Annotated in this window: 60 protein-coding genes, 3 tRNA genes and 1 other RNA gene (2 of these 64 running past the window's edge); 34 read left to right on the forward strand and 30 right to left on the reverse strand. The window is 57.9% G+C overall.

What is annotated here, in order from left to right:
- The 5 genes from Q0932_RS12925 to Q0932_RS12945 form a co-directional block, all read right to left on the reverse strand.
- Positions 1–1,368: the 5' portion of a primase-helicase family protein gene (locus Q0932_RS12925; protein WP_299353597.1), read on the reverse strand. Its footprint begins 39 nt before the window's first position; the window shows 1,368 of its 1,407 coding nt (coding positions 1–1,368); its start codon is at positions 1,366–1,368; its stop codon lies beyond the left edge, outside the window.
- A complete protein-coding gene (locus Q0932_RS12930; RefSeq protein WP_299353599.1) occupies positions 1,365–2,354 on the reverse strand; it encodes a hypothetical protein in 990 nt (329 codons plus the stop codon). Before Q0932_RS12930 ends, Q0932_RS12925 begins: the two co-directional genes overlap by 4 nt.
- Positions 2,351–2,518 (reverse strand): hypothetical protein, encoded by a 168-nt coding sequence (locus Q0932_RS12935; protein WP_299353602.1) that lies wholly within the window; start codon positions 2,516–2,518, stop codon positions 2,351–2,353. The genes Q0932_RS12930 and Q0932_RS12935 overlap by 4 nt, the downstream gene beginning before the upstream one ends.
- 110 nt (positions 2,519–2,628) lie before the next feature.
- Complete coding sequence (locus Q0932_RS12940; RefSeq protein ID WP_299353605.1) at positions 2,629–2,799, reverse strand: helix-turn-helix domain-containing protein; 171 nt, start codon at positions 2,797–2,799, stop codon at positions 2,629–2,631.
- Positions 2,800–3,150: 351 nt separating this feature from the next.
- A tRNA-Leu gene (locus Q0932_RS12945) sits at positions 3,151–3,237 on the reverse strand.
- Positions 3,238–3,548: 311 nt separating this feature from the next.
- Between Q0932_RS12945 and Q0932_RS12950 the strand changes: the two genes are divergently transcribed.
- The 3 genes from Q0932_RS12950 (at position 3,549) to lipB (ending at position 5,390) form a co-directional block, all read left to right on the forward strand.
- A complete protein-coding gene (locus tag Q0932_RS12950; RefSeq protein WP_299353608.1) occupies positions 3,549–4,037 on the forward strand; it encodes a twin-arginine translocation pathway signal in 489 nt (162 codons plus the stop codon).
- Between the two features lie 2 nt (positions 4,038–4,039).
- Positions 4,040–4,654 carry a ferric reductase-like transmembrane domain-containing protein gene (locus Q0932_RS12955; protein WP_299353611.1) on the forward strand — a complete coding sequence of 205 codons (615 nt, stop codon included), beginning with the start codon at positions 4,040–4,042 and terminating at the stop codon, positions 4,652–4,654.
- A gap of 85 nt (positions 4,655–4,739) precedes the next feature.
- Complete coding sequence (lipB, locus tag Q0932_RS12960) at positions 4,740–5,390, forward strand: lipoyl(octanoyl) transferase LipB (RefSeq protein ID WP_299353614.1); 651 nt, start codon at positions 4,740–4,742, stop codon at positions 5,388–5,390.
- 69 nt (positions 5,391–5,459) lie between these two features.
- On the opposite strand, the gene Q0932_RS12965 is transcribed toward lipB, so the two are convergent.
- From Q0932_RS12965 to Q0932_RS12975, 3 genes are all read right to left on the reverse strand, one after another.
- Positions 5,460–5,861: a DUF5360 family protein gene (locus Q0932_RS12965; RefSeq protein WP_299353617.1), complete on the reverse strand. Its 402-nt coding sequence runs from the start codon at positions 5,859–5,861 to the stop codon at positions 5,460–5,462.
- 79 nt (positions 5,862–5,940) lie between these two features.
- Entirely contained in the window at positions 5,941–6,570 is a 630-nt protein-coding gene (locus tag Q0932_RS12970) for a LysE family transporter (protein ID WP_299353620.1), read from the reverse strand.
- 4 nt (positions 6,571–6,574) lie between these two features.
- A complete protein-coding gene (locus Q0932_RS12975) occupies positions 6,575–7,030 on the reverse strand; it encodes an Lrp/AsnC family transcriptional regulator (RefSeq protein ID WP_299353623.1) in 456 nt (151 codons plus the stop codon).
- Between the two features lie 196 nt (positions 7,031–7,226).
- Here Q0932_RS12975 and Q0932_RS12980 point away from each other — a divergent pair, with 196 nt between their 5' ends.
- The gene (locus Q0932_RS12980) at positions 7,227–7,709 is read left to right on the forward strand and encodes a cytochrome C (RefSeq protein ID WP_299353626.1); all 483 of its coding nucleotides are present in this window, start codon (positions 7,227–7,229) and stop codon (positions 7,707–7,709) included.
- A 62-nt stretch (positions 7,710–7,771) separates the two neighbouring features.
- Here the strand turns inward: Q0932_RS12980 and Q0932_RS12985 are convergent, their stop codons facing one another.
- A complete protein-coding gene (locus Q0932_RS12985; RefSeq protein WP_299353629.1) occupies positions 7,772–8,614 on the reverse strand; it encodes an isocitrate lyase/phosphoenolpyruvate mutase family protein in 843 nt (280 codons plus the stop codon).
- Between the two features lie 274 nt (positions 8,615–8,888).
- Between Q0932_RS12985 and Q0932_RS12990 the strand changes: the two genes are divergently transcribed.
- The 5 genes from Q0932_RS12990 to Q0932_RS13010 all read left to right on the forward strand — a co-directional run bounded on the left by Q0932_RS12990 (position 8,889) and on the right by Q0932_RS13010 (position 12,557).
- Positions 8,889–10,559: a cytochrome c oxidase subunit 1 gene (locus Q0932_RS12990; RefSeq protein ID WP_299353632.1), complete on the forward strand. Its 1,671-nt coding sequence runs from the start codon at positions 8,889–8,891 to the stop codon at positions 10,557–10,559.
- Positions 10,560–10,708: 149 nt separating this feature from the next.
- A complete protein-coding gene (locus tag Q0932_RS12995) occupies positions 10,709–11,194 on the forward strand; it encodes a DUF2244 domain-containing protein (protein ID WP_299353634.1) in 486 nt (161 codons plus the stop codon).
- A gap of 74 nt (positions 11,195–11,268) precedes the next feature.
- On the forward strand, positions 11,269–11,580 hold the full coding sequence (locus tag Q0932_RS13000; RefSeq protein ID WP_299353637.1) for an EthD family reductase: 312 nt from the start codon (positions 11,269–11,271) through the stop codon (positions 11,578–11,580).
- 91 nt (positions 11,581–11,671) lie between these two features.
- Entirely contained in the window at positions 11,672–12,043 is a 372-nt protein-coding gene (locus Q0932_RS13005) for a hypothetical protein (RefSeq protein WP_299353640.1), read from the forward strand.
- An 88-nt stretch (positions 12,044–12,131) separates the two neighbouring features.
- Positions 12,132–12,557, forward strand: coding sequence for a cytochrome c (locus Q0932_RS13010; protein WP_299353642.1), 426 nt, complete (start codon positions 12,132–12,134; stop codon positions 12,555–12,557).
- Positions 12,558–12,627: 70 nt separating this feature from the next.
- On the opposite strand, the gene Q0932_RS13015 is transcribed toward Q0932_RS13010, so the two are convergent.
- Complete coding sequence (locus Q0932_RS13015; RefSeq protein WP_299353644.1) at positions 12,628–13,701, reverse strand: Mrp/NBP35 family ATP-binding protein; 1,074 nt, start codon at positions 13,699–13,701, stop codon at positions 12,628–12,630.
- A gap of 249 nt (positions 13,702–13,950) precedes the next feature.
- On the opposite strand from Q0932_RS13015, the gene Q0932_RS13020 reads away from it, so the two are divergent.
- A complete protein-coding gene (locus Q0932_RS13020) occupies positions 13,951–14,166 on the forward strand; it encodes a DUF1127 domain-containing protein (RefSeq protein WP_299353647.1) in 216 nt (71 codons plus the stop codon).
- Between the two features lie 518 nt (positions 14,167–14,684).
- Here the strand turns inward: Q0932_RS13020 and Q0932_RS13025 are convergent.
- The gene (locus Q0932_RS13025; RefSeq protein ID WP_299354099.1) at positions 14,685–17,102 is read right to left on the reverse strand and encodes a UvrD-helicase domain-containing protein; all 2,418 of its coding nucleotides are present in this window, start codon (positions 17,100–17,102) and stop codon (positions 14,685–14,687) included.
- A gap of 103 nt (positions 17,103–17,205) precedes the next feature.
- On the opposite strand from Q0932_RS13025, the gene Q0932_RS13030 reads away from it, so the two are divergent.
- Positions 17,206–18,342 carry an alpha-hydroxy acid oxidase gene (locus Q0932_RS13030; protein ID WP_299353650.1) on the forward strand — a complete coding sequence of 379 codons (1,137 nt, stop codon included), beginning with the start codon at positions 17,206–17,208 and terminating at the stop codon, positions 18,340–18,342.
- Between the two features lie 19 nt (positions 18,343–18,361).
- Here the strand turns inward: Q0932_RS13030 and Q0932_RS13035 are convergent, their stop codons facing one another.
- Complete coding sequence (locus Q0932_RS13035) at positions 18,362–18,820, reverse strand: rhodanese-like domain-containing protein (RefSeq protein WP_299353653.1); 459 nt, start codon at positions 18,818–18,820, stop codon at positions 18,362–18,364.
- Between the two features lie 235 nt (positions 18,821–19,055).
- On the opposite strand from Q0932_RS13035, the gene Q0932_RS13040 reads away from it, so the two are divergent.
- Both Q0932_RS13040 and Q0932_RS13045 read left to right on the forward strand, forming a co-directional pair.
- A complete protein-coding gene (locus tag Q0932_RS13040; RefSeq protein WP_299353657.1) occupies positions 19,056–22,499 on the forward strand; it encodes a pyruvate carboxylase in 3,444 nt (1,147 codons plus the stop codon).
- 241 nt (positions 22,500–22,740) lie between these two features.
- The gene (locus tag Q0932_RS13045; RefSeq protein ID WP_299353660.1) at positions 22,741–23,880 is read left to right on the forward strand and encodes an FAD-dependent oxidoreductase; all 1,140 of its coding nucleotides are present in this window, start codon (positions 22,741–22,743) and stop codon (positions 23,878–23,880) included.
- Between the two features lie 128 nt (positions 23,881–24,008).
- On the opposite strand, the gene Q0932_RS13050 is transcribed toward Q0932_RS13045, so the two are convergent.
- The 4 genes from Q0932_RS13050 to Q0932_RS13065 form a co-directional block, all read right to left on the reverse strand.
- The gene (locus Q0932_RS13050; RefSeq protein ID WP_299353663.1) at positions 24,009–24,845 is read right to left on the reverse strand and encodes a glycosyltransferase family A protein; all 837 of its coding nucleotides are present in this window, start codon (positions 24,843–24,845) and stop codon (positions 24,009–24,011) included.
- A gap of 1 nt (position 24,846) precedes the next feature.
- Positions 24,847–25,707 (reverse strand): hypothetical protein, encoded by an 861-nt coding sequence (locus tag Q0932_RS13055; RefSeq protein WP_299353666.1) that lies wholly within the window; start codon positions 25,705–25,707, stop codon positions 24,847–24,849.
- A gap of 67 nt (positions 25,708–25,774) precedes the next feature.
- Positions 25,775–26,686 carry a YHYH protein gene (locus tag Q0932_RS13060; RefSeq protein WP_299353669.1) on the reverse strand — a complete coding sequence of 304 codons (912 nt, stop codon included), beginning with the start codon at positions 26,684–26,686 and terminating at the stop codon, positions 25,775–25,777.
- A gap of 23 nt (positions 26,687–26,709) precedes the next feature.
- A complete protein-coding gene (locus Q0932_RS13065; protein ID WP_299353672.1) occupies positions 26,710–27,081 on the reverse strand; it encodes a hypothetical protein in 372 nt (123 codons plus the stop codon).
- A gap of 129 nt (positions 27,082–27,210) precedes the next feature.
- Between Q0932_RS13065 and Q0932_RS13070 the strand changes: the two genes are divergently transcribed.
- From Q0932_RS13070 to Q0932_RS13080, 3 genes are all read left to right on the forward strand, one after another.
- A tRNA-Gly gene (locus tag Q0932_RS13070) sits at positions 27,211–27,285 on the forward strand.
- Positions 27,286–27,319: 34 nt separating this feature from the next.
- Positions 27,320–27,394 (forward strand) — tRNA-Gly (locus tag Q0932_RS13075).
- A gap of 99 nt (positions 27,395–27,493) precedes the next feature.
- The gene (locus tag Q0932_RS13080) at positions 27,494–27,712 is read left to right on the forward strand and encodes a hypothetical protein (protein WP_299353674.1); all 219 of its coding nucleotides are present in this window, start codon (positions 27,494–27,496) and stop codon (positions 27,710–27,712) included.
- A gap of 5 nt (positions 27,713–27,717) precedes the next feature.
- Here the strand turns inward: Q0932_RS13080 and Q0932_RS13085 are convergent, their stop codons facing one another.
- The 3 genes from Q0932_RS13085 to Q0932_RS13095 form a co-directional block, all read right to left on the reverse strand.
- Positions 27,718–29,052 carry an 8-oxoguanine deaminase gene (locus Q0932_RS13085; protein ID WP_299353677.1) on the reverse strand — a complete coding sequence of 445 codons (1,335 nt, stop codon included), beginning with the start codon at positions 29,050–29,052 and terminating at the stop codon, positions 27,718–27,720.
- A 117-nt stretch (positions 29,053–29,169) separates the two neighbouring features.
- Complete coding sequence (hisN, locus tag Q0932_RS13090; protein ID WP_299354101.1) at positions 29,170–29,955, reverse strand: histidinol-phosphatase; 786 nt, start codon at positions 29,953–29,955, stop codon at positions 29,170–29,172.
- Positions 29,956–30,022: 67 nt separating this feature from the next.
- Complete coding sequence (locus Q0932_RS13095; RefSeq protein ID WP_299353680.1) at positions 30,023–30,391, reverse strand: helix-turn-helix transcriptional regulator; 369 nt, start codon at positions 30,389–30,391, stop codon at positions 30,023–30,025.
- A gap of 300 nt (positions 30,392–30,691) precedes the next feature.
- Between Q0932_RS13095 and Q0932_RS13100 the strand changes: the two genes are divergently transcribed.
- Complete coding sequence (locus tag Q0932_RS13100) at positions 30,692–31,654, forward strand: NADPH:quinone oxidoreductase family protein (RefSeq protein ID WP_299353683.1); 963 nt, start codon at positions 30,692–30,694, stop codon at positions 31,652–31,654.
- Here Q0932_RS13100 and Q0932_RS13105 read toward each other — a convergent pair.
- On the reverse strand, positions 31,651–32,553 hold the full coding sequence (locus Q0932_RS13105; protein WP_299353686.1) for a LysR family transcriptional regulator: 903 nt from the start codon (positions 32,551–32,553) through the stop codon (positions 31,651–31,653). The genes Q0932_RS13100 and Q0932_RS13105 overlap by 4 nt on opposite strands.
- A 127-nt stretch (positions 32,554–32,680) precedes the next feature.
- Here Q0932_RS13105 and Q0932_RS13110 point away from each other — a divergent pair, with 127 nt between their 5' ends.
- Together Q0932_RS13110 and Q0932_RS13115 are read left to right on the forward strand one after the other, a co-directional pair.
- Entirely contained in the window at positions 32,681–32,890 is a 210-nt protein-coding gene (locus Q0932_RS13110) for a DUF1127 domain-containing protein (RefSeq protein WP_299353689.1), read from the forward strand.
- Between the two features lie 123 nt (positions 32,891–33,013).
- Positions 33,014–33,790, forward strand: a complete 777-nt coding sequence (locus tag Q0932_RS13115) for a Bax inhibitor-1/YccA family protein (RefSeq protein WP_299353692.1) — start codon at positions 33,014–33,016, stop codon at positions 33,788–33,790.
- Positions 33,791–33,878: 88 nt separating this feature from the next.
- Here the strand turns inward: Q0932_RS13115 and Q0932_RS13120 are convergent, their stop codons facing one another.
- The 3 genes from Q0932_RS13120 to rpmG form a co-directional block, all read right to left on the reverse strand.
- Positions 33,879–34,583: a class I SAM-dependent methyltransferase gene (locus Q0932_RS13120; RefSeq protein WP_299353695.1), complete on the reverse strand. Its 705-nt coding sequence runs from the start codon at positions 34,581–34,583 to the stop codon at positions 33,879–33,881.
- A gap of 138 nt (positions 34,584–34,721) precedes the next feature.
- Complete coding sequence (locus Q0932_RS13125; protein WP_299353698.1) at positions 34,722–35,228, reverse strand: GNAT family N-acetyltransferase; 507 nt, start codon at positions 35,226–35,228, stop codon at positions 34,722–34,724.
- A 110-nt stretch (positions 35,229–35,338) separates the two neighbouring features.
- On the reverse strand, positions 35,339–35,506 hold the full coding sequence (gene rpmG / locus Q0932_RS13130) for a 50S ribosomal protein L33 (protein ID WP_007814563.1): 168 nt from the start codon (positions 35,504–35,506) through the stop codon (positions 35,339–35,341).
- Positions 35,507–35,691: 185 nt separating this feature from the next.
- Between rpmG and Q0932_RS13135 the strand changes: the two genes are divergently transcribed.
- Positions 35,692–36,792 carry an ATP-grasp fold amidoligase family protein gene (locus tag Q0932_RS13135; protein WP_299353705.1) on the forward strand — a complete coding sequence of 367 codons (1,101 nt, stop codon included), beginning with the start codon at positions 35,692–35,694 and terminating at the stop codon, positions 36,790–36,792.
- On the opposite strand, the gene rnpB is transcribed toward Q0932_RS13135, so the two are convergent.
- The 5 genes from rnpB to gatC all read right to left on the reverse strand — a co-directional run bounded on the left by rnpB (position 36,792) and on the right by gatC (position 40,529).
- Positions 36,792–37,166: RNase P RNA component class A (rnpB, locus tag Q0932_RS13140), an RNA gene on the reverse strand. The two genes, Q0932_RS13135 and rnpB, sit on opposite strands and share 1 nt — an antisense overlap.
- Positions 37,167–37,178: 12 nt before the next feature.
- Positions 37,179–37,880 carry an N-acetylmuramoyl-L-alanine amidase gene (locus tag Q0932_RS13145; protein ID WP_299353708.1) on the reverse strand — a complete coding sequence of 234 codons (702 nt, stop codon included), beginning with the start codon at positions 37,878–37,880 and terminating at the stop codon, positions 37,179–37,181.
- Between the two features lie 6 nt (positions 37,881–37,886).
- The gene (locus Q0932_RS13150; protein ID WP_299353711.1) at positions 37,887–38,720 is read right to left on the reverse strand and encodes a hypothetical protein; all 834 of its coding nucleotides are present in this window, start codon (positions 38,718–38,720) and stop codon (positions 37,887–37,889) included.
- 34 nt (positions 38,721–38,754) lie between these two features.
- The gene (gene gatA / locus Q0932_RS13155) at positions 38,755–40,242 is read right to left on the reverse strand and encodes an Asp-tRNA(Asn)/Glu-tRNA(Gln) amidotransferase subunit GatA (RefSeq protein ID WP_299353714.1); all 1,488 of its coding nucleotides are present in this window, start codon (positions 40,240–40,242) and stop codon (positions 38,755–38,757) included.
- Complete coding sequence (gatC, locus tag Q0932_RS13160) at positions 40,242–40,529, reverse strand: Asp-tRNA(Asn)/Glu-tRNA(Gln) amidotransferase subunit GatC (protein WP_299353717.1); 288 nt, start codon at positions 40,527–40,529, stop codon at positions 40,242–40,244. The genes gatA and gatC overlap by 1 nt, the downstream gene beginning before the upstream one ends.
- 211 nt (positions 40,530–40,740) lie before the next feature.
- Between gatC and Q0932_RS13165 the strand changes: the two genes are divergently transcribed.
- Positions 40,741–41,145, forward strand: coding sequence for a hypothetical protein (locus Q0932_RS13165; protein ID WP_299353720.1), 405 nt, complete (start codon positions 40,741–40,743; stop codon positions 41,143–41,145).
- On the opposite strand, the gene Q0932_RS13170 is transcribed toward Q0932_RS13165, so the two are convergent.
- On the reverse strand, positions 41,142–41,819 hold the full coding sequence (locus Q0932_RS13170; RefSeq protein ID WP_299353723.1) for a ceramidase domain-containing protein: 678 nt from the start codon (positions 41,817–41,819) through the stop codon (positions 41,142–41,144). The genes Q0932_RS13165 and Q0932_RS13170 overlap by 4 nt on opposite strands.
- Before the next feature lie 59 nt (positions 41,820–41,878).
- Here Q0932_RS13170 and Q0932_RS13175 point away from each other — a divergent pair, with 59 nt between their 5' ends.
- The 5 genes from Q0932_RS13175 to Q0932_RS13195 are packed head-to-tail and all read left to right on the forward strand — an operon-like array spanning position 41,879 to position 46,445.
- A complete protein-coding gene (locus tag Q0932_RS13175; RefSeq protein ID WP_299353726.1) occupies positions 41,879–42,571 on the forward strand; it encodes a metal-dependent hydrolase in 693 nt (230 codons plus the stop codon).
- Between the two features lie 4 nt (positions 42,572–42,575).
- On the forward strand, positions 42,576–43,547 hold the full coding sequence (locus Q0932_RS13180; RefSeq protein WP_299353729.1) for an adenylate/guanylate cyclase domain-containing protein: 972 nt from the start codon (positions 42,576–42,578) through the stop codon (positions 43,545–43,547).
- Positions 43,544–44,518, forward strand: coding sequence for an adenylate/guanylate cyclase domain-containing protein (locus Q0932_RS13185; protein WP_299353732.1), 975 nt, complete (start codon positions 43,544–43,546; stop codon positions 44,516–44,518). The genes Q0932_RS13180 and Q0932_RS13185 overlap by 4 nt, the downstream gene beginning before the upstream one ends.
- Positions 44,515–45,474: an adenylate/guanylate cyclase domain-containing protein gene (locus tag Q0932_RS13190; protein WP_299353735.1), complete on the forward strand. Its 960-nt coding sequence runs from the start codon at positions 44,515–44,517 to the stop codon at positions 45,472–45,474. Before Q0932_RS13185 ends, Q0932_RS13190 begins: the two co-directional genes overlap by 4 nt.
- A gap of 5 nt (positions 45,475–45,479) precedes the next feature.
- Positions 45,480–46,445, forward strand: coding sequence for a nuclear transport factor 2 family protein (locus Q0932_RS13195; protein WP_299353738.1), 966 nt, complete (start codon positions 45,480–45,482; stop codon positions 46,443–46,445).
- A 40-nt stretch (positions 46,446–46,485) separates the two neighbouring features.
- Here the strand turns inward: Q0932_RS13195 and Q0932_RS13200 are convergent, their stop codons facing one another.
- Complete coding sequence (locus Q0932_RS13200) at positions 46,486–46,938, reverse strand: nucleoside deaminase (protein ID WP_299353741.1); 453 nt, start codon at positions 46,936–46,938, stop codon at positions 46,486–46,488.
- Positions 46,939–47,000: 62 nt separating this feature from the next.
- Between Q0932_RS13200 and Q0932_RS13205 the strand changes: the two genes are divergently transcribed.
- The 8 genes from Q0932_RS13205 to Q0932_RS13240 all read left to right on the forward strand — a co-directional run.
- Positions 47,001–47,783 carry a pseudouridine synthase gene (locus Q0932_RS13205; RefSeq protein ID WP_299353744.1) on the forward strand — a complete coding sequence of 261 codons (783 nt, stop codon included), beginning with the start codon at positions 47,001–47,003 and terminating at the stop codon, positions 47,781–47,783.
- 239 nt (positions 47,784–48,022) lie between these two features.
- Positions 48,023–48,907, forward strand: a complete 885-nt coding sequence (locus Q0932_RS13210) for a 5-bromo-4-chloroindolyl phosphate hydrolysis family protein (protein ID WP_299353747.1) — start codon at positions 48,023–48,025, stop codon at positions 48,905–48,907.
- A 19-nt stretch (positions 48,908–48,926) separates the two neighbouring features.
- Positions 48,927–50,126, forward strand: a complete 1,200-nt coding sequence (locus Q0932_RS13215; protein ID WP_299353749.1) for a toxic anion resistance protein — start codon at positions 48,927–48,929, stop codon at positions 50,124–50,126.
- 6 nt (positions 50,127–50,132) lie between these two features.
- On the forward strand, positions 50,133–51,059 hold the full coding sequence (locus Q0932_RS13220; protein WP_366141415.1) for a DUF2927 domain-containing protein: 927 nt from the start codon (positions 50,133–50,135) through the stop codon (positions 51,057–51,059).
- A gap of 22 nt (positions 51,060–51,081) precedes the next feature.
- Entirely contained in the window at positions 51,082–52,203 is a 1,122-nt protein-coding gene (locus Q0932_RS13225; RefSeq protein WP_299353752.1) for an SPFH domain-containing protein, read from the forward strand.
- Between the two features lie 3 nt (positions 52,204–52,206).
- Entirely contained in the window at positions 52,207–52,605 is a 399-nt protein-coding gene (locus Q0932_RS13230; protein WP_299353755.1) for a Rid family hydrolase, read from the forward strand.
- Between the two features lie 107 nt (positions 52,606–52,712).
- A complete protein-coding gene (locus tag Q0932_RS13235) occupies positions 52,713–53,822 on the forward strand; it encodes a TFIIB-type zinc finger domain-containing protein (RefSeq protein WP_299353757.1) in 1,110 nt (369 codons plus the stop codon).
- Between the two features lie 4 nt (positions 53,823–53,826).
- On the forward strand, positions 53,827–54,399 hold the 5' portion of the coding sequence (locus tag Q0932_RS13240) for a nitroreductase (RefSeq protein ID WP_299353760.1). Its footprint extends 102 nt past the window's final position; the window shows 573 of its 675 coding nt (coding positions 1–573); its start codon is at positions 53,827–53,829; the stop codon falls past the right edge of the window.

Raw genomic sequence — 54,399 nt, forward strand, 5'->3', positions numbered from 1 at the left:
CAGCTTCAGACGTTCGACGTTGTCTAGGAGATGTTTTACCGCCTCTTCGACTTCCGTGAGGCTGGGGCGATACCCTATCTGGGGGCGATCAAGAAGGATGCGTGGCTGATGTCTATCGCCCCTTACTCGCATCCGCCCACGCCCATCGCAGTGCGGCGCTTGGCGGGTGTGGTTGTTGACCCAAGACCGCACGATGTAGGTCAGTTTTGTGCCGTAGCTCATCGCCAATTTGTAGTTCGGCCCGCCGTGCTGTTTCAGAACCTCGCAGACAGCCGCGACGGTGACGATGCCGCCCGCGTTTAAGTCTTCGACGGTCTCTTCGATGGCGTCGTCCAGAGGGTCTTTGGCGTCTTGGGTCAGCGCGTCCTTTGCGGCGTTCTCTAGTGGCATGGACGCATTGAACTGCGACACCTCGCGGTCTTTCAGGAAATGGAAGATCGCGTCGAGGCGTTGGCCCTCTCGGGCGTCTGCCAACCAGCCCATGATCTCGGGGTGTGCGACACGCAAACCGACCGTGCTGCCCGACAGCACCGAGAAGCGCCGATCCCCCGGCTCTAATGGCAGCGCACCCCCAAGGTTGGTGGCGAGCATGAAGCTGGTGAAGATGTCCGCGCTGTACTTATCCACGCCCTTGGGTTCGATGGTCTCGACCCGCTTGTCTGGATCGACGAGTTCTTTCAGCTTGTTGTAGATCGTCTGCCGCGCCACGTAGTCGCTGTTCTCGTCTATCTCGCCGACAGAGATCAGCAGCGCATTGGCGAGGTGCGTGTTGAACTGTTTGGCGTTGGACCCGAAGAGGCTGGCCGCATCCATCGGCATGTGATGTCCGAGGACTTTGCCGAAGATATCGAACAGCGACCCCCGCCCCGTACCAAAGATCGGCGTATAGGACACTAGCGCGACCATACGTGCCTCTGGGTGTTGCAGCTTGTACGCCATCCAATCCAGTGCGTACTCCCAATCCTCGGGCGCGACATGGCGCACCAGAGTGACGAAATGCTCCGCGTCGGCGGGATCGCCCGCGCCTTCGGGCTGGTACGGTTTGTAGGTGTTGATGAACCCGTAGTCAGCGCCCGTTTCGGAACTGAAGCCAACGGGCAGGCGCGGGTCTAGGATCGGCGGTTTCATTGTTGCGCGGGGGTTGCCCCGCAGCCATGTGGTCACGGGTGACGTGCGGACCTGCTCCTGCCCCCGGTATCGTACGTGGTCGAAGCGGGTCAGTTGGCCCTTCATACCCGCAACAGTGCAGAGCGGAAGATGATCTCCACCCTCAAGGTCGTACACCCCGCCCTTGGGGGCATACCAGACGAGGCGCTCTTGCAGCCCCAGTTCTTCGACCATATTTTGTTGTTCCAGTTCGTCGCTCATTTTTTCTTCCCCCGGCGCTCGGCCAGCAGCCGCGCCTGTCTGATTTCGTGGCCTTCCCAACTCAGGTTGGGCGGGTTCTCATTTGGTGGGATGCCCGCCTTGACGAGCATGTCTAGGGTGCGGGTCCGCACGTCAGGGCCGCCCTGCGTCTCGACCCAATCCAGCAGGTCGTTGGTGTCGTGCCCGTGGGTGTGCCAGCAGTTGAAGTGCCGCTTGATGTCGGTCTCGTCTGCGGGCTTGTAGCGGGTGCCATCTCGCCGCGACTGATCGGTATGCTCGTGATGCCACGGACACTCGATCTGATGCCAACCGCCGGACATCTCTTTCAGCAACATGCCGCGATCCTGTAGCCAATCGAAGACGTAATCCTCGACCGCGACACCGGGTGCGGCAGGCGTGGGCTTGTACCCCCTCACAGCGCGGTCATAGATCGCCTCTGCGACCCCCATTTGGTCTAGGAAGGTCTCCGCCTCGTAGGTCAGCGCCGGATCGAAGAACAGCAGCTCGGCGGCGTGTTTCTTGCCCAATGGTTTGGACCCCGGCAGGCGGTAGAGCCGAACCAGATCGAGGCAGTTCGGATCGCAGTACTCGGCGGACCCGAGCGACGCCATGATGGTGGCGAACAGGTCCAAGTCTTGGCACGGCTTATCCAGCTTGTAGATGTAGGTGCTGTTGCCGGGGCTGGTCTCGATGATGGCGGACGCAGGTAGCAGTGGCCGCCGCGCCTTGGTGCCGACATCATCCAGCGCGATCACGCCCAGAGAGCGGACGTTGACGGGGCTTCGGAACGGGTTGCCGTTCTCGTTCAGTTTATCGCCCAGCATGGCCACACAGGCGTGTGTGTAGGGCGCTGTGGCGCGTGGGTGCCACTTGGTGACGGGGTAGCTCTGGCTCTTCGCTGTCCCGACCGTGCGGGCCACGATAACGTGACCCACAGGATCAGGATACAGACCAGCGAGGAACTCGCGGGTGCTGATGTCCTTCATGACGCCGCCTCGCGCATATTGCTGATCTCGCCAACGTGCTCAGAGAAGCGGATCGCGTCGACGTCGCGCGACCTCCAGCGTTTGGCCGGCCTCATCAGATCGGGGTTTTCGGCACCCTTGCAGTAGTCAGGGCCTTGAAGAGTAATAGATACAGAGTAGGACATAGGATTTTCCCTTATGTCTGCCTCCAAGTGGATTTGTGGATATTGCAGTCCCTCGGTCAGAAATGGCTGGGGGTTTCAACATCTCGATCCAGTGGAGAAATGTTGAAGAATTAGGCGGCTACAGGTTTGAGGAGCGTGTCCTCGGGGTAGCGAACGACATTTGGCCCGAAGCGTACAAACTCGGGGCCTTTGCCGGCTTTGCGCCAGCGGTAAAGAGTGTGGATGTGGACGCCGAGCCGTGCTGCGGCCTCTTCGGTCGTCAATAGTTTAGGTAAAGCCATCGGTCGAGGCTCCTCTGTTCAGAGGATGATGCGTCTGACTGGCTCCTTCACCAGCCTAGCTTCTTCACCCGCCGCAGGGCTTCTGCCGTTCAACTTAACCTTAACCGTTGATGTCGCAGCCGCGACCGTGCGTGGGTTCCTGGTGCGGTGCGACCCGCCGTGACCCGTCAATCTTTTGTCCATATGCCCGCCGACGGCGGGTTTGCACAACATCTTCTAACATCAATAAACATTATTGTTGTGAGATCAACCCTCCACCGGCAAAAGAGGCGTGCGGTAGATATTTGGTAGACATGACACCCCTTTGAGCAGTCTAAGTCTTTGTTTTATATGAGGGCTTCCCTTCAAGTCTGGTGCGGCCGAGAAGACTCGAACTTCCACGGGTGTTACCCCACAGCGACCTCAACGCTGCGCGTCTACCAATTCCGCCACGGCCGCACGCCTATAGCTTGGTGAGGCGGTCTATAGCGAGTCGCCTAAGCCTTGCCAAGCGGGAAATCGCATGGGCTTGGCCAATTTGTACAAAACAAATGAGGGCAAAATACCGTTTTTCACAAAATGGAGAAAGCGAATGTGTTTACCGGGGCTTAACGCTTTGGCCTTCGCCAAGCACCAGCCCACAAATCCGGCGCCTCACAAAGTTTTGAGGCTGCATCGCGCTGACATGGCCTCCCCGGTCTCGGAAATCCCGACAATCGTGCTATCGTAGCCTTCAGAAGTTTCGGCGATCCTCACAGGGAGAGACACCCATGCCCTCTGCGACATTCACCCGCCGCGCAGTTATTCTCGCGGGATCCTCCGCCGCAATGTTGGGCGGCACAGGAGCGATCGGTCCAGCGCAGGCCCAGAGTCTGAAGCCGACCAAATCCATGCGTGGTGGGGCAAACAATTACCTGCCGAACGCGCCAATCGTGAAACGCATTGGCGGTGGCGGTTTCTGGATGTCCGGCACGGTACGGCGCGCAGGCGACGGGGCACCGCTGGCCAACCAACGCATTCAGATCTGGGCTCACACCACCGAAGGCCACGAGCGCGACCAGCGCAGCCATGGCGCCACGCTGACCGACAAGAACGGCGTCTTTCGCCTCGAGATGCCGCAGATCGTCCCGGCCTTTGGGCAGGCGCATGGGCATCTGGCCTATGACAGTGGCGATTTCAAAACCGTGTTCCTGAGGCCCCTGATGTCGCGGTCCAGCGACACCCGGCTTGAGGCGCACTTTGTGTTGCAGCCAGTCTGACCGTGATCGCATCGGATCGCCTACGCGCACTTCTGATCTGGGGCGTGCTTGCCCTCGCCCTCGTCGTGCCACTCTATGCGGCAACGCAAAGCCCGCTGCTGGCATGGCGCCGACCCATTTACATTGCCGCCGGGTTTGCCGGGATCGTGGCCATGGGATTGCTATTGCTGCAGCCTTTGCTGATGGGCGGCCAGTTGCCCGGTTTTCGCGGGCCTCAAGGACGAAGGGTACATCGATGGGTTGGCGGCGGTCTGGTGGCGTTGGTGATGGCCCATGTTGTTGGCCTGTGGATCACCAGCCCGCCTGACGTCATCGACGTCTTGCTGTTCCGCTCACCCACGCCGTTTTCTTTTTGGGGAGCCATTGCCATGTGGGCGGTTTTTGCCGCGGCAAGTCTGGCGGCCCTGCGCCGTCGGATAATGCTTCGCCCGCAAAACTGGCGGCGAGCGCACAGCCTGTTGGTGGCGGCGGCCGTCATCGGCAGCGTCGTACATGCCCTGCAAATCGAAGGCACGATGGAGACGGTTTCCAAATGGGTCCTGTGCGGATTAGTGGTGGGTGCAACCCTCATGACACTCTCCAAACGGCGGGTCTGGGGCCGGCCGTCTTCCTCTTGAACCGCACAAACGCGGCACGCCCGGCCATTGACTTCCCCTGCCCTGACCGACACATCTGTGCCAACCGACACACCGGAGATGCAACATGGTGGAATGGATCGTTCACGAAGGCCTGTTGGACTATGACGAGGCCGTTGCCTTTATGGAGGCGCGCGCCGCCGCCATTGCCAATGGCGAGGCCGAGGAATGCATCTGGCTGGTCGAACATCCGCCGCTTTACACGGCCGGCACCAGCGCCAAGATCGAAGACCTCACCGATCCCGATCGCTTTCCGGTCTACCCCAGCAAACGCGGTGGGCAGTATACCTATCACGGGCCCGGTCAGCGTGTGGCCTACGTCATGCTGGATGTGGGCAAGCGCGGCCATGACGTGCGCAAGTTTGTGAATCAGCTTGAAGAATGGGTGATCGCGACACTCGACCAGTTTAACTTGCGCGGAGAAATTCGCTGCGGACGAGTTGGGGTGTGGATCCAGCGCGACGACAAGCCATTGACCGTCACCGGAGAAAAGCCCGAAGACAAGGTCGCCGCCATCGGCATTCGGTTGCGCAAGTGGGTCAGCTTTCACGGCATTTCAATCAATGTCGAACCCGATCTGGAGCATTTCAGCGGGATTATACCTTGCGGCATCACCGAACACGGGGTGACGTCACTGGTAAATCTGGGCTTGCCGGTCACGATGGACGACGTCGATGTGGCGCTGAAGAAGACCTTTGGTGAGGTGTTTGGGAGATAAGCTGGTGCGTTCCAAAGGTTGATCGAGCTTAGAGCTCTAGACATTTTTCGCGATCTGACGTCTCGAAACCTAGGTTGCCTCGATGATACCTGGACGCGCGCAGATCAGGTTGGCCGCACCCAAAATGATCAGCCAAACATTCATAGTCCACCAAGTTGCATCAAAATCGCCAGTTATCGTCCAGAATGACACAGCCATAAGTCCTGCACAAAGCATTAGGACTGCCGCGGTGACTTCAAGTTTGAACTTGCGAACTCCCTGTGCGACGCCCAATCGCGCAGCCAAGCCTATGATTGCGAATGCAACATCAATTGGAAAGAACGACCAATTCCACGCCACAACGAGGGGGTTCTGGTAGTCTGAGTACATCAAGGATGGGTCAATTGTAATCAGATCCAAAGTAAGGGCTCCGGCCAAAAGCCAGTAAACCAGCATGGCTATCTCGGTCGCAGTGGTGACAGTTTTTCTCATACAGATTCCCAACTCAAGCAGCAGGCGTATCGCTATTGTTCACTAAAAGACATCGGGGACTAAGCCCCAAGGCCAGACCCTACCCCAACGCTCCCAACGCGATCCATCCGCCCCAGACGAAGATCACCAGCCCTGAGGCCAGGTCAAACCACCGGGTCAGCGCGGGCGTCATGCGGCTGCGGATCATCAGGGCCAGTTGCACGAGGAACAGCCACCACAGCGCCGAGCCGAGGAAAACACCGAGCACAAGCCAGTAGGGCGCCATGGGGGATGAGGCGGCGGCGGCGCCAAGGCCAGCAATCATGCCGACAAAGGTCAGGATGGTCAGCGGGTTGGCCATCGTCAGCACAAAGGTCGTGGCCCAGCTCTTTAGAACTGTACGGTGGCTCGAGGTCGGTTGCACTGCTTCGGCACTGCCGCGAGCTTTAAGGAAACCGCGCACCGACATGGCACCAAGCCACATCAGCAACAGTCCGCCTCCGATCGCCATGGGCGTGGCGTAGCTGACCAGCAGACCGGTCGCGGCAAAACCCACTGCGACCAAGAGACCATAGAGACCATCCGCCGTGGCCGCGCCCATTCCTGTTGCCAACCCTGCCGCGCGCCCATCGTTCAGCGTACGGCGAATACACAAAACCCCGATGGGACCAACCGGGGCGGCGACGGCAAAGCCCATCAGGATGCCTTTGAAAAACACATCGAACAGCATGGGATCAGTCCAACCCATCCACCGGTATGACCGGGCTTTCCTTGACGGCCTCGAGCGAAATCAGGGTTTCGGTACGCTGCACGGCCGGCAAGGATTTGACGTGGGTCGCAAGAAACGCCTGCAACGCCGCAGTGTCTCGGGTGCGCAGTTTCATGATGTAGGAATGCGCACCACTGATGTGGTGCAACTCCATGACCTCGTCGTGCGCGCACAGAGCGGCACAAGCCTCGGCCTCTCCGTCATAGGCCATATCGACCAGAACAAAGCAGCATAAGCCTGCGCCTACGGCGGTTGGATCAAGATGTGCGTGCCATCCGCGAATCTCTCCAGTGGCGGCCATTCGCCGAACCCGCTCGTTGGCAGTTGAGACCGAAACCCCAACGATTTGCGCCAGTTCCGCGCTGGAACTTCGCCCGGATCTCTGCAGTGTATCGGTAATTTTCTTGTCAATTTTATCCATACTCGTAAAAGTTACGGAAAAATCAGATTTGATCAACAATTATTCCAGCCAATTTGCTATTTGATCTATTTCAAAGTAATAATTTTGCGAAGACGTCACAGTTCCGCAACCGCGCGGATTTGCGCGTTGCGCTTCTGAATAACTTGTCAGAGATTGCGCCCCGGACGCTGAAATTAACCTGAGAGAGGCAAACCTCATGAAAACCGTTTATGCAGTAGTCGCAGCTGCCATTGCGTTGGCCGCGCCCGCTTTTGCGGAAGGCGACGCCGCCAAAGGCGAAAAAGAATTCAAGAAATGCAAATCCTGCCACCGCATCGAAGCACCGGATGGCACTATGATCTATAAGGGCACCAAAACCGGCCCGAACCTTTATGGTGTGGTTGGTGCTGTGGCTGGCTCCAAGGACTTCAAATACGGCGACGGACTGGTAGCCGCAAACGGGGCCGGCATCGTCTGGACCGAAGAAGAGCTTGCCAACTACATGAAAAGCGCCAAAGCTTGGCTGGACGACAATGGTTTCCCCACCAAGACGAAAATGACCTACAAGCTTAAGAAGAACGGCGAGCACATCGCAGCCTATCTGGCGTCTGTTGGTCCTGCCCCCATGGAGGAAGAAGCCATGGAAGAAACCGGCGAAGCAGCTGCTGAGCCCGCCGCCGAAGAGACCACGTCAGATTGATCTGACCCATTCGGTTAGGATTGAAACCCCGCGTCCGACGGCGCGGGGTTTTCTTTTTGCCCTTAGCTTCTGTCGCCCTTGGTTCCCGGCGCCATGACAGCGGCGATCTCAGAGCCAGGCATCGCGCCATGGGCATAAGTAAAGGTGCCGGTCTCTATGACCTCACGGGCCGCCCTGTTCAAACCGCCCAAGGCTGCGCGGGCGAATGAGCCTCCGACACTGATGCGCTTGACACCAACCTCTGAGAGCTGCGCGACGCTAAAGAACGGTGGACGCAGCCCCATAACCACATTCAAGGGGCGGTCGACCTCGCGGCAGACCTCAGAAATGGCCTCGAGGCTGGGAAGACCCGGCGCATAGAGCACCTCTGCACCGGCCTCGGAAAACGCCTGAAGGCGTCGGATCGTGTCGCCTAGGTCATCACGTCCATGCAGGAAGTTCTCGGCTCGGGCGGTCAGAAGGAAGGGCAGACCCCGCGCCGCTTCGGCCGCCGCCCGTACACGGTCGACCGCAAGATCAAAGTCAAAGATTGGATTTGTGGCATCCCCGGTTGCGTCCTCGATCGATCCGCCAACCAAGCCCACGCCCGCTGACTGACGCACAGTTTCTGCACAGGCCTCGGGACGCTCCCCAAACCCGTCTTCCAAGTCCGCCGACACCGGCAGATCGACCGCGGTCACGATAGCGTGTGCATTCTCCAACACTTCCGTTCGGGACAACCCACCTTCGCCATCACGTTTACCAACAGAAAACGCATAGCCTGCGCTCGTCGTCGCCAAGGCATCGAATCCCGCCGCCGCCAACAGCTTTGCTGACCCCGCATCCCACGGGTTCGGCATGACAAAGGCGCCATCTCGGGCGTGCAGTGCCCGGAAGTTTTGGTACTTTTGGTCTTGGCTGGACATGGGACGGCTCCGATCATAGCGACTCGGGGCACCCTAACAGCGACAGAACATTCTGTGAACTTTGCGGAACGGCAAAGGTTTTTGAGGCAAATTCGGGATTTTCACCGCAAACACGTCCGAAATTGACCCAAATCAAGTTGGGTGCGACACTTTTTTTTGATCTGCGTCAAATACGGAGATTGCGACAGACCCCCGACACATCTAGAAAAGACGATGAACCAGGGCGCTTGGGAGAATCTCACGCGCCTTTTAATGCACCAACAGGAGGCAAGACATGGCAGACGCAGCCATTCACGGCCACGACCATGAAGACGAGCGCGGCTTTTTCACCCGCTGGTTCATGTCGACCAACCACAAGGACATCGGGATTCTCTATCTCGTCGTGTCGGCCCTCGTCGGCCTGATCGCGGTCCTTTTCACCGTTTACATGCGCCTCGAGCTGATGGAGCCCGGCGTGCAATACATGTGTCTCGAAGGCGCACGTATGTTTGCCTCGTCGGCAGAATGTACGCCAAACGGGCACCTTTGGAACGTTCTCATCACCTATCACGGCGTGCTGATGATGTTCTTTGTTGTGATTCCAGCGCTGTTTGGCGGTTTCGGCAACTATTTCATGCCACTTCAGATCGGCGCGCCGGACATGGCGTTCCCGCGGATGAACAACCTGTCGTTCTGGATGTACGTCGCGGGTGTCGCCCTTGGCGTTGCCTCGTTGTTCAGCCCAGGTGGCAATGACCAGCTTGGTTCGGGTGTTGGCTGGGTGCTTTATCCGCCGCTCTCGACCACTGAAGGCGGGTATTCGATGGATCTGGCGATCTTCGCAGTCCACGTGTCTGGTGCCTCGTCGATCCTTGGTGCGATCAACATGATCACCACCTTCCTGAACATGCGTGCCCCCGGCATGACCCTGTTCAAGGTGCCTTTGTTTGCATGGTCGATCTTTATCACAGCTTGGCTGATCCTTTTGGCTCTGCCGGTTCTGGCTGGTGCCATCACCATGCTGCTGACCGACCGTAACTTTGGTACGACCTTCTTTGACCCTGCTGGCGGCGGTGATCCGATCCTCTATCAGCACATTCTGTGGTTCTTTGGTCACCCCGAGGTTTACATCGTGGTTCTTCCGGGCTTTGGCCTTGTGAGTCACATCTTTGCGACTTTCTCGCGTAAGCCTGTTTTTGGGTATCTGCCCATGGTCTGGGCGCTGATTGCCATTGGTGCTCTGGGCTTTGTCGTGTGGGCGCACCACATGTACACAGTCGGCATGTCGCTGACCCAGCAGTCCTACTTTATGCTGGCCACAATGGTCATCGCGGTTCCAACCGGGGTTAAGATCTTTAGCTGGATCGCAACCATGTGGGGCGGCTCGCTTGAATTCAAAGCACCCATGCTGTTTTCCTTGGGCTTCCTGATCCTATTCACCATTGGTGGTGTAACCGGGATCGTACTGTCGCAAGCGGGTGTCGACCGTGCCTATCACGATACGTACTATGTGGTGGCACACTTCCACTACACCATGTCGATGGGGGCAGCCTTTACCATCTTTGCCGGTGTGTACTTCTACCTCGGCAAGATGTCGGGGCGTCAGTATCCGGAATTCGCGGCGAAGTTGCACTTTTGGATGTTCTTCATCGGCGTCAACGTGACCTTCTTCCCACAGCACTTCCTGGGTCGTCAGGGCATGCCGCGTCGCTACATCGACTATCCTGAGGCATTTGCCTATTTCAACAAAATCAGCACGTGGGGCGCATTCTTGTCATTTGCCTCTTTCGTCCTGTTCTTCGGCATTGTGATCTACACCGTGTTCCGTGGTGCCCGCATCACCGAGAACAACTATTGGAACGAGCATGCCGATACGCTGGAATGGACCCTGCCATGCCCACCGCCGGAGCATACCTTTGAAATCCTGCCTAAGCAGGAAGACTGGGACAAAGGCCCCGCGCACTAAGCGTGCTACAATAGACAAACAAAGGGCCCCGGAGATGATCCGGGGCCTTTTTCTTTGCCAATGCGTCTTTTGGCTCCAAATATCCCGGGGTGAAGGGCCCGCAGGGCCAAAAGGGCAGAGCACCCCCCGGAACACTGGAAACCACACAGATGCCTCACCGCTGGACCCCTGACGAGCGCACCATCCTGACGCTCTGGCCGCATCGCTCGCTGCCACGGCGCGGATTCGCAGCGATGATCCTGATGGCCTTTGGGCTGGGGTCTCTACCGCTCATGGGGCTTTTGGGGACCGTGGTCCTTTGGGGAATCCTTCCCTTTGTCCTCGTTATGGTTGGCGCGCTTTGGTGGGGGCTTGAGCGTTCTTACAAAGATGGCGACATTCTGGAGGAACTGCAGCTCTTGGGCGATCAGTTGACACTCACCCACCGCCCCGCGCGTGGTCAGACTCAAAGCTGGTCATGTAACGTCTATTGGGCGCGCGCCGAGATTCACGTCAACGGTGGACCGGTGCCGCATTATGTGACCCTGACGGGCAACGGTCGCACAGTTGAAATCGGACGGTTTCTGTCAGAGGACGAACGCAAGATCCTGTTTACGGAACTCAGCGACTTTCTGCGCAGCACCAACCGATCCTAGACCAAAAACACCGGGCTTTGAGATCACGAGACCATCCGCTAACCTGAAGTGCGAACAAAACAAAGGAACGCATCATGTCAGCCACATTGCAGGTCATTTACCCGGTCGCCGAGGGCACCACCTTTGATTTCGACTACTATGGCTCAACCCATATGGCGCTGGTTGGAGAGCATATGGGCGATCACATCGCCTCGACCGTTGTGACCAAAGGCCTGGCAGGCGGGCCAGACGTACCGCCGCCCTTTCACGTCATCGCAACAATCGTTTTCAAAGATCAGGCGGCTATGGGGGCAGCCATGAAAGCCTCAGGGCCTGTCATGGCTGACGTTCCCAATTTCACCAACATCCAGCCGACTGTTTTGATAGGTGAACTAATTGGCAGCTAGCCTCCCCGCTTTGATTTAGGCCGCAGCAATCCTCATGTTGATCTGCTTTACGCCTATTCTGCCCAAAAGAACTGTGTGATAGAGTTGCCTCATGCGAGCCGCATTGCACCTTGTTTTGACATGCCTGATTGTCCTGATGGCCTTGCTATCGGGATTGACCAGCAATGCCCTCGCCATGTCAGATATCTGCAAGACCAGCCATTGTGCCGAACACGTGTCACATGCTGTCAGCCCTGCCTCCGTCGGGGCGATGTCACATTCAGGCGGGAATGATGTGCCTGAACGGCAATCCTCAGCGACCGAGTCCTGCGATCTGATGCTGTGCTCACTTCTGGCCCTAGCGCCTGAGGATAGTCTCCGCCTGCAGCCCGGCTACACAGCGATGAATTGCGGTATCGAACCACCGCTTTCGCCGCGCGCCCGGCCAGACACCCCCGAGCGTCCTCCTAACAAACAGACGTGACCCGCTCCCTCTTCGCATCTGCGCAGAGAGAACACGCGTGCTGTTCACCCAATACAGCCGCAACACTGTTTGACTGTTAGGAAACAAAATGAACCGAAAACTAATTCTGCTCGGCGCTTGCGCCGCAATTGCGGCCTATGTCGTGTTGCAAATCGCCCCAACGGGCGGCACACCGGCTGCTCAGGCACCCGAGAACAAAGCCATCGTGTCAATTCAGATGCCAGACATCCAAGGCAATGCCGTTATTGGAGAGAAAGTGTTCCAGAATGCCTGTATCTCCTGCCACGGGCCAAACGGCACGGGAGTGGACGGGGCCGGCCCCCCTTTGATCCACAAGATTTATGAACCGGGTCATCACGCTGACGAAGCCTTTCAGCGTGCGGTTGCCAACGGTGTTCGAAGCCACCATTGGTCATTTGGAGACATGCCCCCGATCGAAGGGCTAACCCGAGGTGACGTAAAGATGGTGCTTGCCTACATTCGCACGATCCAGCGCGCCAATGGGATCAATTGACACCCGTCATGCGCATTACACAATGTACACCGGTGGCCCCAAACGGGGCCACTGGACCCTTGCGTCGCGACTAGGCAATCCCGCCCTTGATCATGCCTTCAGCTATCCGCGCATAGGCATCTGCCATAGTGCCCTCTTTGGCGGCAATCGGTGTGCCTCCGTCTCCGGCGAGCCGGGTATCGAGATCAATCGGCAACGCCCCTAACAATGGCGCGCCCAACTTTTCAGCCTCGCTGGCCACGCCACCATGGCCAAACAGATGCGCCTCGTGGCCACAATTTGGGCAGACATAGGTGGACATGTTTTCGATCAACCCAAGTACTGGCGTGTTCAGTGTCTGGAACATGTCGATCGCCTTGCGCGCGTCCAAGAGCGCCACGTCCTGCGGGGTCGAAACGACGATAGCGCCGGTGATTTCGGTCTTTTGACACAGCGTCAGTTGCACGTCGCCAGTGCCCGGAGGCATGTCGACCAGCAAGACATCCAACTCACCCCACTGCACCTGCCCCAGCATCTGCTGCAAAGCGCCCATCAACATCGGCCCGCGCCAGACGACAGCCTTGTCTTCTTCCAACATGAAACCAATCGACATCAATGTGACCCCGTGATTTTCCAACGGGATAATCGTCTTGCCATCCGGCGATGCGGGGCGTTTGTTGATTCCCATCATACGAGGTTGGGACGGGCCATAGATATCTGCATCCAACAGGCCGACCCGACGACCCTGCCGGGCCAAGGCCACCGCAAGATTGGAAGACACGGTGGATTTTCCCACCCCACCTTTGCCCGACGCAATCGCAATGATGCTTTTGACACCCGCCACTTTCATCGGACCTTGTTGCGGCTTGGGATGACCGCCCACTTTCAGGCTTGGTGGTGCCTTGGCTGCAGGCGCAGGTCCATGCGCCGTCAGGGCCACCGAGACCCGCTCGACACCCGAGATTTGTCCTACGGCATGTTCCGCAGCCTTGCGCAAAGGTTCCATCCTCTGGGCCACCTCGGCACTTGGGGCTTCAATCACAAATCGAACCTGCCCGCCGTCAATGTTGAGTGCCCGCACCATATCCCGGGATACAAGGTCCCCGCCATCCGGCAACTCTAATCGCGCCAAGACTTCGTGAATCTGCGCTTCGGTGATTGGCATGGGGCGCCCTCCTTGGTGTCGGCCATGAGCATTATCTAGTGCGCGCAAGCCAAAGGCACAATCCACTGAACGCACGTCTTTTCAGTCAGTTGCTGAAAAATAGGGCGCGCAAGCTTGACGTTACGTCGCCTATTCGCCTGCTGCATAGCAGCATTGCGGAGCGATCTATTGTGCACCTGCAGCATAACCCTATATCCATGACACAACACAGACGCACACGGTGCGGCAGACGGTTTATTGAGGTTCAAGATGGCACAGGCCAACACATACACACATGCAAGCGACACAGCTGGCGAAGGTTTTGCGGGCTTTGTTTCCGCCCTGACCGAGCGCTTTCGCAAGGCACGCCTGTACTACCGGACTTACAACGAACTTGCCGAGCTTCCTGATGCAATGTTGGCCGACATGGGCCTGCACCGCTCGATGCTCCGCCGCGTGGCCTATCAGGCGGTGTACGAAGACTAATTCAGTTTCAGAAAGCCCTCCTCCCTCGGTTTTCTGTTCATAGCGACGGTAACGCCCTCCCCCCTAGTTATCGTCGCGAGTTTCCGGGTTGAAATACCCAAAGAGATCAAGGCACCGCTCTCCTCCCTAGGTGTCTTGTGAAAAAGCGGCAGCTCCGTCCTCCTCCCTAGGGGCTGCCGCATTTGAATTCTGATCGAGGCGCCTCTCCTCCTCCCTGATGCGTCTTGTAAACAGCAGCAACTCCGTCCTCCTCCCTAGGGGTTGCTGCTCAAAATTCGGACAGCTGAAAAGCCGTCCAACAGACAGCAAGGCGCCTCCTCCTCCCTGTGCGTCTTGCCGACAAGAACGGCGGCGCCTCTCCTCCCTGAGCGCCGCCGTTTTCTGTTTCTCGTCCCTAAACATGAGCGTTTTGCACCGACGCAGGACGCGCGGTGTTGCGGTTTGCACATAGTGAAGAATTTACAGACTCGTCACTCGACGATGCTGCATCGCAGAATCAGATGAGACTGGAGGCGAGTCTAAAAAGGAACGTCGTCCGGCAAGGTCACAAAGCTGGCGACAACGTTTTTGATGCCCGCCTTGTCAAAGGCCACCGACAGTTTGTCGCCCTCGATCGCTTCAACAACCCCGTATCCGAATTTCTGGTGGAACACGCGGTCCCCGACGGTGAAACTCGACACGGCGTCCAGATCAATGACGCTGGTGCGGCTTTCCTTGGGCTGCGACAACCCATGTTGTCCAGCGCGGGATTGCATGCGTTTCCAACCGGGCGAATTATAGGTGTTGGCCTTGGCCACACGCTCATCAATCCCGCCCTGCCCGACACTGGCCGCAGCCCCGAAACCACCGCCATAGAGACCGGGCGGTGTGAGCACGTCGACGTGTTCTTCGGGCAATTCGTCAATGAAGCGCGACGGCATTTGTGACTGCCATTGGCCATATACCCGGCGATTGCCCGCGAAAGAAATGGTGCAGAGTTCTTCGGCACGGGTGATGCCAACATAGGCCAGCCGACGTTCTTCTTCGAGGCCCTTGAGGCCGCTTTCGTCCATCGAGCGTTGCGATGGGAACAGCCCATCCTCCCAACCTGGCAAGAACACCGCGGGAAACTCCAGACCTTTAGCTCCGTGCAAGGTCATGATGGTGACCTTTTGCTCGCCTTCTTCGGATTCGTTGTCCATGATCAGGCTGACGTGCTCAAGGAACCCTTGCAGGTTCTCGAAACTTTCCAGCGCCTTGACCAGTTCCTTGAGGTTCTCCAACCGCCCCGGAGCCTCGGGCGTCTTGTCGTTCTGCCACATGCTTGTGTAGCCGGATTCGTCGAGGACGATCTCGGCCAATTCGATATGGCTGAGATCAGGCGTGCCTTGCATCAGTTGGGGCGCGTCGTCTTCTATCACATCGGCGTTTGCGCCGACCTCGACCATTGGAACGGTGAGTTTGGTACGCCAACGGGCGATGTTGTCGACTAACAGCTGTAACTCTTTCGCGCCTTTGCCACCGATGCCTTTGTCCTCAAGCAGAATGCGCGCGCCTTCGACCAGCGACACGCCATTTTCGCGCGCGCAGGTCTGGATTTTCTGCTGCGCGACATTGCCAAGTCCGCGTTTCGGCGTGTTGACGATGCGCTCAAAAGCCAGGTCATCATCCGGGCTGACCACGACGCGGAAATAAGCCATCGCATCGCGTATCTCGAGCCGTTCATAGAAACGTGGGCCACCGATCACGCGGTAAGGCAGACCAATCGTCAGGAAGCGATCCTCAAAGGCGCGCATTTGGTGGGAGGCGCGCACGAGGATGGCCATGTCATCAAGCGACATTGGAGCATTGCCCCGGGTGCCCTTTTGCATCGCTTCGATCTCTTCACCGATCCAGCGGGCCTCTTCTTCGCCGTCCCAATGGCCGATCAGGCGGACTTTTTCACCGTCCTGGGCTTCGGTCCACAACTCCTTGCCCAAACGGTCCTCATTGCCACGAATGACGTTCGAGGCGGCGGCAAGGATGTGGGGGGTTGAGCGATAGTTCTGTTCCAGCCGGACAACAAAAGCGCCGGGGAAGTCCTTTTCAAACTTCAAAATGTTGCCGACCTCGGCGCCGCGCCAGCCATAGATCGACTGATCATCATCCCCAACGCAGCAGATGTTCTTGTGCCCCTGCGCCAAGAGCCGCAGCCAGAGATACTGGGCGACGTTGGTATCCTGATACTCGTCGACAAGGATGTACCGGAACCAGCGCTGGTACTGGGCAAGGATGTCGGAGTTGTTCTGGAAAATCGTGACGACGTGCAGCAAAAGATCGCCAAAATCGACGGCGTTTAACTCAATCAAGCGTTTCTGATACTGCTCGTAAAGCTCACCGCCGCGATGGTTGAAGGCCGCAGCATCAGCGGAAGGCAATTTGTCCGGGGTCAAGGCCTTGTTCTTCCAACTGTCAATCAGGCTGGCCAACAGACGCGCGGGCCAGCGTTTGTCGTCGATATTGTTGGCTTGAATGAGTTGTTTCAGCAGGCGAATCTGATCGTCCGTGTCCAGAATGGTGAAATTCGACTTGAGATCGACCAATTCAGCGTGACGACGCAGCAGTTTCACACAGATCGCGTGGAACGTTCCAAGCCACGGCACGCCTTCGATGGACCCGCCCAGCATATTGCCAACGCGGTTTTTCATCTCGCGCGCGGCCTTGTTGGTAAAGGTTACTGCGAGAATTTCGTTGGGGCGGGCGCGCTGCGTGTTCAACAGATGTACGATCCGCGCGGTCAGCGCCTTGGTCTTGCCGGTTCCCGCGCCGGCAAGCATCAGAACGGGACCATCCAGCCGCTCTACCGCTTCACGTTGGGCCGGGTTCAACTCGTCCAGATAGGGCGCGGGTCGCGCTGCCACAGCGCGGGCAGAAAGGGAGGCCCCTTCAAAGGCGTCGAATTCGTCAAAATTGCTCATGGGGCGCAATGTAGCGCGCCCAAATTCGGAAAGGAAGTTCTCTTTATGTTCTTTGCGCTTTGTTTTGCTGGACATCCCGCGGGTTCCGGCAAAAAACTAGGGCATGGATTTACACAGCCAATACCCGGCACTTGCAGACTTGCGCGCCAAGGCCCGGCGGCGCCTGCCGCACTTCGTGTGGGAGTTTCTGGACAGTGGCACCGGTGATGAACGCACGCTGGCGCGCAATCGAGCTGCGTTGAACAAGGTGTTATTTCGCCCGTCGATCCTGCACGGGGAGATGACACCAGATCTGACAACCCGGTTTCTAGGTCGCGACTATGCCCTGCCCTTAGGAATTGCGCCGGTGGGTATGTCGGGTTTGATCTGGCCGGACGCTGAACGCCTTTTGGCGCAAGCAGCAGGCCGGTTGCGGCTGCCTTACACCTTGTCGACCGTGGCCAGCCAAACGCCTGAACACCTTGCGCCGCATATAGATGGCAACGCTTGGTTCCAACTCTATCCCCCGAGAGACGAGGGTATTCGCAGCGACATCCTGAAACGGGTCAAAGCCGCCGGGTTTTCAACGCTTGTTCTGACAGTAGATATCCCAGTGGCCAGCCGTCGTGAGCGGCAGGTGCGATCCGGGTTGACCACACCGCCAAGGTTGACCCCTCGCCTGCTGGCACAGGTCGCGGCGCGACCGCGATGGGCGATGGGTATGGCCCGAAAAGGCATGCCAAGAATGCGGCTGATCGATGATTATTCGGAGAAACTCACCGGGCTGACGTCAAATGCCCACGCGGGATATCTGCTGAGGGCGTCGCCCGACTGGGATTATCTGGCCTGGCTGAGGGATCATTGGCAGGGGTCACTCATTGTAAAAGGTGTGATGCGGGCCGAGGATTCGCCAAGACTTGAGGCTTCCGGGGTGGATGCGCTCTGGGTGTCGAACCATGCTGGGCGCCAGTTTGATGCCTCGCCGGCGCCGATCGAGGTGTTGCCGGATATCCGGGCCGCGACAAGCTTGCCGCTGATCATGGACAGCGGTGTTGAGACCGGGTTGGACATCCTGCGTGCATTGGCGCTAGGAGCCAACTTTGTGATGATGGGGCGCGGGTTTCATTATGCGCTTGCCGCCCTTGGTGCGGACGGGCCGGACCACCTCGTCGATCTTCTCGTCAAAGACCTGGAGGCCAATATGGGGCAGATCGGGGCGCAGGGCTTTGACGCCCTGCCCGCGGCTTTGGTCGGCAAGTAAGTCGGACAACCTGTCCGACTTATGGGGTTTTCGTCAGGTCCTTGGGCATCGCATCAAACGCGTCTTGCGCCGATACGGTTGGCAGGCCTGAGGGAATCCAGCCGTTGCCGCGCGGACCACCTGCCATACCTGCGGAAACGTCCAAAACGCCTTCGATCTTGTTCTCGGCCAGAACGCTCATGAGGTAGTTGGTACGATTGCCGGTCCGACAAATGATCGCGACCTGATGATTGGGATTGCGCTCCAAAACGGCCATCAGGCGCGGTCCAAATTGTTTGTCAGTCATATCCAGCAACCAGGCGCCCTTGGCCACGCCGGTTTCCTGCCATTCTTCCGGACGACGCACGTCGATCAGGATCAGCGACCCTTCATCTATCCCGGAAAGCGCCTGTTCCGGTGTCAGGGTGGCATCGGCATAGGCCGGAAGAGCCACTGCAAATGCCGTGGACGAAAGCATGAAAGTGCGGCGAGTCAGCATGAGACATATTCCAAATGAGAAATGTTACCTCTGTTTGCCACGGACGGATTCGGCATGCAACGGGTCGCTCTACACGATGTCGTGCGGGCGATTTTTGCGTATTGGTCCGAAAACGGAACAGAATCCTACAGAAATGTAACAGAATCCGTATTCCTTGGTATTGCGCTGCGCTGCGGCATGCCCTTAGGGTTCGCGCACCGAAAACCGGACAGACACCAACAGGGGGAGCCTGCCCATGCCTGAGTTCAAAAAGATTTTGATTGCCAACCGTGGTGAGATTGCGATCCGCGTGATGCGCGCCGCCAACGAGATGGGCAAGCGCACCGTCGCAGTGTTTGCGGAAGAGGACAAACTGGGGCTGCACCGCTTCAAGGCGGACGAGGCCTATCGCATTGGTGAAGGTATGGGGCCTGTTGCGGCCTATCTGAGCATTGACGAGATCATTCGCGTGGCCAAGGAAAGCGGCGCGGATGCGATCCACCCGGGCTATGGCCTCTTGTCCGAAAACCCGGATTTTGTCGATGCCTGCGCGGCCAACGGTATCACCTTTATTGGCCCCAAGGCTGCCACGATGCGTGCGTTGGGCGACAAGGCCTCGGCCCGCAAAGTTGCGATCGAAGCGGGCGTGCCAGTCATCCCGGCCACGGACGTTCTGGGCGACGACATGGACGCCATCCGCAAGGAAGCGGCCGAGGTTGGCTATCCCCTGATGCTTAAAGCCTCTTGGGGCGGCGGCGGACGCGGTATGCGCCCGATCAATAGCGAGGATGAGGTCGAGGAAAAGGTGCTGGAAGGCCGCCGCGAGGCCGAAGCCGCCTTTGGCAACGGCGAAGGCTATCTGGAAAAGATGATCACCCGCGCGCGCCATGTTGAGGTGCAGATCCTCGGCGACCAGCAGGGCAACATCTATCACCTCTACGAACGCGACTGCTCGGTCCAGCGTCGCAACCAAAAAGTCGTGGAACGCGCCCCTGCCCCCTATCTCTCGGAAGCACAGCGCGAAGAAATCTGCGAATTGGGCCGCAAGATTTGCGCCCATGTGAACTATGAATGTGCGGGCACGGTCGAATTCCTGATGGATATGGAAACCGGCCAGTTTTATTTCATCGAGGTGAACCCGCGGGTGCAGGTGGAGCACACCGTCACCGAGGAAGTCACCGGCATCGACATCGTTCAGGCGCAAATCCTGATTGCCGAAGGCAAATCGATTGCCGAAGCGACCGGCAAAGCCAGCCAGTATGACATTCGTCTGAATGGCCACGCGCTGCAGACCCGGATCACCACTGAAGATCCCCAGAACAACTTTATCCCGGATTATGGCCGCATAACGGCCTACCGCTCGGCCACCGGCATGGGCATTCGTCTGGATGGCGGCACGGCCTATGCGGGCGGGGTGATCACCCGATACTACGATAGCTTGCTGACCAAGGTCACGGCCTGGGCCCAGACCCCGGAAAAGGCGATTGCGCGGATGGACCGTGCTTTGCGCGAATTCCGCATCCGAGGTGTATCGACCAACATCGCCTTTGTTGAGAACTTGCTGAAGCACGAGGTCTTCCTGCGCAATCAGTACACGACCAAGTTCATCGACGAGACACCAGATCTGTTCCAGTTCTCCAAGCGGCGCGACCGGGGCACAAAGGTGCTGACTTACATCGCGGACATCTCGGTGAACGGTCATCCTGAGACAACAGATCGCCCCGAGCCTGCTGCTGACATGAAGGCCCCCAAGGCCCCAGCCAACCGAGCCGAGACACCGGCCTATGGCTCTCGCAATCTCTTGGAAGACAAGGGGGCCAAGGCCGTTGCTGACTGGATGAAGGCTCAGCCACAGCTTTTGCTGACCGACACCACCATGCGCGACGGGCACCAGTCTCTGCTGGCCACGCGCATGCGCTCTATCGACATGATCAAGGTGGCGCCAACCTATGCCGCCAACCTGCCGCAGTTGTTCAGCGTGGAATGCTGGGGGGGTGCGACGTTCGACGTGGCCTATCGCTTCTTGCAGGAATGTCCATGGCAGCGACTACGTGATTTGCAGGCCGCTATGCCGAACCTGCTGACGCAGATGCTGCTGCGGGCCTCGAACGGCGTAGGCTACACCAACTATCCCGACAATGTGGTGCAGGAGTTTGTGCGTCAGGCGGCAGAGACCGGCGTGGACGTGTTCCGCGTGTTTGACTCGCTCAACTGGGTTGAAAACATGCGCGTCGCGATGGATGCCGTGGTCGAAAGCGGCAAGATCTGCGAAGGCACGATCTGTTATACCGGCGATTTGCTGGACCCTGACCGGGCCAAGTACGACCTGAAGTATTACGTCGGCATGGCCAAGGAGCTTGAAGCCGCGGGCGCACATGTGTTGGGTCTGAAAGACATGGCAGGCCTGTTGAAACCGGCCTCGGCGCGCATTCTGATAAAGGCGCTGAAAGACGAGGTTGATCTGCCGATCCACTTCCACACCCATGACACCAGCGGCATTGCCGGGGCTACCATCCTTGCGGCTGCCGATGCGGGTGTCGACGCCGTGGACGCGGCGATGGATGCCTTCTCAGGCGGCACGTCACAAGCCTGTCTTGGCTCGGTGGTTGAGGCCCTGCGTCACACTGATCGTGACACCGGGTTGGACATCGAGGCGGTGCGGGAAGTCAGCGATTACTGGGAAGGCGTGCGCGCACAATATGTTGCGTTCGAAAGCGGTCTCGCCGCGCCGGCCTCCGAGGTTTATCTGCACGAGATGCCCGGTGGCCAGTTCACCAACCTCAAGGCGCAGGCCCGTAGCCTTGGGCTGGAAGAGAAGTGGCCCGAGGTGGCGCGCACCTACGCCGATGTGAACCAGATGTTCGGCGATATCGTCAAAGTGACGCCTTCGTCCAAAGTCGTCGGTGACATGGCGCTGATGATGGTGAGCCAGGGTCTGACCCGCGAACAAGTTGAGGACAAGGATACCGATGTCGCCTTTCCAGATTCGGTTGCGGACATGATGCGCGGCAATCTTGGCCAGCCTCCGGGTGGCTTTCCCAAGGGCATCGTGAACAAGGTTCTGAAAGGCGAAAAACCCAACACCGAGCGCCCGGGCAAACACTTGAAACCAGTAGACCTTGAAGCGACACGGGCGGAATTGTCGGCCGAGCTTGATGGGTTCAAGGTCGATGACGAAGACCTGAACGGTTATCTGATGTATCCCAAGGTGTTCTTGGATTACATGGGTCGGCATCGCTTGTACGGTCCGGTGCGGTCACTGCCAACACGCACCTTCTTTTACGGCATGGAGCCGGGTGAAGAGATCGCGGCCGAGATTGACCCCGGCAAGACACTGGAAATCCGCCTGCAGGCCATTGGTGAGACCGATGAGAACGGCGAAGTGAAGGTGTTCTTTGAACTGAACGGCCAGCCGCGCGTGATCCGCGTGCCGAACCGTCTGGTGAAATCTTCGACGGCTGCGCGGCCCAAGGCCGAAGTTGGCAACGCCAATCACATCGGAGCCCCGATGCCGGGTGTAGTAGCCAGCGTCGCCGTCACCGCTGGCCAGAAGGTCAAAGAGGGTGATCTTTTGCTGACCATTGAGGCCATGAAAATGGAAACCGGCATCCACGCCGAGCGAGATGCAACTGTCAAAGTGGTCCACGCTCACCCCGGCGGCCAGATCGACGCCAAGGACCTGCTGGTCGAACTGGAGTAAACAATCAAAAGCCCCGCCAATCCGGCGGGGCTTTTTGCTATAGCCGTATGCTCATAGCCCGGTGAGGCAGTGCCGAATAAGGCTACGCGGTGGATGTGCGCTGAAAGCCCATTCTGTCAATCGCCGCACTATTAAATGCGCGCTGGCATTGCGTTTCAGATCAAACATTGCAGTGTTGCCGATTGGCGATAGTGTAAACCGTCGATCAAACGAAACCCAGTTCTAGGCAACAAGGCTAAACATGACACGCAGAGAATTTCTGGCGATGGCCACCTTGCTTGGCCTTGGTACGCTTGCGGCGCCCAGAGCCATTCTCGCGAAAGAGCCGCGCAGCGTTATTGTTGTAGGAGCGGGGGCCGCTGGACTGGCAGCGGGCTATCGCTTGCGCCAGCGCGGCATAGATTTTCAAATACTGGAGGCCTCAAACACCTTCGGCGGGCGCATGAAGCGGAATTTAGGCTTTGCTGACTTTCCTTTGCCGATGGGTGCCGAATGGCTTCACGCCTCTGTGCGAACGTTTGACAAAATCGTTGCCAATCGCGCGGTGAAGGTTGCGGTGCCAACAGTAGGGTACAAGCGTGGCGACAGTTATGCGTTTTGGGATGGAAAGGTACTAAAGCGTTCAGCGCTTGTCGGAGTAACCGATCGGAAATTTGTCAATTCAACCTGGTTCGACTTTTTCGAACGATACATCTTTCCGTCGGTTGCTGATCGAATTCGATTTCAAAGTTCGGTGACAGCAATCGACACATCAGGTCCACACGTCATTGTAGAAACCCGATCGGGTAAGAAGTTCACCACAGACGAAGTTGTTGTCACAGTTCCTCTAAAGATGCTGCAGAAGCGGCAAATATCCTTTACGCCCCCCCTCCCAAACCGCAAAACCGACGCAATTGATAAGGCAACGTTTTGGGATGGCTTCAAGGCCTTTCTGGAATTCGATGACTCCTTCTACCCTGCGTACACAGATATCAAAGTGTCACCCGAAAACGCTGGGCAACACAGTTTTTATGATGCGGCCCATGGGCAGAATACACAGCGTCACATCTTAGGAGTGTTTTCCGTAGGCCGCGCAGCAAAGCAGTATTTAGGGCTGTCCAAGTCTTCAGCTACACGCAAGATTCTCGGGCAACTCGATGAAGTATTTGATGGCGCGGCCACACCTCGCTTTCGTAAAATCGTTACACAAGACTGGACAAACGAGCCCTTCATAGGCGGTGCCTATGTACAGGATCACGAAAACTGGCAGCGCATCCGCCAATTGGGTAGTTCAGTCGGGCAGCGCCTGCATTTTACCGGGGAAGCTTACACAGACGGGGAAGACTGGGGAGCGGTACATGCCGCCGCCTTGGCAGCTAAGAAAGTGGTGGATCGGATGTAACCGAACAATCTCCTGTGAACGCCGATCGACCTTATGGAGAGACGCGCCTACTGCGCAAAAACAGACATTGTTAGAACATCGTTGAATGCGGCTCTATCCGACATTGCGGAAACTGCACCTAGGTCCAATCACAACCAAATCCCGTATCGATCCTGCAAGTACTTGACTGCGCGGGCGTTGGCAGCGTCACGGCCTTGTCCGCCGCCCTCCATGTCTGTCAGCGCTGCCTCTTTGAAATGCGCGTGGCTCGTGACTTCGCGGCGGCGAGGGATCATCCAAACAGGATGGCCGTTCTTCATCGCGATACCCGAGAGCCAGATATCATCGACCGACCAGGCCTCTTCTGGGATGTCAAAGACGTCGGCGTCAAAGAATTCGGGGCGCACCAACACGCCACCAAAGCCCATGAAGTTATCCATGTACCCCGCGAACAGGCACCTGCGACGTCCGACAAATCGATGGGGCCAGCCGAGAAAGGCTCGACCAAATGCCTCGACCATCACACGCAGGTTTTGCTCCATGTCGAACGACCGCCAAAGCCGCCAAGCACGTGGACGCAGTGCAGTTTTGCGGTGTTTCAGCGGCGGGGATTCGACCACCCCGGCACAGAGCGTGATGCAGGCATCCGGCTTGCGGGCGCGCTGTTTGAAAAACGCGGCCGCCCAATCATTCGGATAGTCCATATCGTCATCACAAAACAGAATTTCCTGTTTTTTATCAAATAATTGCAGGGCGGGCAACAATTTGGTTGCGGGGCCAAAATCCTGTTCCGCCTGAATGATTTCCACACCCTTTGGCACAGCGGGCAACGCGCCATCCCAGTCGGGAAACCTGCGGTAGGTTTTCGGCAGAAACACGATAATGCGCTCTGCTGGAACCGTTTGGTGCAACAGGGTGTCCAAAGTCTTTGCAAGACGGTCAAACCGAGGCGGAATGGACGAAAGGGTGATGACATAGCCCGCCATATCAGCCCCATATCCCAAAAGTTTTCTGAAAATAACGCGCCGTGTCGATGTTGGACTGACTCCGATGAACGCCGGCAAACACAGACCGATGCAAGGCCGTTTCATTGTCATGGTTCTCGGTGGAGAGCGGCATCAAGGGCCGCTCAAACAATCCCCCGACCACCCAAGGCGGATGCCCCATGCGCGTGGCCTGACCAGAGAGCCAGACGTCATCAACAGGGCGCGCAAAATCGGGGATATCAAACACTTCTTCGGAAAAGAAACCGGGCCGCACGAGAACGCCCATCCAACCTTCGAACCCATCCGCATAGCCAGCCCGCAACACTTTACGGCGCAGCGGTTCGGGATAGGTTTTTCCAGTGACCTTGCCCAACAGGTACAATCCAAACAGGTGCAATAGAAACCGGATATTGGTCTTTTTCCAGAGATGTTTCATGCGCGGGCGATGCGAAAAAACACGCCTTTGGTTTGGGTCAAGCGGTGGGTAATCTTGCATGCCGCTGGCCGCGATACAGGCGTCTGGATGATCGGCACGCCCCTTGAGCAAGTCTTCCGCAAGATAGGGTTGATAAATCTGATCGTCATCGCAGAACAAAATGTCGATGTCCTGACCGGCAAATTCCCGAAGCGCGGGCAACAACTTAGTGGCTGGCCCATAGTCTTCATCCACGATACGGATCTCAACGCCTTTTGGGACCTCTGGCAATTGCCCGTCCCAATCGGGAAACCGTGCATAGTTTTGGCTGAGATACAAAATCACACGCTCAGGCGGCACGGATTGCGCCAGTAGACTGTCGAGCGATCGCGCCAGCTCAGGAAACCGGGGCGGGATTGAGGACAGGCTGACGATGTAGTTCTGCAAACCCTGCCTCCCACGGTACTGAATGCGCCTTGGTTCCTAGCATGCCGTTGGCGCGCATAAAACCCTGTCAGCGCCGGGCGGGCCGGTTCACAAAACTCTTGTCTGCAACACCCTTCAAGCATCGCGGGATCACCGGGAAAGCTTCGGTCAGGAAATAGGCATAAGTGCCGTTTGGATAGTCTTCGGTGACGACCTGCGCTCCGTTGCATTCGTCCAGATTCCCCGCACCTTTGACGTACTGCCAATCCTGCACAAAAGCGCCGTCATGGTGGCCGCCAGGTTGCCTTCCACCGGGACGGGTTCCAGATTTCAGGCGATATGAGCTGGTCATTTTGACCACTTTGCCGCCTTTCGTGGCCGTCAGTGCATAGATCGGGAAACCATCTGCTGCATAGCCAATCAAGGGCGAGGCCTTGTGTCGTGACCATCCCAGTTGCTGCATCAGGCCAATGGGCATTCCATGGTAGTGATAGGTGCCATCCGGCTGAACATGCGCATAGTTCGAGTCGAGCCCCAGAGGCACAGCGCCGCCCAAAGCCTCGTATTGCCACCCGGATCGGGGATTACCCTGCCAGAACTCTGCCGCGCCGGGATCAAACGGAATGCCATTCACGGCCACCCCAAACAACTCCGCCAGTTTCAGATCTTTGGCCCGTCCGACCCGAGGCGTGGTGGTGAGTTGGTAAGTTTTGTTGCATCGACTGATGCTGTGCGGGTTACCGCGATTGGGAAACCGCCCAACGGTGTGGTCAGGGATTGTGTTGGTCGTAATCTTGCGCCGTCCGCCCGAAATGGTCTCCTGGACCTGATGCCCCTTAATCGTTTGGGTTGCACGGTTCAGTTTCAGGTCCTGAGCCGTCGTGGCGGTGTGCTCTCGCATTGGCGGACGACCCGCCTGTTGAGCATGGCTTTCAGCCGCCAGTCCCAATGCGATACCCGCCGCCAGTGTGACAATCTTAAGGTTATCGATCCAATTCATCGGCTTTCCCTCGAACAAATGCGTTACGGCATAACCGTGACGGGACCATGTCCAAGTTCACCAAAGTCCAGATCAGCCGTGAAAATGCCCGGCACAGTTTCTTTGAATTCCAGAGACACCCGCAGGCTGCCTTCGGAAAAAGGCGCGATGATGAATGGATCGCTTAGTCGAACAGGATTGGCGCCTTCAACTGAAATGCCAAAGAGCGTGATGGGTGTGCTGGCCGTGTTCAGAACCCGGAACAGCACTTCGACCGATTGCCCTTTGACGCGCACAACGTCTGCTTCGGCGGAAATCTTAAGCGCACCATGTCCACTATGGGCGACGGCGACCGCCGGAAATGTCAAAAGCCCAAAGAGAACGGCGCGGCGGGTGATCTGAAGTGAACCTGTCATAGTCATACATTCCTATACGCAGTCATCGGGAATTCCCGTCGCGACAAATTTGGGATTTTTTTGCCACGCAGTCCATTTTCCTCTTGCGGCTTTGCAAGACTCTTTATATCTCACGCCTCACTCAATGACGCGGGCGTAGCTCAGGGGTAGAGCATAACCTTGCCAAGGTTAGGGTCGGGCGTTCGAATCGCCTCGCCCGCTCCATTGAGAAGACCAAATAGGTCGACTGCCTTAAGGTGCGGGCGTAGCTCAGGGGTAGAGCATAACCTTGCCAAGGTTAGGGTCGGGCGTTCGAATCGCCTCGCCCGCTCCAAAAGGCCAGACGGAAAAGGCGCAACTTCGGTTGCGCCTTTCGTTTTTTGGGTCTCGTCAAATTCATTGAGAATTACGCGGGATCGGACGATGATGGGGCATGTATCCTTTTGACATGCCACCATCTGATGAGGACACCACTGACAAGGTCCCGTGGCGAATTGGCGTGGGGTGCTTTCTGGCAATCTGCTTGGTAGATCTTTTCCTGTCAGATCACCTGCCCTACTGGCCGGAACACCCCCTTGTCGTGGGGGCATTCGTCTCAGTGATTTTGGGCGTGTTGGTGCACGGCTGGCGAAATGGACCCGACGATCCCTGAACACCTTAGCTGGCCAGTTTGGTCGCCAGCGCGTTTTGCCGCTCGATCACGCGCGGCAGATCAATGGTCGTGACATGGCCATCCCGCACGGTCTGGCGCCCTTCGACAAACAGATCACGCACCTGTACCGGGCCCGCCAGCAACAGGGCCGCCGGATCCCAGCTGCCAGCGCTCTCAAGACCACTGACATCCCAGAGCGCGAGGTCGGCACGCTTGCCAACGGCGATCTGACCGCAATCATCGCGCCCCAACACTTCGGCACCGCCTCGGGTGGCAATCTCAAGGGCTTCTCGGGCGCTCATGGCGTCGGCACCGCGACTAACCCGTTGCAACAGCATCGACTGGCGTGCTTCAAGGATCAGATTGCCCGCATCATTGCTGGCCGATCCATCAACGCCAAGTCCCACTTTGACACCCGCATCCCGCATGTCGCGCACCGGGGCGATGCCGCTTCCCAATCGACAATTCGAACATGGGCAATGGGCCACACCGGTACGCGAGCGAGCGAACAGGTCAATTTCTTTCCCGTCCAGCTTTACGCAATGGGCGTGCCACACATCATCTCCGGTCCAGCCAAGGTCTTCGGCGTATTGCCCCGGACGACAGCCAAATTTCTCAAGGCTATAGGCGATGTCTTCGTCGTTCTCCGCCAAATGGGTGTGCAGCATCACGCCCTTGTCGCGCGCCAAAATCGCAGCATCACGCATCAAGTCGCGGCTTACTGAAAATGGTGAACACGGCGCGATACCAACACGACACATGGACCCCTCTGACGCATCATGGAAGCGATCGACCAGCCGAATTGCGTCGTTCAGAATGTCTTCCTCACGTTCGACAAGCATGTCAGGTGGCAGACCGCCGTCGCTTTCGCCGATGCTCATGGCACCACGGGTGGGATGAAATCGCATTCCGATTTCTGACGCCGCTTCAATCGTATCGTCCAGCCGAGAGCCATTTGGGAACAAATACAGGTGGTCAGACGTCAGGGTACATCCAGACATCATCAGCTCGGCCAACCCGACCTGCGCCGAGGTGAACATCTCGTCAGGCCCAAATCGGCTCCAGATGGGATAGAGCGTTTGCAGCCATCCGAACAACAAGGCGTCCTGTCCACCGGGAACGGCGCGTGTCAAAGTCTGATAAAGGTGGTGGTGCGTGTTCACGAGGCCCGGCGTCACAACACAGGTGTCAGCATTGACCGTTTCCCCTGTGGTGGAGAGGTCATTGCCAATTTCGGCAATCACCCCGTCCCGCAGACGGATGTCAGCTTGGGCAAGCTCACGGCGGTCGTCGTCCATCGTCAGCACATGCGACGCATTTTTGATCAGGATTTCTGGCATGGATTTGTCCTTTCACACTTCCTGTCGCCCGGTTCGGTTTTGAAGTGTGAAGCGCGCCGACAGAAAACGGGCAAAGGACTCGGCGCGTAAAGACAATACCGAACTTGATCTCTTAGCTCAATACTGTCGAAGAATATCCAGTGCCGCCGCATGGATGTCAGCATTGGCTGCGGCCAAAACACGCCCACCTTTATGAGCTGGGCCACCTTGCCAGTCGGTCACGATGCCGCCCGCGGCCTGAACAACGGCCATTGGCCCTTGGATGTCATAGGCGTTGAGTCCCGCTTCGACCACAAGCTCGGTCTGCCCCGCCGCGACAAGCGCATAAGCATAACAATCCATGCCGTATCGTGTCAGTTGCGTCTGGCTGGCCACGGCTTCGAAACCAGCCTTGTCCTCAGGCGTTCCGACCTCGGGGAAGGTGGTAAAAATCGTTGCCTCGTGCAGGCTTGATACCGTCGATGTCCGCAGTTCTTGAGTGCCGTGAGGACCGTCGATCCGCGCAATACCAAACCCGCCGATAAAACGTTCCTGGATATAGGGTTGATCGACAATGCCCATGAGAGGACCATTGGCATCAGACAGGGCGATCAAAACGCCCCACGTCGGGGTGCCACTGATAAACCCCCGCGTTCCGTCGATGGGGTCAAGCACCCACGTCAGACCGCTGTCACCTTCGGACTGGCCATATTCTTCGCCGTGGATACCGTCTTGGGGGCGGTGCATTGCCAAGACGTCACGCATAGCCCGTTCGGCCGCTCGATCTGCTTCTGTGACTGGATCAAACCCGTCTTGCAATTTGTTGGTGGTCGCCAGCCCGGGCTGGCGGAAATAAGGCAAAATCGTTGCCCGCGCAGCGTCAGCCATTTGCTGGGCCACATCGAGAATCTGAGTTTGTTCGATTTTGTCCACGCCGAGGATCCTTACCGCTGCACTACACATATTCGGCTAGCGCAGCGGGTTGGGAAACTCAAGCTACGTCAGATAAGACCCGGGCCAATTCGAAAAGGCGGCGACGCTGATTTTCCGGAATCGAGTAATAAGAGCGCACAAGATCCAGCGCTTCTTTATCCCCCATCAGGTCAGCAGGCACTTTGCCTGATGGCGCGGCGGCTTCTTCGGCATCAATGCCCTCAAAGAAGAAACTGACCGGAACTTCTAACGCGTCCGAGATATCCCAAAGCCGGGATGCACTCACGCGGTTCGCGCCGGTTTCATATTTCTGGATTTGCTGGAATTTGATTCCAACATGCTCTGCCAGTTGCTGCTGGGTCATGCCCGTCAGCCAACGACGCTGTCGGATGCGTTTCCCTACATGCACGTCCACTGGATGCGTCATTATGCGTCTCCTCAAAATCTGCCTTATCGGCTGCTGTTCAACTTGCGCGGATCAGAAACGGCCGAGCTGTTCGCCATCCCTGTTTCGCTGCGCATCCCTCACAGCGTATATGCTACATTAGCATCATTCATTATTCGATCAAGGATTTTGACACAAGCCCGCGTATATTTGACCGTCTTTGAATTCAATCATGAGGCGAGCAAAAGACGCAACGGAATCCGCGCAACATGCGCAATTCACATTCCTTTTTGACTTGGCTTGCTATGCATATACACAGGATCGGAAATTCAGGAGACCTCCATGCGCGCCTATCAAATATCCTCTCACGAAACCCCTGCAGAGGTCACAGACCTGCCAATCCCGACACCGAAACGCGGTGAGATTCGAATCTCAACCAAGGCATGTGGCCTGAACTTTGCCGACCTACTCATGCAAAAGGGGACCTATCAAGAAACACCTCCTTTGCCATTTGTCGGCGGAATGGAAGTGGCGGGCGTCGTCGAAGAGCTGGGCCCGGATACGGATGGCCCGGCGGTTGGCACCCGTGTTGCGGTTTTTGGGGGTCAGGGTGGTCTTGCAGAATTTGGTTGTTTTGACGCCCGTCGTGCGGTTCCCATTCCGGACACAATGTCGTTTGAGGACGCCGCAGCGTTTCTGATCGCATACGGAACCAGCCACGTGGCACTGGACTATCGCGCGAAACTGCAACCGGGTGAGACGCTTTTGGTGCTGGGGGCTGCGGGTGGTGTCGGCCTGACAGCCGTCGAAATCGGCAAGCTGATGGGCGCCACCGTCATTGCCTGCGCACGAGGTGCAGAAAAACTCGCTATTGCTCAAAAGGCGGGGGCCGATCATCTAATCGACGCCTCATCAGACGACATTCGCGCCACCGTGAAGTCTCTGGGTGGGGCTGATGTGGTCTATGACCCAGTTGGAGGCGATCAGTTCAAAGCTGCCTTCCGCGCCTGCAACCCCGAAGCGCGTCTTCTGCCTATTGGTTTTGCCAGCGGTGACATCCCGCAAATCCCGGCCAATCACCTGTTGGTCAAAAACTTGACTGTCATGGGTCTCTATTGGGGTGGATACCTCGCGTTTAAACCCGAGGTCATCACGGACAGTCTGGCGACGTTGTTCAAATGGCACGCCGAGGGACGCATCTCGCCACATATCAGCCATGTCCTGCCACTCGAGCAGGCCGGCGAGGCGATGGAACTCCTCCGCAGCCGGAAATCCACGGGCAAGGTTGTTGTGACGATGGGCTAGCGCCCCAATGAGACAAGGCGGCGCGCGGGTTGGCCCGTGCGTCCCTGCTGCATCGGCTCGAACCCTTTGCGCAGCAATCCGGCCAAATACTCGACCACCTCACCCTTGCCCTCTTTGGCGCCGTACATGTTGATGTGCTGCACTCCAAGGTCAGGAAGCGTTCCACCGTGATCGACCACTTCCAGATGTGGCGGCTCGGTGCCCTCGATCATGGTCATGACGCCAAGGTCGGCACTGACCGTTGCTTCGACGGTGCGTTCCGAGCCGGTTTCAACCGCCATCTCCCATTCGATCCCGGCCTCGTCCAATGCCCGGATCGCGCCGCTGCGGAACAGGCAGTCTTTGCCAGAGGCAAAGCAAAACGGCCGACGCCGCCATGTCGCGCCCCCAGGCGCCCCGATCCAGGCCAGGGGTAGTGTCACCAATTCTTCGGCGCCTGCCCCCATTTCTGTCTCGGTCGTGAGGATCAGGTCGCACTCCCCCTTTTCGAACTGACTGCGCAGAGCACGCGTGTATGACGAGATCAGGTGCACTTTGACACGCGGGTAAGCGGCCGCAAATTGCTGCATCGCCCGGGGGATCACCGGGTAGACAATGTCGTGCGGCACGCCGAGCGTAACGGCACCTTCGAATTCTTCGTGGGTAAGACGCCGGATGACTTCATCGTTGAGAGACACCATGCGTCGCGCATAGCCCAGCAATTGCTCGCCCGCCGGGGTCAGGGAAATCCCGCGCCCAGAGCGGTCTAAAAGATCAACCCCAATCAACTCTTCCAACCGTTTCAACTGCATCGAGACCGCCGACTGGGTCAGATGAAGAAAGCCTGCCGCCTTGGTGACGCCACCCAGATCAGCAACAGCCACAAAGCTGCGTAGGGTCGTTACATCCAGATTTCGCATTTACATCACCATCCTTGATACGTTCATTCACAAACATTCGCTTCCCTTATTACACACCCTCCCCATATACATCAAACAAATTGATGGAACGACAATCAACCATCGCAAACCAAGAAAGGACAAGACAATGGCTCTTATCGCAACCCTCGGCCGCCACGTTGGCCTCTCTTCCCGCAAAACACCCTCGATCGGCCAAATGGCCGCCCTGCGCCGTCAACGCAAGGCTTTGGTCCGTCTTGATGACGCAGCATTGCGTGATATGGGCCTGACCCGCTCGGACGTGGAACAGGAAGCCAAGCGCGCAATGTGGGACGTTCCAGCCAATTGGCGCTGCTAAAACGCGAAACTCTGTGTTTTCGTACCGGAAATCCTTGAAAAAGATGTTTCCGTAACCGATATTTCCTTTTGACGGCTGCCGGAGCGATCCGGCGGCCCAATAAGTTCAATATCGGAGGCTTTGATGGCTGAATTTGACACAATCCAGGGTACGGCGGGCGTCCGCACGGCTGAGATTGACCAAGGGCTTCGCGCCCACATGAACAAGGTCTACGGCACAATGTCTGTCGGGACCTTTATCACCTTCCTCGCGGCCTGGGCGATTGCCGGTATGGCTGTGACCACAGATCCCAGCAACGCATCGGTGATGGTGCGCGACGGTCAGTTTCTGACCGGTCTGGGTGAAGCAATCTACATGTCACCTCTGAAATGGGTCATCATGTTGGCTCCACTTGGCATGGTGTTTGGCTTTGGCGCGGTTCTGAACCGTATCTCGGCCGCCGGTGCTCAGCTCTATTTCTACGTTTTCGCCACCCTGATGGGTCTGTCGATCTCGTCGATCTTTATCGTTTATGCAGGTGCGTCGATCGCACAGGTCTTCCTGATCACATCGATCGCCTTCGCCGGATTGTCGCTCTGGGGCTACACCACCAAGAAAGACATCTCGGGCTGGGGATCGTTCCTGATCATGGGCCTGATCGGCATCATTGTCGCGATGATCGTTAATATCTTTATGCAATCCGAGGCCATCGCCTTTGCAGTCTCGATCATCGGCGTTCTGATCTTTGCCGGCCTTACAGCCTATGACACGCAAAAGATCAAAACCACATATCTGCAGATGTCGCACTCGGGTGACACTGAATGGTTGGGCAAAGCCGCGATCATGGGCGCACTGAGCCTGTATCTGGACTTTATCAACCTGTTCATGATGCTGCTGTCGCTCTTGGGCAACCGCGAGTAACGACACGCAAATGATAAATAGAAAGGCCGGTCCCTGCGACCGGCCTTTTTTTGTTGCCTGACGCATTGCACGCAGGCGAAGCGGAAGATCAATAATTGACGTAGTGGCTTTGGATCGTGGGAGGATACTTGCGTTTCTCGCCGCGTTTCTGAACCACGTAGAATATGAACTGAGGATTGTCATATCGATGCTCGGCGCCGCGCGGCGATAAGGTTGGATCAGGGATGTCGCGCGGTGGTTCGCGGTCAGTGCGGTTGAAGGTACAGCATTTCAGCACGTCGTAGCCCAGCGTTGCGCCAAAAAAGCGCCACGGGACATCCGGTCCGACCTGATAAAACCCGTGCCCGAACCAGCCATCCGTGCCGACACAGGAAATAAAGACTCCACCGTCCTTGAGCATCCTGTGAACATTGCGAAACGCCATTGCAATGTCAAAGACATGCTCGGTCGTGCCACCATCGTAAATCACGTCAAACTTTTTACGCAGGGATCGACCAATCGGTTTGGTCAGATCGTGCACATACTCGGCCCCTTCGATGTCCGAAAAATCCAGGCTCTTGAGGGCGGGCCATTTAATGGTTTTCAGGAAAGACTCGCAAAAGCCGTCTTCCTGAAACAACTCGTCTTCGGTTGTTTCAATGTCCAATTCGTCGCGCAAACTTTGCACGAGGCGATTTTTCCACTTTGGGCGAAAGTGCATCTTCTGACGGCCCAGCATGATGCCTTCGGTTTTGCCCTCGAGAAAATGTGCATTTCGCGCCATCTGCATGGCGATATTGATACTGATACCCATCGAACTGCCGCCTCGCTGTCGCCGTTTGTTCGCTTGTTTTGCCGCCTTTATCGGTCGGTTCGTAATCTTGCAGATTCCCAAAGGTATGCAGCACCTCCCGCTTTTTGACAAGCTAGAGCACAAGAGGGTGCCGGGCGCTTACAAACAGCAGACCATCTGAACGGCGGGGAAATGCACGCCCTGAGCCAGCGTCAGTTCGACCTCGCCCACTTCCGAGAACCCCATGGAGCGGTAGAAACTGCGGGCCGCCAGCGTACTCATGCAGTTCATGCGGTCCACACCAAAAGCCCGTGCCGAGGCAAAGGTGGCCTCGATCATCTGGCGCGCCAGGCCTTGGCGCAGATGCGCTGGATGGGTTGCCACGTGCCGAACATGCCCCTCGCCCGACCCTGCGACACCGCGGGCTGGACTGGTATCTGTCCAGCCGCCCGCACCGACAATGTCACCCTGCGGGTTCTGGGCGACAAAATACGTCCCACAATCCAAGAGGGACGGTTGCGCCGTGGTGATATGCGGAAGGGCTTCGCGTAGGACCCTTGGGTCATAAAATGCGGGCAGTAATTGCGGATAGGACCGCCGGAACAGCTGTGTCACGGCCGCTCGGTCTGCAGGTGTGGCGGGGCGAATGCGGATTGGGTTTGACATCTTGGCGTCCTTGTTGGCTCGTGAGGGGAGACAGGGCGCGGCAGGTGTCTAAAAAGCAAAAAGCCGCGCTCTTGCGGCGCGGCTCTTGCGGTCGTTCTAGAAAAGCGATCTTACTTGATCTTGCCTTCCTTGTACTCGACATGCTTGCGCACCACCGGGTCGTACTTACGTACGACCATCTTTTCGGTCATGGTTCGCGCGTTCTTTTTGGTCACGTAGAAATGGCCCGTGCCCGCGGTCGAGTTCAGACGGATCTTGATAGTCGTCGGCTTCGCCATTGATCTTCTCCTGCAACGGGTGCAGTCACCCGTGAAATTCTCATGAAGCCTGCCTTTTAATGATGCACGCACCCGAGTCAATGGGGTCAGGGCAAGAAACTTAAGCTTAATCGCGATTTGTTCGAAGCCTGTTGGCACCGACTGCGTTTACTGTAGCCCAACACCGGCTGTCAGGAGGCGACCAAATGCGCGTTGACTTCAACGGCCAATTGTCTGACGTAGTTTGCATGTCAGACCGAGACCTTTTTGCGAGCCTCATCGAAGGCATCGAGAGTCGCGCTGCAAAAGCCCGCAGACGTGCGTTTTGGCTACCACGCAAAGAGCGCAAGAAATTCATATACGACCAAACATTCCGCAATGACATCGAGGCCGTTGCCTATCCGCTTGCCAAAGGAATGAAGTGCCTGCCGAACTTTGTTGATCCAAAAACGTATCATGAAAAGATGCGGTCATTGTATCTGACGCACCCCAACCCACTGATGTCGCTGGCAGCGGACAAGATCGAAATGCATAAACTTTGCAGCTATTTCGATACACCGATTGTCCCGCTCGGCATGTACGGTGCCTACGAAGACCCTGCGGACCTAGACGTCACAACCTTGCCCGAGACGTGCTATCTTAAGGTCAACGATGGCTGCAAAATGAATATGTTGCATGCACGCGGAAAACCGATGACTCCACTCTGGTTGCGAATTTTTGAACGCAAGTGGTGGCATGTTGATCATTGGCGTCGCCAAGGTGAGCTACACTATCGCGACATTCCACGGCGAATGCTGGTCGAAGAAGCGCTTTTGCCCCTGAACACGCTCAGGGAAACGGCCGTCTACTGCATTTACGGAGAGCCTTACGTCTATTCGATCGTGGGCTTCAACTATCATGGTTATGAGCGTTTTCGGGGGCAGGTTTCAATAAACGGGGCGTATCAACGTGTCGCGGCGCGGTTTGGCAAATACCTGCCAATCAGTATTGCTGGCACGTCTGACGAGTTTGAAGCGATCCTGGAAACAGCAAAACGCTTGTCCCGTCCCTTTGCCCATAGTCGCATAGATTTCATGCAAAACGGAGATCGCACCGTTGTGGGAGAAATAACGCTTTCGCCGCGAGCTTTTAATAATCCTGACCGCGATCTCGCAACTGAAATCGAACGCGGTGATTTGATCGACATGGACCGTCTGGAAGACAGCCTAGCGACCTGCCGTCAAATAGCGGCCGACCTAGGCTGGCCGGTTGAGGCAAGCTTTGGGCATTTGGCCGAAGATCCCCGCCTTGCGACGGGTGGGCAGTAACGCGCAGAGGGCCTGTAAGCCGGATTCTGTTCTGTCAGATTGCTCCGACAGCGACGACCATTCATCTTGAGCGCCCGTTGCCGGACGCCCTCTAGCTGCCAACCCGGATCTGCTCGGGGCAAGACACCCCTGTGATTGCTCACGCGCGATCCCTATTTGGCATTGCTCCCGGTGGGGCTTGCCGTGCCGGTCCGGTTGCCCGTCCCGCGGTGGGCTCTTACCCCACCGTTTCACCCTGACTTTCGCGAACGAAAGCGGTTTGTTTTCTGTGGCGCTTTCCCTCGGGTTTCCCCGGCCGGGCGTTACCCGGCACCGTTGCCTTGTGGAGTCCGGACTTTCCTCGGAGTTGCCCCCGCGGCCGCCCAGCCCTCTGCGCGAGGGATGGCTTACGCGCTGGGCATTACGGGGTCAACGCCGAAGCGTGTCGCCAAGTCATGTGCAAGGGCTGCGTCCACCTGATCTGCCGGGCCTCTGGCCCAGGGGCGGAACCGTTCGCGAAAAGCCCGAAGGCATGGTTCAGAACCGTCCTGGCCCATCGGGTACCCAATGGCCTTAAGCGCCTCGTCCAGATCTTTCAGACCGCCGCTGGGTTGGGTCTCGCCGGGCCATACCGACAGGTTCTGCAAAGCTAGCCGACGCCAGTCAAACCGACGCCCCGGATCGCATTTCCGGGCCGGCGCCATATCTGAATGGGCAATCACATTCTGCGGCGGGATCTCCCAGCGCCTCATGATGCTGCCTATCAGGGCCTCAAGCACCGTCATCTGTGGCTCTGGAAAAGGATGGTCGCCTGTATTGGCCAACTCAATGCCAATAGAGCGCGAGTTCACATCGTCGATGCCGCGCCACTGCCCTGCCCCGGCATGCCAGGCACGCATCTTTTCATCGACCATGCGCCAAAGGCGCCCGTCCTCCGCAATCAGGTAATGGGCGGATACCTCAACGTCAGCATCACAAAGCCGCTCAAGCGCGGCCTCGGCGGTTTGCATGGCGGTGTAGTGCAGAACGATCAAGTCCGGCAGCACGTCCCTGCGGCGCCCCCCGAAAGATGGGCTGGGCGCGTGCAGAACTTCCGGCAATTCAGGCATGTCGGCTCAGTTCCGAGCGGCCTGTCGGTAAGGGGTTGGGTCCCAATTACAGGCAAAACCGTCACCGTCAGGATCAAGACCCAAGCGATCTTTCTTGGGCCCACCGCGAGACAGGAATTCAGTCTGGGCGTCAGAGCCTGACCCGAACTTAGCGCAGGCTTTTTGGTGGCGTGACTGGCTGGTCAGCCCCATACGGCTGTAGGCCTTGGTTCCAACCGCATGATTGGTCGAGAGCGCATAGGCAACAATGTTGGGCCCGGTATTCGTGCGCTTTGGCACGGCGGTTGGTTCAATCACTTCGTAATTGGCGCGATTGTTTGCCGTCCGTGCGGCATCGGCTTCAATCGAACGGCGCGAACCGACGGCTTCAAAGTCGTTCTCATCCGAGATGCCCGGATTGTTCATCAAGACAGGGGCCGGATTTGACGGGCTGGCATGGACCACACCGTCTGTTGTGGTCTGAGGGGCGCCCGTACTGCGCGACGTCGGCGCGGTGGGGTCGGTGGCGGTGGTATTGGTCGCAGTCCGGGTCGCGGTACTGGTCGGCTGGGCCACGGGTTTGGGTGGTGGAACAGCCGTCGCGGTCGTCGCCATGGGTTGTGAAGATGTCGTACTGGCCGCAGCGGTCGAGGCCGGGGCAACAACCGGAGCAGGCGCCGGAGTGGCGAGCGTTTCCTGCGAGACACTTGCCGGCGGAGGCACGGCTGCGTTGCTGGCGGCAGGCTGGCTTTGCGGCGACAGGATCGCGTTGTCAAAACCAACGCCTGCGGCGCTGTCTGGAATCTTTGGTTGGCAAGCGGCCAACGCCAAAACGGCGCAGCCGGTTAGAAACACTCGCATTTGTGGTACCTGCTCAGGTTTGTTTTGAGCTGTTTTACCACCATTTTCCCGGTTTGGCTACAAATCCGGCTGCAGACTCAAGCGCGTAGGCGGTGTTCAGCAAATCACCCTCTTCCCATGGACGCCCAATCAACTGCAATCCAAGCGGCAAGCCCTGATGATCCAGACCTGTTGGCACCGAAATACCGGGGAGGCCCGCAAGGTTTACGGTGACCGTGAAAACGTCGTTGAGGTACATTTTCACCGGATCTTCGTCGCTCATCTCACCCAGACCAAAGGCTGCGGACGGAGTGGCAGGCGTCAGGATCGCGTCAATCCCGGCGGCGAACACATCATCAAAGTCTTTCTTAATGAGCGCGCGCACTCGACGAGCACGGTTGTAATAGGCGTCGTAAAAGCCTGCTGACAACACGTAGGTGCCGATCATCACACGGCGCTGAACCTCGTGGCCAAAACCTTCGGCGCGTGTTTTCTCGTACATCTCCGTGATGCCATCTCCGGCAGCCAGCGAGGCGCGGTGGCCAAAGCGAACGCCGTCATAACGCGCTAGGTTCGACGAGGCCTCGGCCGGGGCAATCACGTAGTACGCAGGCAAAGCGTATTTGGTGTGCGGCAGTGAGATATCGACCAACTCGGCACCCGCCGCTTTCATCATGGCGCGGCCTTCGGCCCAAAGTGACTCAATCTCTTCCGGCATACCGTCCATGTGGTACTCTTTTGGAATACCGATCTTTTTGCCTTTGATGTCACCGGTCAACATGGCCTCGAAATTTGGCACGGCTAGGTCGGCGCTGGTGGAATCCTTGGGGTCATGACCGCACATGGTTTCAAGCATGATCGCCGCATCGCGCACCGATTTGGTCATTGGGCCTGCCTGATCCAGAGAAGAGGCAAAGGCGACAATGCCCCAGCGCGAGCAACGGCCATAGGTCGGCTTGATACCCACGGTGCCAGTGAACGCCGCAGGCTGGCGGATCGAGCCGCCTGTGTCGGTGCCGGTTGCCGCCAGACAAAGGTCAGCCGCCACGGCAGACGCTGAGCCACCCGACGAGCCGCCGGGCGTGAGCGGGGTGTCTTCATTGCCACGACGCCAAGGGCTGATCGCGTTGCCATAGGCCGAGGTTTCATTCGACGAGCCCATGGCGAACTCGTCCATGTTCAGCTTGCCCAACATCACGGCGCCCGCATCGGCCAATTGCTGTGACACGGTCGATTCGTACTCGGGCTTGAACCCTTCGAGGATGCGACTGGCCGCCTGACTGTCGACGCCCTTGGTGCAAAAGAGGTCTTTGATACCCACGGGCAAACCACACATCGACGGCGCATCGCCTTCCGAAATGCGAACGTCTGCCGCCTTGGCGCGTTCCATCGCAATTTCCGGCGTCTTGTGCACAAAAGTGTTCAGCGCGTCGGCTTCGTCGATCGCTTTGAGGCAGGCTTCGGTCAGTTCAACAGACGTGGTTTCGCCCTTGCGCAGCATGTCGCGAGCCTCTGCAAGACCCAATTTGTTCAGATCGCTCATTATTCCACCACCTTCGGAACCGCAAAAAAGCCTTCGCGCGCGTCGGGCGCGTTTTTCAGAACCTTGTCCTGTTGGTTGCCGTCCGTGACCACGTCTTCGCGGCGTTTCAAACGCTGAGGTGTGACCGAGGTCATCGGCTCAACACCGTCCACATCCACCTCATTCAGCTGTTCGATAAAGCCGAGGATGGTGTTGAATTCCTGCGCCAGCGCGGGCAGCGCGTCTTCTTCGACCTTGATGCGCGCGAGCTTGGCGACGCGTGCGGCGGTATCCTTGTCGATCGACATGGTTGGACTCCAGATTCATTGCTGAAACAGCGTTTAGCGCCACAGGGATTGCGGTGCAAGCGGATGGCGGGATTCGTGGGGCGCTGCCCCACATTCCGGAGTAATTCCGACAATACAAAAGCTCTGGCAGAATTGCCTTTGAAGCCCGATAATTGATCCGGTCGGGCACGTCCTGCGTAGACTAAAAGAAAACCAATCAGGAGGTGTGATCATGCCGGATTTGAGAGTAATAGGCTTGGCTTTGTTCCTAGTAGCGGGAGCGGCCGAGGCAAAAGTGCGGTTTCTGAACCCGGTGAACACCCTGCCAAATGGACAGGGTTTCGAGGTTGTCGACCGATTGGGCACCGACACGGCGCGCATCTGGTGTGACGCGGCGCGTGCGGCGCAGGCCGGAGGGGTCGGCAACACGCAACGGATCTATGTCTCTCGCACCTATGGACCCAGCTTGACCGCGCCGGGCATCGATGGTGTCTCGTTCACCTCCACGCCAGATACCGCTGTGCAGAACGCGGCTCAGGCCTTGACTGGCGCGCGCACACTGTCATTGACCACGCTTGGCAACAATCTGACCGTTGGACAGGGGGTGGGATATTGCATCTTCGAAATTGACGGCTAGCGGCCTTGTTGAGGCCGCCCAGCGCTGCTCGCCCCCGTTGTATACCGATGCAGGACCTCGATCATCCAGCCCAGCATGAGAGCGTTGAGGATGTGCCAGAGGAAGTGGGTGCCCAGTGGAAGTCGACCGCAGATCGGCATGTCGAGACTGCGGAATATGATCGACAGGCACAGTATGGCGGCGCCAATGGCAAGCCCACGAGCCACGTGCAGCAAACGGCGGCGCAGCAGAAACGCGTAGATGAAGATCAAAAGAGGCACCGGTGCATAGCCGGCTGAAGAGCCAAGGCCCGGCACCATCTGAAACAGCGGAAACGTGGCGGCGGCATAGGGGAAGAACAGCACTGTGAGGCCAAGCGCGGGCCATAATGAGAGGCCCCAGTAGTGGCGGTTCGCTGCGTAGATATAGGTCAGTACGTAGAGCGCAATCGGAGCTGTATCTGCAATGGCGGACCAGACCTGTCCATGCGTATGAAACAGGAAACTGCCGAGGCCAATCAGGGCAAGTACCGTTATCAGACCGCGGGTGATCGGTGCGCGCCCTGCTCCGGTGCGGCGCCACATAATCAGGGCGGCGATCAAAAAAGCGGCGTTGGTTACTGCGTTCACAGGCTCGGCCCAATACTCGGGTCCCGTGCGTTCGCAATAGCTGTCAATCGCCTGCGTCCAGTCCATCGTCTCTTCCCTCATCGCTTTATGGTGCTAACCTGTCATCAACAGATAGGAGGATTGTCATGAAAATCATATGGCTTGGACATGGGTCTTTTCGCATTGAAGTCGCAGACAAGGTTCTGCTGGTCGATCCCTGGCTGACCGGCAACCCGGTGCTGCCCGAAGACCAGCACGAAGCCGCCGTCGCGGGTGGCACCCACCTGATCCTCACACATGCGCATTTCGACCACGTGGCCGACATGCTGCCACTGGCGCGCAAACTCTCGATCCCTGTCATCGGGCAATATGACCTGATGGGCTATTGGGCCGAGCATGAGCACATCGAGACCATCGGCTTTAACAAAGGCGGTACGGTCGATCTGGGCGGCGTGAGCCTGTCGATGGTCCCCGCATCGCACAGTTCCTGCTTCGGCACCGACGAAGGCCCCAAGGCCTCAGGAACCGAGGTCGGATATATGCTGCGCGCCGAGGGCAAGACGGTCTACTTGTCAGGCGACACCGACGTCATGGCCGACATGGACTGGATGGGGGACTACTACAAACCCGACGTAGGCATCCTCTCGGCGGGCGGCCATTTCACCATGGACATGAAGGGCGCGGCATACGCGGCAAAACGCTATTTCAATTTCCAGACAGTGATCCCCTGCCACTACGGCACCTTCCCGATTTTGGAACAGTCAGCGGACGACCTGAAAGCCGGTTTGCCCGGGGTGGATGTTATTGAGCCACAGCTGATGCAAGCGATCGAGGTTTAGTCGGTTGGGCGACATCAAACCCTCACCGGAACTTGGCGCCATTGTGCGCCGCTGGCTGCGGTCCTATGCCTCGGGCGACAAGGACACAGTGGTCAATCTGTTCTCGGACGAAGCGTGCCTAGGCTATATCGGCTCATCCCATGACGAGGTCTGGCGCGGCGACACGCTGCGCCGCGGTATGGCCAGCTATATGGAGGACATCCCCAACTTTTCCTGGGATCGGGATGACTTTCGTGGCTTTGAATGCGGTCACCTCGGTTGGGTCGAATGGTTCGGTGAGCGTGTCTCTCTGGACAATGGCAAAGAGATCACATTTCGCTCGACCTTTGTGCTGCATCTGGAACAGGGCGTCTGGCGCATCGTTCATGTGCACAACTCGAACCCGGTCTCGAACATGCAGGCGTTGGGCTATGAATCGCGCGGTTTCGAAGACCTGCTTGAGGCGGCCATGGCAGCCCCAAGCGGGCTGACCCAGACCGGCATCGCGTCGGTCATGTTTACCGATATTGCTGACAGTTCCACCCTTGCCGAGGCTTTGGGCGATGCAAAATGGAGCACCGTGGTCCGCACACATCTTGGGTTGGTCACCAAGCTGATCGAAGACGCCGGAGGCGCGTTGGTGAAATCCCTGGGAGATGGCACGCTCTCGGCCTTTCCTTCGGTCAGCGCGGCGTTGCAGGCGGCAATCCTGATACAGCGGGAAAACGCGGCGCTGACAAGTGAGCCGAACCTGAGATTACGCGTCGGCATCCATACCGGCGACGTGGTCCAGACCGGCGATGATTTCTTTGGCACCGTGGTCAATAAGGCCGCGCGGGTTGCGGCAGCCGCGGCCCCCAACGACATCCGCGTGTCCGAGGCCACCCGCGTTATGGTCGGCGGCAACAAAGAATTCAATTTTGCCGACGCAGCCTCGGTGCCCCTGAAAGGTCTCGACGGGGAACATCTGATTCATCGGCTGGAGTGGCAGACATGAGCGATCCGTTCACCCCTTCGCCAGAGTTGGCGGCCATCGCAAAACGATGGATCAGCGTCTATTCAAGCCGACACCGCGACGCCGCCGCCAACCTGTTCTCCCATTCTGCAGCGACCACCTATGTCGGATCGGACGAAGGCGAGATTCTGACGGGGCAAAACTTTCACAAGACTTTTGTCGCTTTTACCGAGGATCAGGCGGTTCTCGTTCCTCAAGACCTCGAAGTGAATGCCTATGAGGCGGGGTCCTTTGGCTGGGCTCTTTGCACGATGACCATCCTTTCGCCCGAAGCTGGCAAAACCGTCGCCTTTCGCAACACCTTTGTTTTTGCCCTGGAAAACGCCGTCTGGCGCATCGTGCATATCCACAACTCCAATCCCAAGCCCAACATGGAAGCGATGGGCTACACCTCACGCAGCCTCGATGAGCTGACCAAGTCGATGCAATCCGAAGCACTGGATCTCGGACACACTGGGATTGCCTCAGTCATGTTCACCGATATTGTCGACAGCACGGCTCTGGCCGCAGCAACAGGCGACATGGCGTGGAACGGCATTGTTCAGACGCACCTGACCCGGATCGGCAAGGCCGTTGAGGGTCACGGCGGTACATTGGTCAAGACACTGGGCGACGGCACATTGTCATCCTTCCCCTCCGCAAGCGCGGCGCTGATGGCCGCCATCGACATCCAAAAATCCATGCGCGACGCCACTGAGGAACCGTTCCTGCGGATCAGGGTCGGCATCCATACCGGAGATGTTGTGGAACAGGACGGAGATTTTATCGGCTCTGTCGTCAACAAAGCTGCACGGGTGGCTGCAGCTGCTGCGTCGGAAGAAATTCGCCTGTCAGAGGCAACGCGCATTATGGTGGGCGGGAGTGCCGCGTTCACGTTTGCCGATCCGCTCTCTGTGGCTCTGAAAGGGCTCGACGGAGAACATCTGATCCATCGGTTAGAGTGGCAGACATGACCAAAGCCTCTCTGGAACTCTTGGCCGTTGCGCGCCGTTGGATCGCCGCGATCCCGAACAAGCGACCAAACGAGCTGCGCAACCTCATGTCTGAAGGGGATCACCTGCGTTTCGTCGGTTCGGGGGATGGTGAGCTGTGGTCCGGCCAGGCAGTGCGTGAGGGGGTCGGCGCGTTCTTTGGGGTGATACCGCCGTTTGCGACACACGAGGAAACCTTTGCCGAGGCGTTTGAGAACGGCGATACCGGCTGGGCTTGCTTCACCCACGAAATAGCCTTTGAAGACCGGCCTGACCGCCCGTTTGTTATGCGCAACACATTGATCTTCGCGCTTGAGGACGCGGCGTGGAAAGTGGTGCATCGTCACGGCTCAGTGCCAATCCCGAATATTGAGTTCACGGGCACCGAGCAAAGCGCCATTGCCGAGCTTGTGGACGCCGCAAAGCAGGATTTCTCGCTGGATCAGCGCGAGGGGTTTGCCTCGGTCATGTTCACGGACATCGTGAATTCTTCGGGCCTCGCCCCGATGTTAGGCGATCGGCTGTGGTCTTCCGAGGTGGCTCGGCACTTTTCCGGTTTGCGCGTCATCATCGAGCGCAATGGAGGGCAATTCGTTAAGTCGCTTGGCGACGGCACCATGTCCAGTTTCCCGTCCCCAACGCAGGCCATACGCGCAGCACGAGCGATCCTCGCGGCAACAGACATCTCTGACGGTCCGGCAATTTCCCTGCGAATTGGCATCCACACCGGCGACGTCGTTCAAACCGACGAGGATTTCTTTGGCACCGTCGTCAACAAAGCCGCTCGTATTGCTTCGGTCGCGGCACCCAATGAAATTCGGCTGTCTGATACGACGCGCGAGATGGTCGACGATCCACGAGCCTTTCGCTTTCTCGAACCGGTCTCTGTGCGGCTCAAAGGTTTTGAGGGAGATCATCTTTTGTACAGGATTAAGTGACAGTCATGATCAAACCGTCCCCCGAAATCGAAGCCATCGTGCGGCGCATGTCCGACACGATCCGGTCCCACGAGGTCGCGGATCTGCCCCACTATTTCTCCAACGATGAGGCCGTCCTCTATGTCGGCACCGCCGAGGACGAAACCTGGCGTGGTCAAATCCTGCGTGATGGGATTTCAGCGCATTTGGCCGAGGTACCGGACTTTACCGAAGAAGACGTTGAAATCGAGGCCTGGGAACATGGCGATGTCGGCTGGGCCTTTCGCCAGACCACCTATCGCTTTGCCGATACCGGTGTCTCGGGCAAGCATCGGATCAGTTTTGTGTTTGTTATGGAACAAGGGCGCTGGAAAGTCATTCAGCACCACATCTCCAATCCGACGTCAAACCTCGACAAGATGGGCGTTGAACACCGCGCGTTTCGCGACCTGCTTGCCGCTGCCGAAGACGAACAACTGGTCGTTGGTCTCGAAGGGCTTTCGTCCATCATGTTCACCGACATAGCCAACTCAACAGCGCTGGCAGAAGCGGTTGGAGACCGTATCTGGCATGGGGTGCTGGCCGAACATCTGACCGCTGCGGAAGAGATCATCACTCTACACGGTGGCCGTCTCGTCAAATCGCTGGGGGACGGTACAATGTCGGCCTTTCCGTCGGCCCGGGGCGCAATGTCGGCGGCTTTGGCTTTGCAGGACAGCACCGTAAGTCAGGCATCTGAACCGCCTCTCTCGATCAGGATCGGCATCCACACAGGCGAGGTGATCGCCACGGATGACGACTATTTCGGCGTGGTCGTGAACAAGGCTGCCCGTATCGCGGCATCCGCACGACCGGACGAGACCCGTGTGTCGGATGCAACTCGACTGATGGCAGGCAACGCACCTGACTTTGGTTTTTCGAACCGTTCAGAGATTCCGCTCAAAGGGTTAGAGGGATCGCATGCCGTCCATGTGCTGGAAAAACAAGCCTGATCCTGCAAAAGCACAATTCTCGCGCATCAGTTGGCGGGTCTTAGGATCGTTTTTCAGCAAAGAAATCTTTTAGCAGCGCCTCAGAATCCTCCGCGGAAATGCCGTCATAGACCTCAGGAACATGATGGCTTTGAGGGTGGTCGAACACGCGTGGTCCTTGGGCGACGCCGCCCGACTTTGGATCGGCAGCACCGAAGTAAACTCGCGCGATGCGGGTTTGGCTGATGGCACTGGCGCACATGGGGCAAGGTTCCAGCGTCACGTAAAGGTCATGCCCCGGTAGGCGTTCGCTACCCAAGGCCGTGCAGGCCTCGCGCATGGCCAGGATTTCGGCGTGGCCCGTAGGGTCGCTGAGCTCGCGGGTTCGGTTGCCCGCAGAGGCCACGACCTTGCCCTCAGGCGACACGACCACTGCCCCAACGGGGACTTCGCCGCGTGCACCGGCCTTGCGCGCCTCTGCCAGCGCTTGTTCCATGAAGCTTGTGAACACCATGCATAGGGTTTGCCCCGAGACGCCCCCTTTCGCAATCCCTCAATCCACGATAGGAACCGCCCATGAACACCGAGACCCCCAAAGGCGACCGTATCGCCAAAGTTCTGGCGCGCGCTGGCGTGGCCAGTCGCCGCGAGGCTGAACGCATGATCGACGCCGGTCGTGTCACTGTAAATGGCAAGAAGATCGAAAGCCCCGCACTGAACGTGACGGACAAAGATCGCATCACGGTTGATGGCAAGCCGCTGGCCGAGCCGGAGCCCGAGCGCATCTGGCTGTATCACAAGCCCACCGGTCTGGTGACGACCAACAAGGATGAGAAAGGGCGCGAGACGATCTTTGACCACATGCCCGAAGGCATGCCGCGAGTGATGACAGTTGGACGCTTGGACCTCAACTCTGAAGGCCTGTTGCTCTTGACCAATGATGGCGGCGTCAAACGCAAGCTGGAATTGCCCTCGACCGGCTGGCTTCGCAAGTATCGGGTGCGAGTCAACGGACGACCAGCCGACAACACCTTTGCCCCCTTGCGCAAGGGCGTCTCGATCGAAGGGGAACGGTTTCAGCCAATGGAGGTCTCTCTGGATCGACAACAAGGCGCAAACGCCTGGGTCACGATCGGTATCCGTGAGGGGCGCAACCGAGAAATTCGCCGCGCAATGGAGACCGTAGGTCTGACCGTGAACCGTCTGATCCGGGTGTCATATGGTCCCTTCCAGCTGGGCCAGTTGAAGCAGGGCGAAGTTGAAGAAGTGCGCCGCCGGGTTGTGCGGGATCAGTTGGGTCTGGATGGGGCGACACCGCCTGAGGCCCGCAAGACACCTCAGCGCAAGCGCCGTCGCTAGGTTGATCCCCGCGCAAAATGCTTGGGAACGTGTCGTTGTCCCCGCATCCTGATGGGCAAAAGAACGCCGCTATGACGCAGCATGCGCGATCTTCCCCCTAGCAACCCAAGCCGAAACTTCTTAAGTTTCTGGCAGGTTTAGGGGAGAAAACACCAAATGTCCGGAACCGGTTTGCAGAAACTGGCCTATGGTCTGCTTGTCATACTGATCCTCTATGTGTCCATCGCAGGAGGTGTGTGATGGCTCAGCGCTATGGTGGAAAATTCAGTCCGGACGGATCGCCTGACAAAACGCCTAAAGGCAGTTTTGAGGGCGCGCGCCGCAGTAAGGTTGGTGGCCGGGTCAACCTTCTATTCCTGTTGCCGCTGCCGTTGATCTGGCATGCCTTTGGCAATGGTCCGACACAAATGGTTTTGAACCTAGCGGCCCTTGGCACGCTGTTGCTGGCGGCCTGGATGACCCGCGAAGGATTGCTGGCAGAAGAGGCGTATGAAGCCCGAACCGTGGCACGACGTCCCGCATTTCCACGCAAAATGGCGGGATCGGTTTTGACTGGCATTGGCTTGGCCATTGCAGGCTGGGCCGCCACAGGCGGGATCGCCGCGCCGGCGATCTATGCGGTTGTTGGGACCGTCTTACATGGGCTGGCCTTTGGACTTGATCCGTTGAGCAACAAGGGACTTGAGGGGGTCGACCTACATCAAACCGACCGAGTTGCGCGCGCCGTGGACGAAGCAGAAAATCACCTGACCGCAATGAGTGACGCGATCAAACGCTGCGGCGACAGAGGGCTTGAGGGCCGCGTGGCGCAATTCCAAACCACTGCGAGGCGCCTGTTCCGTACCGTGGAAAACGATCCGCGTGATCTGACTGCGGCCCGCAAATATCTCAGCGTCTATTTGCTGGGTGCAAAGGATGCGACAGTTAAATTTGCCGATATTTTTGAGCGCCGCCGCGACGGTCAGGCGAAAACAGACTACGAGGCACTGCTGGATGATCTCGAGCAGAATTTTGCCGCTCGCACCGAAAAGCTCTTGTTGGATGACAAGAGTGATCTGACAATTGAAATCGAAGTGCTGCGCGAAAGATTGCAGCGCGAAGGCGTCCGTCACGACGCAGGGTAGCCCAAAAGGGGGAAGTTTAATGTCCGACAAAGTACGTCAACAGGCCGAGGCCGTTCTGGCCCAAGTGGATGAAGTCACCGCCGTGGTTCTTCCGGAACCGACCGAAGCCACAGCCATTGTGCCCTTGGCCGAGGCTGACGCGCCACTGAGCGCCGAAATCACAAAGCGCATGGGTGAGTTGGACATGTCCGACACCGGTTCAATCGTGAATTTCGGCTCAGCGGCACAGGCTGAATTGCAGGAAATCAGTCAGGCCATGCTGGCGGACGTGCGCAACAAGGATGTTGGCCCGGCGGGGGACTCCTTGCGCAACATTGTGACCACGATCCGCGGGTTTTCAATCTCGGAACTGGACGTGCGGCGCGAACGGTCTTTCTGGGAGAAACTCTTGGGCCGCGCGGCCCCCTTTGCCAAGTTCACTGCGCGCTACGAGGACGTCCAGGATCAGATCGACAAGATCACGGACAACCTTCTCAAGCACGAGCACACGCTTTTGAAAGACATCAAGTCGCTTGATATTCTTTATGAAAAGACCCTGAATTTCTACGACGAACTGGCCCTCTATATCGCGGCGGGTGAAGCCAAGATCGCTGAAATGGATGCCAAGGACATCCCCGCCAAGGAAGCCGAGGTACAAGCCGCTGAAGAGAAAGATCAGGTCATGAAAGCGCAGGAATTGCGCGACCTGCGCGCCGCGCGAGATGATCTGGAACGCCGCGTGCATGACCTCAAACTCACGCGTCAGGTGACGATGCAATCACTGCCTTCGATCCGTTTGGTTCAGGAAAACGACAAATCTCTGGTCACCAAGATCAACTCGACTCTGGTGAACACTGTACCGCTCTGGGAAACCCAGCTGGCGCAGGCCGTCACCATCCAGCGCAGCGCCGAAGCAGCAGCTGCCGTGCGCGATGCGAATGATCTGACCAATGAATTGCTGACCTCAAACGCTGAGAACCTGCGTCAGTCGAACAAGATGATCCGTGAAGAGATGGAACGTGGCGTGTTCGACATCGAAGCCGTCAAAGCCGCCAATGCCAACTTGATCGGCACGATCGAAGAAAGCCTGCAGATCGCTGACGAGGGCAAAGCCAAGCGCGCAGCCGCCGAAGCCGATCTGAAACAAATGGAAGCCGACCTGCGTGACACGCTGGCCGCCGCTAAGGCCAAAACAACGGGCCTAGGCGATACAGTGGCCACGTCGACCGGCGAGGCCTGATCTGCCTTGAACTTGTTGCGCGCGTCCCTTTTTGGTCTGTTGCTGGCTGCTCTCGCGGCCTGTGACGGACTGTCTCCCGGCGCGAGTGACACCACCAAACCCAAGCCCTCTGTAACACAACCCTCAGGCCAAAGCGCGGCTTTGACGGCCTATTACGCAGATGTTCAACAAGATCTTTTGGCGCGTGGCTTGCTACGTACCGATGGCGGAGGGCCGGACACACCCTATACGCCGGACATGTTAGCGCGAAACTTCGAACAGATTGCGTTTTTTGACGAGTATGTCCGTGGCGCAGGATTGCGAAAATCTTCCGGCGGAGCGGGTCAATTGGGACGCTGGTCCCGCCCAGTGCGCGTTGCGCTGGAATTTGGAAACTCCGTCCCTAATGCACAACGCTCTCAGGATCAGGCCGATGTTTCTGCCTACGTCCAGCGCCTGGCGGGCGTGACAGGGCATTCGATAAGCATGTCGAGCACCCGGGCAAATTTTCACGTTCTGGTCATGGGCGAAGACGACAAGGCCCAACTGGAAACCCGCCTTCGCCAGCTGATCCCGAACGCTGGCAATTCGACCATTCGAGTCTTTACCAACCCACCACGCGACATTCATTGCCTCGTGGCCGCCTTTCCAAGCGGTGGAAACAATAACGACTATGGTCAAGCTGTCGCCTTGGTGCGTTCAGAACACCCTGATCTCTTGCGCAAAACCTGTTATCACGAGGAAATTGCCCAAGGTTTGGGATTGGCCAATGACAGCCCCAATGCACGCCCCTCGATCTTTAACGATGACGATGAATTCGCACTTTTAACGACACACGACGAAGCATTGTTGTCGATGCTGTATGATCCCCGCCTTGCGATTGGTATGACGCTGACCGAAGCCCGACCCGTTATCAATCTTATGGCCCGCGAAAAAGCGGGACGCCTGTACTGACCCCAAAAGGAGACTTAATTCCATGGGTATTTTCGATTTTCTGACCGGTGAATTCATTGACGTCATTCATTGGGTGGACGACACCCGCGACACAATGGTCTGGCGCTTTGAGCGTGAGGGCCACGAGATCAAATATGGCGCCAAACTGACCGTTCGCGAGGGGCAATCCGCCGTCTTCGTCCACGAAGGACAGCTGGCCGATGTTTTCACCCCCGGCCTCTACATGCTCGAGACCAACAACATGCCCGTCCTGACGACGCTCAATCACTGGGATCATGGGTTTAAGTCGCCGTTCAAGTCCGAGATCTACTTCGTCAACACAACCCGGTTCAACGATCTGAAATGGGGCACCAAGAACCCGATCATCTGCCGCGATCCCGAGTTTGGCCCCGTACGCCTGCGCGCCTATGGAACTTACTCGATCCGCGTGACTGATCCAGCGCGTTTCCTGACCGAGATTGTTGGCACGGACGGCGAATTCACAATGGACGAGATCAGTTTCCAAATCCGAAACGTGATCGTGCAAGAGTTCTCACGGGTGATCGCAGGCTCGGGCATTCCGGTTCTCGACATGGCCGCCAACACCGCCGATCTGGGCAAGCTGGTGGCCGCGGAAATCTCTGGGACGATCGCGGCTTATGGCCTGTCGATGCCCGAACTCTACATTGAAAACATTTCGCTGCCCCCGGCTGTCGAAGAAGCCATGGACAAACGCACCTCGATTGGCATCGTGGGCGATCTGGGTAAGTACACGCAGTTCTCCGCCGCCGAAGCCATGACAGCTGCCGCGCAAAACCCCTCAGGAGGCGGTATGGCCGCTGGAATGGGCGCCGGTATGGGGATCGCGATGGCGCAGCAGATGGCCGGCCCCTGGGGCGCCCGCCCTGCCACGACCCCTGCCCCACAAGCCGCCGCTGCACCGCCGCCCCCGCCACCGGTTGAACATGTCTGGCACACGGCAGAAAACGGCCTGACCAAGGGTCCGTTTTCCAAAGCCGCCTTGGGTCGCATGGCCACTTCGGGAGAGCTGACCCGCGAAACCTATGTCTGGACCGCCGGTCAGGACGGCTGGAAACGCGCCGAGGATGTCGCCGAACTGGCGCAACTCTTTACGATCCTGCCGCCGCCTCCGCCTGGCGCCTGACACGTGCGAGACTTAGTTTCCCCGGACTCGCTACGAGAGGCCGTGGCTGCGACCGGTTTCTCTCCGGCGGTCCGTGCGGGTGATTTTTTGTTTCTGACAGGCGCCACTGGGAGTGCCCCAGATGGCAGCATGCCGGACGGAATATCGGAACAATGTCAAAACGCGCTGAGAAAGGTCGTTGAGATCCTGACGGCCACAGGGGTTGGGCCAGAGGCCGTGGTAGAACTGACAAGCTATCACACCGACATTGATGCAGACTTTGAAGCCGTTGATGCGAACTTACGTGCCATCCTGAAGGAACCCTTGCCCGCCTGGACTGCTGTCGAAGTTGCCGGGTTGCGTGGTCCCGGCGCCCGTATCGAGTTTCGCATCGTTGTCCATGCGCCACCTGAATCTCCGTGACCCTCTCGCTCGCGACTTTGCACGGCTCATCTCGACACCAACCATTGCACAAATCCTCTTGTGCCTTCATTTTGGAAAAAATACTCCCGCCGGAGGCCTGAAATCTCATGTCCGCGACACCGCCATCCCCACCTGCACCCGAGGAAACGCACCGCTTTCCCTGCGAGCAATGTGGCGCGGACTATCGGTTTGATCCGGGCAACGCGACACTGATCTGCGATCATTGTGGTCACGCGACGCAGATGCAGTCAGGCAACGCGCCGGTCATTCGAGAGCTGGATTTTCGCAAGGCCCTGAACGACCAGCTTCCCGCGCAGGACATGGAAGAGACACGTGTCACGGCCTGTCCCAACTGTGCGGCCGAGGTGGCATTCGACGCGGCAGCCCACGCCACCGAGTGCCCGTTTTGCGCAACACCCGTGGTGGCCGATACCGGCACGCATCGTCATATCAAGCCACGCGCGGTTTTGCCCTTTGCTCTGCGCGAGCGGGCGGCGCATGACGCAATGTCAAATTGGTTGGGCCGGTTGTGGTTTGCACCTAACGGGCTCAAGGAATATGCCCGCAAGGGGCGTAAAATGTCGGGCATCTACGTGCCCTACTGGACCTATGATGCCGATACCAAAACCCGATACACCGGCCAGCGCGGCACGGTCTACTATGCAACGAAAACGGTGATGGTCGATGGCAAACGCCAACAAAGACAAGTGCAAAAAATCCGTTGGTCGCCAGTCGCCGGTCGCGTGGGCAGGTTCTTTGACGACGTGCTGATTTTGGCCTCACGGGCTTTGCCCAAAAGCTACACGGATGCGCTTGAACCTTGGGACTTGAGCCATTTGCAACCCTACAGTCCAGAGTTTCTCGCCGGTTTTGGAGCCGAGGGTTACACCATTGCGGTGGATGATGGCTATGACGAGGCAAGGAAGGTCATGGATCGTATCATCGAACGCGATGTCCGATTTGACATTGGAGGCGACCGCCAGCAAATCCACCAGATGTCGACCAAGGTCAGCGACGTGACATTCAAGCACATCCTGCTGCCGGTCTGGATGGCTGCCTACAAATACCGCGGCAAAACCTATCGCTTCGTGGTGAACGGACAATCCGGCAAGGTCCAGGGCGAACGCCCCTGGTCGACGTGGAAAATCGTCTTTGCAGTCTTGCTTGGGGCTATTCTCGCAGGCATGATCGGCTTCTTGATCGCGCAAAACCAATAGGCCAATGACCCATCACACCGCTCTACAATCGCTGCTACAGGATCGCTTTTCTTGCCGCGGTTTCAAACCCGACCCGCTTCCGGCGGACACCATCCGCACAATCCTAGGCGATGCGGGCCGCGTGCCGTCTTGGTGCAACGCGCAACCGTGGCAGGTTCATGTCACATCGGGCGCCGGGACCGAGGCGTTTCGCAAAGTGATGCTGGAAGCCTTTGACACCCAAGCGCCCAACACCGACTTTGATCCCCCCAAAGGCTATAGCGGGACCCGAAAAGAGCGTCGCCAGATATGCGGCTTCCAACTTTATGAGGCTGTGGGGATCGCGCGTGGCGATCGCGAGGCCAGGACCGCACAAATGCGCGAGAACTATGCGTTTTTTGGCGCGCCGCATGTTGCCCTAATCACGTCAGCGGCTGAGCTGGGTGCTTACGGCGCCTTGGATTGCGGCGGCTTCATCACCGCCTTTTGCCTTAGCGCGCAAGCCCAGGGCGTCGCCACGATTCCGCAGGCGGCGCTGGCCTACTATGCGGATACCGTACGCGCGCATTTTGAAATTCCGGAAGATCAGCTGGTTCTG

Origin of the sequence: uncultured Shimia sp., assembly GCF_947498095.1 — a bacterium.
In the GTDB taxonomy this organism is placed as follows: domain Bacteria; phylum Pseudomonadota; class Alphaproteobacteria; order Rhodobacterales; family Rhodobacteraceae; genus Shimia.

What these genes read in the sequence shown, in the direction of transcription:
- Q0932_RS12930 (WP_299353599.1), bottom strand. Translation starts at nt 2,354, where the DNA reads ATGAAGGACATCAGCACCCGCGAGTTCCTCGCTGGTCTGTATCCTGAT.
- Q0932_RS12935 (WP_299353602.1), bottom strand. Translation starts at nt 2,518, where the DNA reads ATGTCCTACTCTGTATCTATTACTCTTCAAGGCCCTGACTACTGCAAG.
- Q0932_RS12940 (WP_299353605.1), bottom strand. Translation starts at nt 2,799, where the DNA reads ATGGCTTTACCTAAACTATTGACGACCGAAGAGGCCGCAGCACGGCTC.
- Q0932_RS12950 (WP_299353608.1), top strand. Translation starts at nt 3,549, where the DNA reads ATGCCCTCTGCGACATTCACCCGCCGCGCAGTTATTCTCGCGGGATCC.
- lipB (WP_299353614.1), top strand. Translation starts at nt 4,740, where the DNA reads ATGGTGGAATGGATCGTTCACGAAGGCCTGTTGGACTATGACGAGGCC.
- Q0932_RS12965 (WP_299353617.1), bottom strand. Translation starts at nt 5,861, where the DNA reads ATGAGAAAAACTGTCACCACTGCGACCGAGATAGCCATGCTGGTTTAC.
- Q0932_RS12970 (WP_299353620.1), bottom strand. Translation starts at nt 6,570, where the DNA reads ATGCTGTTCGATGTGTTTTTCAAAGGCATCCTGATGGGCTTTGCCGTC.
- Q0932_RS12975 (WP_299353623.1), bottom strand. Translation starts at nt 7,030, where the DNA reads ATGGATAAAATTGACAAGAAAATTACCGATACACTGCAGAGATCCGGG.
- Q0932_RS12980 (WP_299353626.1), top strand. Translation starts at nt 7,227, where the DNA reads ATGAAAACCGTTTATGCAGTAGTCGCAGCTGCCATTGCGTTGGCCGCG.
- Q0932_RS12985 (WP_299353629.1), bottom strand. Translation starts at nt 8,614, where the DNA reads ATGTCCAGCCAAGACCAAAAGTACCAAAACTTCCGGGCACTGCACGCC.
- Q0932_RS12990 (WP_299353632.1), top strand. Translation starts at nt 8,889, where the DNA reads ATGGCAGACGCAGCCATTCACGGCCACGACCATGAAGACGAGCGCGGC.
- Q0932_RS12995 (WP_299353634.1), top strand. Translation starts at nt 10,709, where the DNA reads ATGCCTCACCGCTGGACCCCTGACGAGCGCACCATCCTGACGCTCTGG.
- Q0932_RS13000 (WP_299353637.1), top strand. Translation starts at nt 11,269, where the DNA reads ATGTCAGCCACATTGCAGGTCATTTACCCGGTCGCCGAGGGCACCACC.
- Q0932_RS13005 (WP_299353640.1), top strand. Translation starts at nt 11,672, where the DNA reads ATGCGAGCCGCATTGCACCTTGTTTTGACATGCCTGATTGTCCTGATG.
- Q0932_RS13010 (WP_299353642.1), top strand. Translation starts at nt 12,132, where the DNA reads ATGAACCGAAAACTAATTCTGCTCGGCGCTTGCGCCGCAATTGCGGCC.
- Q0932_RS13015 (WP_299353644.1), bottom strand. Translation starts at nt 13,701, where the DNA reads ATGCCAATCACCGAAGCGCAGATTCACGAAGTCTTGGCGCGATTAGAG.
- Q0932_RS13020 (WP_299353647.1), top strand. Translation starts at nt 13,951, where the DNA reads ATGGCACAGGCCAACACATACACACATGCAAGCGACACAGCTGGCGAA.
- Q0932_RS13025 (WP_299354099.1), bottom strand. Translation starts at nt 17,102, where the DNA reads ATGAGCAATTTTGACGAATTCGACGCCTTTGAAGGGGCCTCCCTTTCT.
- Q0932_RS13030 (WP_299353650.1), top strand. Translation starts at nt 17,206, where the DNA reads ATGGATTTACACAGCCAATACCCGGCACTTGCAGACTTGCGCGCCAAG.
- Q0932_RS13035 (WP_299353653.1), bottom strand. Translation starts at nt 18,820, where the DNA reads ATGCTGACTCGCCGCACTTTCATGCTTTCGTCCACGGCATTTGCAGTG.
- Q0932_RS13040 (WP_299353657.1), top strand. Translation starts at nt 19,056, where the DNA reads ATGCCTGAGTTCAAAAAGATTTTGATTGCCAACCGTGGTGAGATTGCG.
- Q0932_RS13045 (WP_299353660.1), top strand. Translation starts at nt 22,741, where the DNA reads ATGACACGCAGAGAATTTCTGGCGATGGCCACCTTGCTTGGCCTTGGT.
- Q0932_RS13050 (WP_299353663.1), bottom strand. Translation starts at nt 24,845, where the DNA reads ATGGCGGGCTATGTCATCACCCTTTCGTCCATTCCGCCTCGGTTTGAC.
- Q0932_RS13060 (WP_299353669.1), bottom strand. Translation starts at nt 26,686, where the DNA reads ATGAATTGGATCGATAACCTTAAGATTGTCACACTGGCGGCGGGTATC.
- Q0932_RS13065 (WP_299353672.1), bottom strand. Translation starts at nt 27,081, where the DNA reads ATGACAGGTTCACTTCAGATCACCCGCCGCGCCGTTCTCTTTGGGCTT.
- Q0932_RS13080 (WP_299353674.1), top strand. Translation starts at nt 27,494, where the DNA reads ATGTATCCTTTTGACATGCCACCATCTGATGAGGACACCACTGACAAG.
- Q0932_RS13085 (WP_299353677.1), bottom strand. Translation starts at nt 29,052, where the DNA reads ATGCCAGAAATCCTGATCAAAAATGCGTCGCATGTGCTGACGATGGAC.
- Q0932_RS13095 (WP_299353680.1), bottom strand. Translation starts at nt 30,391, where the DNA reads ATGACGCATCCAGTGGACGTGCATGTAGGGAAACGCATCCGACAGCGT.
- Q0932_RS13100 (WP_299353683.1), top strand. Translation starts at nt 30,692, where the DNA reads ATGCGCGCCTATCAAATATCCTCTCACGAAACCCCTGCAGAGGTCACA.
- Q0932_RS13105 (WP_299353686.1), bottom strand. Translation starts at nt 32,553, where the DNA reads ATGCGAAATCTGGATGTAACGACCCTACGCAGCTTTGTGGCTGTTGCT.
- Q0932_RS13110 (WP_299353689.1), top strand. Translation starts at nt 32,681, where the DNA reads ATGGCTCTTATCGCAACCCTCGGCCGCCACGTTGGCCTCTCTTCCCGC.
- Q0932_RS13115 (WP_299353692.1), top strand. Translation starts at nt 33,014, where the DNA reads ATGGCTGAATTTGACACAATCCAGGGTACGGCGGGCGTCCGCACGGCT.
- Q0932_RS13120 (WP_299353695.1), bottom strand. Translation starts at nt 34,583, where the DNA reads ATGGGTATCAGTATCAATATCGCCATGCAGATGGCGCGAAATGCACAT.
- Q0932_RS13125 (WP_299353698.1), bottom strand. Translation starts at nt 35,228, where the DNA reads ATGTCAAACCCAATCCGCATTCGCCCCGCCACACCTGCAGACCGAGCG.
- rpmG (WP_007814563.1), bottom strand. Translation starts at nt 35,506, where the DNA reads ATGGCGAAGCCGACGACTATCAAGATCCGTCTGAACTCGACCGCGGGC.
- Q0932_RS13135 (WP_299353705.1), top strand. Translation starts at nt 35,692, where the DNA reads ATGCGCGTTGACTTCAACGGCCAATTGTCTGACGTAGTTTGCATGTCA.
- Q0932_RS13145 (WP_299353708.1), bottom strand. Translation starts at nt 37,880, where the DNA reads ATGCCTGAATTGCCGGAAGTTCTGCACGCGCCCAGCCCATCTTTCGGG.
- Q0932_RS13150 (WP_299353711.1), bottom strand. Translation starts at nt 38,720, where the DNA reads ATGCGAGTGTTTCTAACCGGCTGCGCCGTTTTGGCGTTGGCCGCTTGC.
- gatA (WP_299353714.1), bottom strand. Translation starts at nt 40,242, where the DNA reads ATGAGCGATCTGAACAAATTGGGTCTTGCAGAGGCTCGCGACATGCTG.
- gatC (WP_299353717.1), bottom strand. Translation starts at nt 40,529, where the DNA reads ATGTCGATCGACAAGGATACCGCCGCACGCGTCGCCAAGCTCGCGCGC.
- Q0932_RS13165 (WP_299353720.1), top strand. Translation starts at nt 40,741, where the DNA reads ATGCCGGATTTGAGAGTAATAGGCTTGGCTTTGTTCCTAGTAGCGGGA.
- Q0932_RS13170 (WP_299353723.1), bottom strand. Translation starts at nt 41,819, where the DNA reads ATGGACTGGACGCAGGCGATTGACAGCTATTGCGAACGCACGGGACCC.
- Q0932_RS13175 (WP_299353726.1), top strand. Translation starts at nt 41,879, where the DNA reads ATGAAAATCATATGGCTTGGACATGGGTCTTTTCGCATTGAAGTCGCA.
- Q0932_RS13185 (WP_299353732.1), top strand. Translation starts at nt 43,544, where the DNA reads ATGAGCGATCCGTTCACCCCTTCGCCAGAGTTGGCGGCCATCGCAAAA.
- Q0932_RS13190 (WP_299353735.1), top strand. Translation starts at nt 44,515, where the DNA reads ATGACCAAAGCCTCTCTGGAACTCTTGGCCGTTGCGCGCCGTTGGATC.
- Q0932_RS13195 (WP_299353738.1), top strand. Translation starts at nt 45,480, where the DNA reads ATGATCAAACCGTCCCCCGAAATCGAAGCCATCGTGCGGCGCATGTCC.
- Q0932_RS13200 (WP_299353741.1), bottom strand. Translation starts at nt 46,938, where the DNA reads ATGGTGTTCACAAGCTTCATGGAACAAGCGCTGGCAGAGGCGCGCAAG.
- Q0932_RS13205 (WP_299353744.1), top strand. Translation starts at nt 47,001, where the DNA reads ATGAACACCGAGACCCCCAAAGGCGACCGTATCGCCAAAGTTCTGGCG.
- Q0932_RS13210 (WP_299353747.1), top strand. Translation starts at nt 48,023, where the DNA reads ATGGCTCAGCGCTATGGTGGAAAATTCAGTCCGGACGGATCGCCTGAC.
- Q0932_RS13215 (WP_299353749.1), top strand. Translation starts at nt 48,927, where the DNA reads ATGTCCGACAAAGTACGTCAACAGGCCGAGGCCGTTCTGGCCCAAGTG.
- Q0932_RS13225 (WP_299353752.1), top strand. Translation starts at nt 51,082, where the DNA reads ATGGGTATTTTCGATTTTCTGACCGGTGAATTCATTGACGTCATTCAT.
- Q0932_RS13235 (WP_299353757.1), top strand. Translation starts at nt 52,713, where the DNA reads ATGTCCGCGACACCGCCATCCCCACCTGCACCCGAGGAAACGCACCGC.